General features: G+C 34.9%; 44 protein-coding genes (2 of these 44 cut by a window edge). 29 read left to right on the forward strand and 15 right to left on the reverse strand.

What is annotated here, in order from left to right:
- From FLACHUCJ7_RS04945 to FLACHUCJ7_RS04965, 5 genes are all read left to right on the forward strand, one after another.
- Positions 1 to 253 carry the 3' portion of a TonB-dependent siderophore receptor gene (locus FLACHUCJ7_RS04945; protein WP_180908102.1) on the forward strand. Its footprint begins 2,045 nt before the window's first position, so only the last 253 of its 2,298 coding nucleotides appear in the window; the start codon falls outside the window, past its left edge; it ends in the stop codon at positions 251 to 253.
- 9 nt (positions 254 to 262) lie between these two features.
- On the forward strand, positions 263 to 1,699 hold the full coding sequence (locus FLACHUCJ7_RS04950) for an ABC transporter permease (protein WP_180908103.1): 1,437 nt from the start codon (positions 263 to 265) through the stop codon (positions 1,697 to 1,699).
- 1 nt (position 1,700) lies between these two features.
- Positions 1,701 to 3,053, forward strand: a complete 1,353-nt coding sequence (locus tag FLACHUCJ7_RS04955; protein WP_180908104.1) for a DUF3526 domain-containing protein — start codon at positions 1,701 to 1,703, stop codon at positions 3,051 to 3,053.
- A 72-nt stretch (positions 3,054 to 3,125) separates the two neighbouring features.
- Positions 3,126 to 3,761 (forward strand): hypothetical protein, encoded by a 636-nt coding sequence (locus FLACHUCJ7_RS04960; RefSeq protein ID WP_180908105.1) that lies wholly within the window; start codon positions 3,126 to 3,128, stop codon positions 3,759 to 3,761.
- Between the two features lie 434 nt (positions 3,762 to 4,195).
- Entirely contained in the window at positions 4,196 to 6,055 is a 1,860-nt protein-coding gene (locus tag FLACHUCJ7_RS04965) for a hypothetical protein (protein WP_180908106.1), read from the forward strand.
- A 146-nt stretch (positions 6,056 to 6,201) separates the two neighbouring features.
- On the opposite strand, the gene FLACHUCJ7_RS04970 is transcribed toward FLACHUCJ7_RS04965, so the two are convergent.
- From FLACHUCJ7_RS04970 to FLACHUCJ7_RS04980, 3 genes are all read right to left on the reverse strand, one after another.
- A complete protein-coding gene (locus FLACHUCJ7_RS04970) occupies positions 6,202 to 7,113 on the reverse strand; it encodes a helix-turn-helix domain-containing protein (protein ID WP_180908107.1) in 912 nt (303 codons plus the stop codon).
- Positions 7,114 to 7,145: 32 nt separating this feature from the next.
- Complete coding sequence (locus tag FLACHUCJ7_RS04975) at positions 7,146 to 8,051, reverse strand: alpha/beta hydrolase (RefSeq protein WP_219634057.1); 906 nt, start codon at positions 8,049 to 8,051, stop codon at positions 7,146 to 7,148.
- A 791-nt stretch (positions 8,052 to 8,842) separates the two neighbouring features.
- Positions 8,843 to 10,552, reverse strand: a complete 1,710-nt coding sequence (locus tag FLACHUCJ7_RS04980; RefSeq protein ID WP_180908108.1) for an AraC family transcriptional regulator — start codon at positions 10,550 to 10,552, stop codon at positions 8,843 to 8,845.
- A gap of 354 nt (positions 10,553 to 10,906) precedes the next feature.
- Between FLACHUCJ7_RS04980 and FLACHUCJ7_RS04985 the strand changes: the two genes are divergently transcribed.
- The 6 genes from FLACHUCJ7_RS04985 to FLACHUCJ7_RS05010 all read left to right on the forward strand — a co-directional run bounded on the left by FLACHUCJ7_RS04985 (position 10,907) and on the right by FLACHUCJ7_RS05010 (position 17,936).
- Positions 10,907 to 11,617, forward strand: a complete 711-nt coding sequence (locus FLACHUCJ7_RS04985) for a hypothetical protein (RefSeq protein WP_180908109.1) — start codon at positions 10,907 to 10,909, stop codon at positions 11,615 to 11,617.
- Positions 11,618 to 11,955: 338 nt separating this feature from the next.
- Positions 11,956 to 12,816 carry a helix-turn-helix domain-containing protein gene (locus FLACHUCJ7_RS04990; protein ID WP_180908110.1) on the forward strand — a complete coding sequence of 287 codons (861 nt, stop codon included), beginning with the start codon at positions 11,956 to 11,958 and terminating at the stop codon, positions 12,814 to 12,816.
- 42 nt (positions 12,817 to 12,858) lie between these two features.
- Positions 12,859 to 13,707, forward strand: a complete 849-nt coding sequence (locus FLACHUCJ7_RS04995) for an RteC domain-containing protein (RefSeq protein WP_180908111.1) — start codon at positions 12,859 to 12,861, stop codon at positions 13,705 to 13,707.
- 278 nt (positions 13,708 to 13,985) lie between these two features.
- Positions 13,986 to 14,303, forward strand: a complete 318-nt coding sequence (locus tag FLACHUCJ7_RS05000; RefSeq protein ID WP_180908112.1) for a helix-turn-helix domain-containing protein — start codon at positions 13,986 to 13,988, stop codon at positions 14,301 to 14,303.
- Between the two features lie 81 nt (positions 14,304 to 14,384).
- Positions 14,385 to 15,827: a DUF4099 domain-containing protein gene (locus tag FLACHUCJ7_RS05005; RefSeq protein ID WP_180908113.1), complete on the forward strand. Its 1,443-nt coding sequence runs from the start codon at positions 14,385 to 14,387 to the stop codon at positions 15,825 to 15,827.
- Positions 15,828 to 15,845: 18 nt separating this feature from the next.
- Positions 15,846 to 17,936, forward strand: coding sequence for a type IA DNA topoisomerase (locus FLACHUCJ7_RS05010; RefSeq protein ID WP_180908114.1), 2,091 nt, complete (start codon positions 15,846 to 15,848; stop codon positions 17,934 to 17,936).
- 221 nt (positions 17,937 to 18,157) lie between these two features.
- Here the strand turns inward: FLACHUCJ7_RS05010 and FLACHUCJ7_RS05015 are convergent, their stop codons facing one another.
- On the reverse strand, positions 18,158 to 18,595 hold the full coding sequence (locus FLACHUCJ7_RS05015) for a hypothetical protein (protein WP_180908115.1): 438 nt from the start codon (positions 18,593 to 18,595) through the stop codon (positions 18,158 to 18,160).
- A 626-nt stretch (positions 18,596 to 19,221) separates the two neighbouring features.
- Between FLACHUCJ7_RS05015 and FLACHUCJ7_RS05020 the strand changes: the two genes are divergently transcribed.
- From FLACHUCJ7_RS05020 to FLACHUCJ7_RS05030, 3 genes are all read left to right on the forward strand, one after another.
- Positions 19,222 to 22,248: a SusC/RagA family TonB-linked outer membrane protein gene (locus tag FLACHUCJ7_RS05020; RefSeq protein WP_180908116.1), complete on the forward strand. Its 3,027-nt coding sequence runs from the start codon at positions 19,222 to 19,224 to the stop codon at positions 22,246 to 22,248.
- A gap of 108 nt (positions 22,249 to 22,356) precedes the next feature.
- Entirely contained in the window at positions 22,357 to 23,697 is a 1,341-nt protein-coding gene (locus FLACHUCJ7_RS05025) for a RagB/SusD family nutrient uptake outer membrane protein (RefSeq protein WP_180908117.1), read from the forward strand.
- A gap of 1 nt (position 23,698) precedes the next feature.
- A complete protein-coding gene (locus FLACHUCJ7_RS05030) occupies positions 23,699 to 26,338 on the forward strand; it encodes a S9 family peptidase (RefSeq protein WP_180908118.1) in 2,640 nt (879 codons plus the stop codon).
- An 89-nt stretch (positions 26,339 to 26,427) separates the two neighbouring features.
- Here the strand turns inward: FLACHUCJ7_RS05030 and FLACHUCJ7_RS05035 are convergent, their stop codons facing one another.
- The 4 genes from FLACHUCJ7_RS05035 to FLACHUCJ7_RS05050 all read right to left on the reverse strand — a co-directional run bounded on the left by FLACHUCJ7_RS05035 (position 26,428) and on the right by FLACHUCJ7_RS05050 (position 29,475).
- Positions 26,428 to 26,712, reverse strand: coding sequence for a DUF6520 family protein (locus tag FLACHUCJ7_RS05035; RefSeq protein ID WP_180908119.1), 285 nt, complete (start codon positions 26,710 to 26,712; stop codon positions 26,428 to 26,430).
- A gap of 87 nt (positions 26,713 to 26,799) precedes the next feature.
- Positions 26,800 to 28,317, reverse strand: a complete 1,518-nt coding sequence (locus tag FLACHUCJ7_RS05040) for a MauE/DoxX family redox-associated membrane protein (RefSeq protein ID WP_180908120.1) — start codon at positions 28,315 to 28,317, stop codon at positions 26,800 to 26,802.
- 129 nt (positions 28,318 to 28,446) lie between these two features.
- Positions 28,447 to 29,067: a helix-turn-helix domain-containing protein gene (locus tag FLACHUCJ7_RS05045; protein WP_180908121.1), complete on the reverse strand. Its 621-nt coding sequence runs from the start codon at positions 29,065 to 29,067 to the stop codon at positions 28,447 to 28,449.
- A gap of 36 nt (positions 29,068 to 29,103) precedes the next feature.
- A complete protein-coding gene (locus tag FLACHUCJ7_RS05050; protein WP_180908122.1) occupies positions 29,104 to 29,475 on the reverse strand; it encodes a DUF7793 family protein in 372 nt (123 codons plus the stop codon).
- A gap of 284 nt (positions 29,476 to 29,759) precedes the next feature.
- Here FLACHUCJ7_RS05050 and FLACHUCJ7_RS05055 point away from each other — a divergent pair, with 284 nt between their 5' ends.
- From FLACHUCJ7_RS05055 to FLACHUCJ7_RS05105, 11 genes are all read left to right on the forward strand, one after another.
- Positions 29,760 to 30,194: a DUF1896 domain-containing protein gene (locus tag FLACHUCJ7_RS05055; protein ID WP_180908123.1), complete on the forward strand. Its 435-nt coding sequence runs from the start codon at positions 29,760 to 29,762 to the stop codon at positions 30,192 to 30,194.
- Positions 30,181 to 35,505 carry an N-6 DNA methylase gene (locus FLACHUCJ7_RS05060; RefSeq protein WP_180908124.1) on the forward strand — a complete coding sequence of 1,775 codons (5,325 nt, stop codon included), beginning with the start codon at positions 30,181 to 30,183 and terminating at the stop codon, positions 35,503 to 35,505. The genes FLACHUCJ7_RS05055 and FLACHUCJ7_RS05060 overlap by 14 nt, the downstream gene beginning before the upstream one ends.
- Positions 35,506 to 35,710: 205 nt before the next feature.
- Positions 35,711 to 36,823 carry a hypothetical protein gene (locus FLACHUCJ7_RS05065; protein ID WP_180908125.1) on the forward strand — a complete coding sequence of 371 codons (1,113 nt, stop codon included), beginning with the start codon at positions 35,711 to 35,713 and terminating at the stop codon, positions 36,821 to 36,823.
- Between the two features lie 29 nt (positions 36,824 to 36,852).
- Positions 36,853 to 38,325: a T9SS type A sorting domain-containing protein gene (locus FLACHUCJ7_RS05070; protein WP_180908126.1), complete on the forward strand. Its 1,473-nt coding sequence runs from the start codon at positions 36,853 to 36,855 to the stop codon at positions 38,323 to 38,325.
- A gap of 5 nt (positions 38,326 to 38,330) precedes the next feature.
- Complete coding sequence (locus FLACHUCJ7_RS05075; RefSeq protein ID WP_180908127.1) at positions 38,331 to 39,080, forward strand: hypothetical protein; 750 nt, start codon at positions 38,331 to 38,333, stop codon at positions 39,078 to 39,080.
- 7 nt (positions 39,081 to 39,087) lie between these two features.
- On the forward strand, positions 39,088 to 39,477 hold the full coding sequence (locus tag FLACHUCJ7_RS05080; RefSeq protein WP_180908128.1) for a hypothetical protein: 390 nt from the start codon (positions 39,088 to 39,090) through the stop codon (positions 39,475 to 39,477).
- Positions 39,474 to 40,034 (forward strand): hypothetical protein, encoded by a 561-nt coding sequence (locus tag FLACHUCJ7_RS05085; RefSeq protein ID WP_180908129.1) that lies wholly within the window; start codon positions 39,474 to 39,476, stop codon positions 40,032 to 40,034. Before FLACHUCJ7_RS05080 ends, FLACHUCJ7_RS05085 begins: the two co-directional genes overlap by 4 nt.
- A gap of 470 nt (positions 40,035 to 40,504) precedes the next feature.
- Positions 40,505 to 41,260, forward strand: coding sequence for a hypothetical protein (locus tag FLACHUCJ7_RS05090; RefSeq protein WP_180908130.1), 756 nt, complete (start codon positions 40,505 to 40,507; stop codon positions 41,258 to 41,260).
- A gap of 5 nt (positions 41,261 to 41,265) precedes the next feature.
- Complete coding sequence (locus FLACHUCJ7_RS05095) at positions 41,266 to 41,892, forward strand: hypothetical protein (protein ID WP_180908131.1); 627 nt, start codon at positions 41,266 to 41,268, stop codon at positions 41,890 to 41,892.
- A gap of 195 nt (positions 41,893 to 42,087) precedes the next feature.
- Entirely contained in the window at positions 42,088 to 43,674 is a 1,587-nt protein-coding gene (locus tag FLACHUCJ7_RS05100) for a transglutaminase domain-containing protein (RefSeq protein ID WP_180908132.1), read from the forward strand.
- A gap of 687 nt (positions 43,675 to 44,361) precedes the next feature.
- A complete protein-coding gene (locus tag FLACHUCJ7_RS05105) occupies positions 44,362 to 45,540 on the forward strand; it encodes an O-antigen ligase family protein (protein ID WP_230408802.1) in 1,179 nt (392 codons plus the stop codon).
- 55 nt (positions 45,541 to 45,595) lie between these two features.
- On the opposite strand, the gene mobC is transcribed toward FLACHUCJ7_RS05105, so the two are convergent.
- From mobC to mobA, 3 genes are read right to left on the reverse strand one after another with little or no spacing between them, the layout of a single operon-like run.
- Positions 45,596 to 47,614: a conjugal transfer protein MobC gene (gene mobC / locus FLACHUCJ7_RS05110; RefSeq protein WP_180908134.1), complete on the reverse strand. Its 2,019-nt coding sequence runs from the start codon at positions 47,612 to 47,614 to the stop codon at positions 45,596 to 45,598.
- Positions 47,615 to 47,630: 16 nt separating this feature from the next.
- Positions 47,631 to 48,935, reverse strand: a complete 1,305-nt coding sequence (mobB, locus tag FLACHUCJ7_RS05115) for a conjugal transfer protein MobB (protein WP_180908135.1) — start codon at positions 48,933 to 48,935, stop codon at positions 47,631 to 47,633.
- Position 48,936: 1 nt separating this feature from the next.
- Positions 48,937 to 49,374 (reverse strand): conjugal transfer protein MobA, encoded by a 438-nt coding sequence (gene mobA, locus FLACHUCJ7_RS05120; protein ID WP_180908136.1) that lies wholly within the window; start codon positions 49,372 to 49,374, stop codon positions 48,937 to 48,939.
- A gap of 731 nt (positions 49,375 to 50,105) precedes the next feature.
- Between mobA and FLACHUCJ7_RS05125 the strand changes: the two genes are divergently transcribed.
- The 4 genes from FLACHUCJ7_RS05125 to FLACHUCJ7_RS05140 are packed head-to-tail and all read left to right on the forward strand — an operon-like array spanning position 50,106 to position 52,209.
- Positions 50,106 to 50,873: a ParA family protein gene (locus FLACHUCJ7_RS05125; protein ID WP_180908137.1), complete on the forward strand. Its 768-nt coding sequence runs from the start codon at positions 50,106 to 50,108 to the stop codon at positions 50,871 to 50,873.
- Between the two features lie 4 nt (positions 50,874 to 50,877).
- Positions 50,878 to 51,294 (forward strand): DUF3408 domain-containing protein, encoded by a 417-nt coding sequence (locus FLACHUCJ7_RS05130; RefSeq protein ID WP_180908138.1) that lies wholly within the window; start codon positions 50,878 to 50,880, stop codon positions 51,292 to 51,294.
- The gene (locus tag FLACHUCJ7_RS05135) at positions 51,269 to 51,568 is read left to right on the forward strand and encodes a DUF3408 domain-containing protein (RefSeq protein ID WP_230408795.1); all 300 of its coding nucleotides are present in this window, start codon (positions 51,269 to 51,271) and stop codon (positions 51,566 to 51,568) included. The genes FLACHUCJ7_RS05130 and FLACHUCJ7_RS05135 overlap by 26 nt, the downstream gene beginning before the upstream one ends.
- 2 nt (positions 51,569 to 51,570) lie before the next feature.
- Positions 51,571 to 52,209: a conjugal transfer protein TraD gene (locus FLACHUCJ7_RS05140; protein WP_180908140.1), complete on the forward strand. Its 639-nt coding sequence runs from the start codon at positions 51,571 to 51,573 to the stop codon at positions 52,207 to 52,209.
- Positions 52,210 to 52,214: 5 nt separating this feature from the next.
- Here FLACHUCJ7_RS05140 and FLACHUCJ7_RS05145 read toward each other — a convergent pair whose 3' ends face one another.
- The 4 genes in view from FLACHUCJ7_RS05145 to gapS4b are tightly spaced (at most 10 nt apart) and all read right to left on the reverse strand, a layout consistent with a single transcriptional unit that may run on beyond the window.
- Positions 52,215 to 53,291 carry an AlbA family DNA-binding domain-containing protein gene (locus FLACHUCJ7_RS05145; protein WP_180908141.1) on the reverse strand — a complete coding sequence of 359 codons (1,077 nt, stop codon included), beginning with the start codon at positions 53,289 to 53,291 and terminating at the stop codon, positions 52,215 to 52,217.
- A gap of 2 nt (positions 53,292 to 53,293) precedes the next feature.
- Positions 53,294 to 55,846 carry a sacsin N-terminal ATP-binding-like domain-containing protein gene (locus FLACHUCJ7_RS05150; protein ID WP_180908142.1) on the reverse strand — a complete coding sequence of 851 codons (2,553 nt, stop codon included), beginning with the start codon at positions 55,844 to 55,846 and terminating at the stop codon, positions 53,294 to 53,296.
- Between the two features lie 10 nt (positions 55,847 to 55,856).
- Positions 55,857 to 56,903, reverse strand: a complete 1,047-nt coding sequence (locus FLACHUCJ7_RS05155; RefSeq protein WP_180908143.1) for a nucleoid-associated protein — start codon at positions 56,901 to 56,903, stop codon at positions 55,857 to 55,859.
- 1 nt (position 56,904) lies between these two features.
- Positions 56,905 to 57,671: the 3' portion of a GapS4b family protein gene (gapS4b, locus tag FLACHUCJ7_RS05160; protein ID WP_180908144.1), read on the reverse strand. The gene runs 370 nt beyond the window's last position; the window shows 767 of its 1,137 coding nt (coding positions 371–1,137); its start codon lies beyond the right edge, outside the window; the stop codon is at positions 56,905 to 56,907.

Below are 57,671 nucleotides of genomic sequence, written 5' to 3' on the forward strand. Positions count from 1 at the left end.
TAATTTCGGAATTGGTTTCGGAATGCAGTATCAAAGCAGTAAAATTCCATGGTTTACCAGAGATTTTACACTTCCTGATTTTAGCATTTTTGATGCTGCTATATACTACAAACCTGAAAGAAGTAATATTCAGGTTGCTGTAAACGCAGGGAACATTTTTAACAGAACTTACTGGTTAGGCGCTCAGAACTATTTGAGGTTATTTCCCGGAGCTCCTAGAAATGCAACGCTTACCGTAACTTATAAATTTTAATCTGCAGTTATGTCCTTACACGTAGAAAATTTAATAGCCAGACATTTCAGAAAATCTGTTTTTAAAAATCAGGCAGTTTACATCATTACCCTTTTTATTGGTGTTTTATTGCTGTACGCTGCGTTTTCGGGTTGGGAGAATTACACGAATCAAAATGAAACCAGCGAAAAATACCAACACGAATCCAGAGAAGACTGGTTGAAAAACCCGGATAAAAACCCACACCGAATGGCACATTACGGAAATTTTGCTTTCCGAAAAAGTACTTCTTTAAGCGTTTTTGAATTTGGAATGGAACCTTTTTTCGGAAATGCCATTTATCTGGAAGCTCACAAACAAAATACAGCTAATTTTTCTGAAGCCGGATTTTCAAACAGTATGCTTCGTTTTGGAGAAATTAGTATTGCCATGGTTTTACAAATTTTGCTGCCTCTGTTGATTTTCTTCCTCGGATTTAATTCGGTCGCAGCCGAAAGAGAAAACGGAACATTAAAATTACTTTTGATTCAGGGTATCAGCTGGAAACAGCTTTTACTGGGAAAAACACTCGGCATTGCATCTGTCATTATGATGCTTTTTATCCCTACGATTATTATTTTGGTTTTCGTTTGGCTATTGCTTCAGAACTTTGCCGTTTCATTTGACGAGACTGTTAAAATGCTCTTGTTTATTGGTTTTCATTTTCTATATCTGTTATTTTTTTGCGCCATTGCCGTTTTGATTTCTGCTTCAAGCAAAACTTCAAAAAAAGCGTTGATTTCGTTAATTGGGATTTGGTTGGTTTTCACAATTATTTTACCGAGAACAACGCAGGCAATTGGTGCTTATATTTACGAAGCGCCTTCTAAAATTAAGTTCAACAGTGATATTGAAAAAGACATTTTAAAACAGGGAGACAGCCATAATCCGAACGACCCACATTATAAAGCGATCAAAGATTCTTTGCTTAGGGTCTACAAAGTCGATTCAGTTCAAAAACTACCCTTTAATTATTCCGGTTTCATTATGACCGAAGGCGAAAGAATAAGTTCGAATATTTACAATAAACATCTTGAAGATTTATTGGAGATTTATAAAAAGCAAAACAGCTTTTCAAAAACAGTTTCGTTTATAAATCCCTACATCGCCATGAAAAATTTATCGATGGGATTGTCGAATACCGATTATGATTCGTACATCGATTTTCAGAAACAGGCTGAAACGTATCGTTACGATATGGCACAAAAAATGAATGCTTTACAAATTAAATACATCAGCAATGATAAAAGTAAACCAGCTTCAATTAATAAAGAACACTGGGCTGACGTACCCGAATTTCATTACGAACCAAAAGGAATTTGGGAGGTTTTGAGAAGCGAAATCATTTCAATTATCTCCATTATTCTCTGGATCAGCCTGCTGTTTCTTTTTATAAAAATAGCCGCTAAAAACCTAAAAGCCATTTAATATGTTAGTATTAGTATTTAAAAATTTCATACGCTCAAAAGGAACCAAAATTGGATTGCTTTTTTTGCTGGGTATCGGGTTCATAAGCCTTTTGATTGGGCATCAATTTCAGGAAAAACAAGACCGGAATATCAAAGAAGCAGCGGCTTATCAAAAAGAACACATTGCGAGAAATGCTGCATATCATTCAGACGAAATGGGACTGCTGCTCTATTACATCAAATTCTCTATGGTCAATAAAACGTTACCGATCAATAGTCTGGCAATTGGACAGCGGGATGTAAATCCGTCGATACAAAGTGTTACGATTCGGGGGCTGGAAGGCCAGAAGTACGATTCAGAATTAAATAACCCGAACAATTTGATGTTAGGAAATATCGATTTTAGTTTTGTACTAATCTATCTTTTTCCTCTCCTGATTATTGCTTTTACGTATAATGTGATCTCCGAAGAAAAAGAATCCGGAACCTGGAAAATCGTGGCAACACAAAGCGATAATACCTTTTTGTATATTCTGAAATTGTTTTACATCCGAATTTTAAGTTTCATGGCATTATTAACGTTTACCCTTTTTATTGCAGTTTTCTTATTGAATATTCCCTTAGACAGTTCACTTTTTGCTTTTTACACAATCAGTATTTTATACATCTTTTTTTGGTTTGCCGTTTGTTTTTTTATCGTATCCCTGCAAAAGAATTCCAATTTCAACGCCTTGATTTTATTAACGATCTGGCTGTTTCTGATTATTATTCTTCCGGCAACAATTAATACTTATATCGTGAATAAATACCCTGTCCCGGAAGCTTTGGAGCTGACGCTGAAACAGCGAAATGCATATCATGAAAAATGGGATATGGATAAAAAGGCGACAATGGAGAAATTTTATAGTCATTATCCACAGTTCAAAAGATACATTTTGCCTGATACCGAATTCAGCTGGCTCTGGTATTATGCCATGCAGCAAATGGGCGACGACGAATCGTCAGTTCAGTCTAAAGAGCTGGAAACAAAACTGAAGCAACGAAATGAAGCCGGTCAAAACATTGCACAATTTATTCCGACACTGTACACTCAGATTCAGCTAAACGAAATTGCCAAATCTGATTTAGGAAACCAGCTTTTATTTATGGAGAAAACAAACCAGTTTCATGAAAAACTGCGCTTGTATTTCTACCCGAAAATCTTTGACAATGCCGATGTAAAAAAAGAAAACTGGTCGAAATTTAAGGTTGAAACTTTTGAAGATGATTCGAAAACCAATTTTGCAAAAGCCCTTTTACCACTGGTATTGTTCAATTTGCTGTTGATTAGTTTAGGCTGGATGAATTTCAGGAAAAACCATCAGGGAATTTAAAGATTAATGTTAATTTAGAGGGAATTTTGAAGGTATTTATAGTACTTTCAAAATCCCTTCTAAATCAAAAAAATGAAAAAAATACTTTTAATACTGCTAATTATAATTGCTTTTTACGCCTTAAAACAATTGGTCTACAAACCGTATGCATGGAAAAAAGCAATCAATACGCCGGAACACAAATTGCAGTTGGGAAGTTTTATCTTTAGCAAACAAAGAGGCCATAACGGCAGCCAAAGTTTTGAAAACAAATATTTTATTTTTAAGGTAACTGAAATAAATGGTGATTATGTGAGACTTTCTGTTATTAGGCAACTATCACAACCGGATAAACTTTTGCAGTCTGATTTTTCGACTACTAAAGATTCTTATAACTATTTAAAACAAAACATTCACAGCATCACAATTACACCTATACTTTCTGAAGATTTATATAAAGGAGACGCATCTTATATCATAAATGATTACTTATTAGAAAAATATCCTGTTTTAGCTACATCGCGCTACTATTATGAAGATCTTCCGGAAGAAAGAAAAAAAGTTGTTTTATCAAATAATCCGGATAAATTGAATAACTACTTCAATATGGTTTATTCTAAAAAGGAAATCATTAAAAATGGAAAGCTTGTTCCGTACACTTTAAACTATAATAACGAAATTCAATTGTCTGGGCAAGTCGAGGAAAATATAGAATTGATTTTAAACTGAGAAATGTAGTCAACAATAATTCGATTATAAGTTGTCTCCAGCTTTAGCGCACATGATTCGTCTTTATGGTGCTCGTCTGTACCAAATACCTACCTAATCCGTTTGCAAACAAAACAACCGTTTGCAAAGCACCCTTATAATTTTTTTTCAAGTAGTTATAAGTCCTTTGAAAACTTATGTTTTATTTTTTTCAAATTATTTATTTCCAGAACAATTAAAAGCTGGCTTATTTAAGGGCAAAACATCATTCTGATTGGTTAGCCACATTGCAAAATGTTTTTTTCTATAAATTTAAATAGGAGCTTGTTGTAAACGAGTACAAATTGGGCTGTTTTGTTAAAATATTCCTATTAATAGTTAAAGAAAAATTTGAAAACATCTTTTTTAATTTTTATTTTTACAAAATAAAATCTTACATTTTTAATAATTAAAATATGAAATATAAACTACCCGAATTATTTTCTATTATCTGTTTTTTATTCTTCTCTCAAAATACATTCTCTCAAATTTCGCAGGTTACAAGCTATGCCGATGCCCCAAGTATGCAAAGCCCTAACGCAAATACTTTAGGAAGGTTTGGAGATATACCGGTTTCTTTATTTAATGGTACTACTAATATAAATATTCCATTAACAGAAATTAAAAATGGATCTATCAGTGTGCCAATTAGTTTGGTATATAACTCAGAAGGCTGTAGACCAGATCAACATCCTACATGGGTTGGATTGAACTGGAGCTTACAAGCTGGAGGAGTGATTACAAGAACCGCCAATGGAAATTTTGATGAATGTGTTGATATAGATAATGGAACACAATATAGTTATTATGATATATTTACATCATTATCCACTCCTAATTGGAGCAATTTAGTGCAAATGGGTATGGGAGATTTATCTCCTGACGAGTTTTCTTTTTCAGTTGGCAATATTTCTGGGAAATTTATGCTGAATCATGAAGGAAAATGGATTGTACAGTCAAAAAACAATTTGAATTTAAAAGTAGTGCATGAGATACAGACTAATTATTCTGTTTATTTAGGATCAGAAAGTGTAATTGTACCAAGGAGTTATACCAAATTTATTTTAATCACTGGTGATGGAACAAAATATATTTTTGGCGACAAACCAGATGCTATAGAGTTTTCTCTTCCTCATTTTCCAAGAGAAATAGGAATAGATAATTTAGGGGATCCCGTGTCTTCTGATACCAGAGGCTGGAAAAATTCCTTGCAAGCCTCTACATGGCATCTGTCTGAAATTATTTCACCTTCAGGAAATCATGTTACCTTTAGTTATACAACAGATTTTAGTTTTCAGCAAGTTACTTATTCTCAAATATCGAATGGTCTTTTGTGTGGTACTGCTAATTTTCTCTATGTTGAAGCTATCAATGATACTCGAAAATATTTAATTAAAAGTGCTTATCTGGATAAAATAGAAACGGATAATGGTTTAATTTGTAAATTCTCAAAATCAATTTCCAATGAACTTAAATGGATACCCCAAGCATCCAGTATTCCTCATGTTTTTATAAGACAACCGTCTTATTTGTTCCGCTATTATAAATTAGATGCTTTAGAGTTAAAAGTGAATAGCAAAACTACAAAAAAGATAGCTTTGGGGTATATTGAGAAAAGCACGGAGCGTCTTAAACTTAATAAAGTAGAGTTTCTCTCATTATCTGGAGATCAAAAAGAGTCCATTTACAGGATGGAATATAATAACAAGCCTCTTCCTGTTTATAATTCAGGCCATGAAGACCATTGGGGGTTTTATAACGGTAAGAACTATTGGGAAACAAGATCTGCAACGTCTTATACAATGCCTAATATTGCAGAATATTATGAATCAAGAGAAGCCGACCCCAATTTTATGGATGCGGAGATTATTAAAAGAATAATTTATCCAACCGGTGGATACTCAGAATTTTCTTTCGAACCACATACATATTCTAAAATCATCAAACAAAGCCCAACAATAATACTGAATACATTAACAACAAATAAAATAGCAGGAGGATTACGAATAAAAAAAATAGAAACGTACGATTCATTTTCTAATGTACCTCAGGTAAAAGAATATTTTTACAACACCGATTATATAAATGGCGGTATGCTTTCAAGCGGTGTGCTATCAGGAGAGCCTATCTATCAAGAAACCTTGGTAAATAACCTGATATATAAATTCAGTAGCTCTCCTTTGCTTTATTTGAATTCTACAAATGGGAACCATATTACTTCTTCAAAAGTAACAATATATATAAATCAATACTTTACAAATATATGGTACAAATAAGGTACAAAATAAATGTTATATATCTTTATAAGATACTGAGTAAAAAACTATTAAATGAAAGATTTATACGATTATATAATCCCAGAAGGCTTCATTGTTGGCTTTGCAAGCCCAACGAAGCCTTAGCTGTTATTAGTAGTACTTTTTCAGTTAAACGATTGTCGAAACTCCAAAGGTGACATTTCAGTTTTGTTTTTGAACAATTTGTTGAACGATTGAGAACGTTCAAAGCCTAAGTTATAGGCAATTTCCGAAACCGTTAAATTTGTTGTCGTTAAATATTCCTTTGCTTTTTCTATGAGTTTCTCGTGGATGTGCTGTTGTGCACTCTGTCCTGTGAGCGAACGCAGTGCATCACTCAAATAATTGGAAGTTAAATGAAGTTGCCCTGCCAAATATTCTACCGTGAGCACCCCTTTTTGCAAACCTTTTTCTGTATTGAAATAGGCATTAATAAAGTACTCGGTCTTAGTTAACAAATCATTATTTAGGGCTTTTCGTGTAATGAATTGTCTTTCATAAAAACGGTTGCTATAATGCAATAATAAATCAATTTGTGACAAAATAACATTTTGGGTATGATGGTCGATATGCTGATATTCTTCTTCAATTTTTTTTAAAATGGCGATAACATTGCTTTCTTCTTTCGCTGAAAGATGCAATGCTTCGTTTACTGAATACGAAAAGAAACTATAAGCTTTGATACTGCTGGCTAACGGATGTTTTCCAAAAAAATCAGGATGAAACATTAATACATAACCTGTTCCCGCAGTTTCATTAAGCCTATTTGTTGTTTCTACTTCAACCGACTGAACTTGTTGGGGAGAGGTAAAAATCATAGTGCCATTGTCGAAATCATAATAATTTTGGCCGTATTTTATTTTTGATTGAATATTTTTCTTCAATGAAATGGTGTAAAAATTTGTGGTAAATTTTTTCCATACATTAGAATTAATAGTGTGAAGCTCTGAAATACTTACCACACTTACCAAAGGATGCAAAGGCGGTGCAATGGATAACAATCGATGAAACTCGGATAAGGAATTGATTACTTTCATATTTTTAATGCCACAATTTACAACTAAATTAATCAAAGATTTTCTTGAAAGAAAGGTACTAATTTTTCCAACGCTTCGCCAGTAGCATTTGGCTGGTCGTACAAATCGTAATGACTTGCACCTTTTACGATGTGCATTTTTTTGTTGGTTGATGCGGCTTTGTTGTACAAATCGAAACCATCTCTATACGAACCAAATCCACCTACTTTGTCGCCAATAATTACCAAAAGAGGTTGTGTAAGAAAATACTCTGCCAAATGAAAAGCATCAAACATAATCATATTGGACATACTTGTAAAGAGTAGTTTATTACAAGAATTAGGATGTTGACCACGAGGAGTTCTATAATAATCTATGGCTTCCAGTAAATCGAGCTCTTCCATTCCTGCCTGTTTGGCTTCTCCAACGGTATTGGGTATCCAATTGTTGATAAGACTTTCTGTACCGTTAGCTTCTGCAGTACGTTGTTGTGCAACTGCTTTGAGTATTTCCATAGGATTTGCTTCGCTAAAAGCTCTACCTGTATTGGTTGCTACCACGGTTGCAACAGCTTTAATCCTTTTCTCTGAAATGGAAGCATTTGCAGCATAACCACCACCTGCACAAATGCCCAATGCACCAATGCGTTCGTGGTCAACAAAGGGCAACGTTGTTAAAAAATCAATCGCACAACGGATGTCTTCAACCCGTGTTGTTGGGTCTTCTAAAAATCTTGGTTCTCCACCACTTTCACCCTGAAATGAAGCATCGAAAGTTAAAGAAATAAAATCATTTTTAGCGAGTTGATTGGCGTATAAGCCAGCGGTTTGTTCTTTTACACTGCTTCCAGGATGAACACAAATGATGGCGGGATATTTTTTGATATCATCAAAGTTTTCTGGAAGATATAAATGTCCTGCTATATCCCAATTTCTGTTTTTAAAAGTTACTTTTTGCATTATGCTCTGTTTTAAATTTTACAAGACAAAATTCAGAAAAAATTTAAAAATGAATGTTTCCGTATTAGGGTTAGTTGTGTCCAAAGTAATGGAATTTTACTGTTTTTTTTGACGTATTAGATATAACTCATATATTGCTCAAACAAAAACTAGAAATATCCAAATTAATTTACTGGATAAATCTGAGAAGCATTAGGCTTTATTTTTTGCTAATGATAGAAACAATTCTTTATAAGGCATTCAAGAGATTTTTAATTTGTTGGACTATAATTGTTGGCGTTGTAATTCTGTTTTGATTCTTACCAACTACGAATCATCTATTTCATTACGAATGGGACTTCACACAGGCGTATGAAAAAAGAGCTGTATTTACGAACAAAAAAAACTCCAAAATAAAATGATTTTGGAGTTTTTAAAATTATTGTTGGTCTTTACTAATCATTTTATACAGGATTTAAAGAAACGTGCAGTTAAATAGAATAGATGATATTAGTCTCATTTTGTACATAAAGAGCACCGTTAAAAAAAGAACAGAATATTAATAAGTGTAATAGTACTTTCATTCACAATAATTTTTTCGAATATATGTATTAATATTAAAAAAGGCACGAGCAATTATCGATAAAACAGCTAATTAATCCGATTATAGACTATTTTTGAGTTAAATAACAAAATGTGCCTTAAAATTGTGAATTTAATCACTTTTTAAGATTTTATAATCATAATACTATAAATTATCACATCCAAAAACAAAAAAGTGTAATTATTGAATGTAATTACAATAGGGAATTTCAATAGTCAAATTTATCGCCTATATTTTCATCTAAATCAGTCATTTCTTCTTTTTTAATTTCCTGAATGAAAAAGGAAACTGGCATTCCAGTTCTCGCAAAGAAAGCGTTGGTGAATCTTTGTGTACTGCTGAATCCCACTTCCTCAGCCAAAGCTTTATTGGTATACTTTCTAACTGCTTTATCATTTTGCAGTTGAGAAATTAAATAGTCTACTTTGAGGTCATTAATGTAATCGACGAACTTTTTTCCTCTATAGTGATAAATTATTTTTGACAGATACTTTACATTTGCGCCAAAGGCTACAGCTAATTTACTAGAAGTCAAGTCTTTTTCGAGGAATTTGTCGTCCTTTTCAAATTTCTCCAATTGCTTCAACAATGTTTTTATTTTATCCTGATTTATATCAGCAATTACACTTGTTATTTGTTTCTCTTCAACTTTGGGGGATTTACCTTTAGTCATTAGCTCTTCGTATTTTTGTCTGTATATACGCTTATTTCTTATATTCCGGTATAGTAAAAGGATTAAGGAAAAAAATAAGAAGGCAATAACCAAACCCTGAATCAAATCATTGTGTTTTCTTCTGTTAAGAATATTTTCTATACTTTTTTTATCTGCCAACAGCTTTTTGGTATCATACTCTTTATGGATCTTATGGGATAGATATCGATACCTGCTATCTAATATCCTGTCTATGTTTAGTAACTTTTGTATGTAATAAAGCTGGTTGTTCAGATCGTCTTTAGACTTATAATAACGTATCATCAGCTCATAATTCTCACGAAGATCTGGCCGAATATAATTTTTAGCTTCAATAATCTGAACTACTTTTTTAAAGTAAGGCAATGCTGTTTCATATTCATTTAGCTGCCAATAGCTTTTGCCAATATAAAAACATCCAACAGTCTGGTTTGCAAAGTCTTTCTTTTCTTTTATAAAAGCTAAAGAATAATTGATTTGCTTGATAGCGTCCCTGTAATTTTTGAGCGCATATTGATTAATTCCTTCAGAATGAATAAAATAAGAATCCATCGTAGTGATACCCAACCTTTTTCCTTCTGACAAACCCTTTTTATTTGTTTGGGAACATAAGCCATAATTCCCAATTCTGTTGTAGCACAATCCAAGTGAATGAAGTGAGTTTAGATAACCTCTTGGATCTTCTTTTTCAAAAAAAGCAATGCATTGCCGAAATAACGATATGGCTTCATCATAAAAACCTAGATAATATTTTATATGGCCTATTGTATACTTTACTTTATGAATTAAATAATTGTCTTTGGTTTTTGAAATAAAATCATTTGCAATGAGGTAATTGTCCAATGCCTGATCATGTTGTTTCAATCCATAGTAAACGATACCTTTTGACAAATAAGCAGAACCGATAAGATTATTCTCTTTAGACTGCTTAGCACTGTATATCATGCTGTCGGCATAAATGAGTTTTAATTTATCGGGGGAATGATGGAGGTAATTTTTGTATCCATTGACTATCTCCTCGAAATTTTTTTCAGACTTCGATTTTAATAAAAATGATTTTAAATACAAGGACTGCCTGATAGTATCACCTTGCGATTGGTCAATCCTATCATAGAGATAGTCATAATCTTTACGTAGAAGTGAGTCCGGAATTTTAAAGGCACTTTCTTGTGCTGTAATCTGATCTCCCATGCATAGGAAAAAAACGAGTAGATATTTTTTAATCATAGGTTAAGATAAAAGTGTATACTATTTTCTTGTAAGATAATTTCTAAAGAAAGGGGTTTTGTCTTCCAGAAATGTTCTTGAACAGTTTTTTTAAAAAAAGAACATCAAATATAATATAAACAATTGATAATGAGATGAATATTTTTAAAAAATAGGGTATGGATTTTCCGAAAATCGATATGCTATTTTCCGAAAATCGACAATACATCTTTTGCGAGATTGAAATCCAGCTTCTAGCTTTGTCCCGAATTCAAAAGCAAAAAAGTTTGGCATCGTGCTAAATAAAAGTTCTGCTTCCCGGGGAAATGAACTGGCGAAAAAAAAAGTAGCCGGTCACATTTAACAAATTTAATCATGAAAAATTTATCATTATGGGTACTTACCATTACAATTCTGTCGATTTCCTGTACAAATGATTTTACAGCGGATAGCGAATTAAAAGAAATTAATTCCCTTGAGGGCTCAACCTCTAAGCTGAGTAAATCCAATGTATCCAGTTTCGCTAAAAATTCACTTACTCTGCAAATCGATCAGCTGCTATCGCAATTTTATGATCAGAGTAATTTCGATTCTGAATCAATTCTTTCAATTAACCAGGCGATCCATCCCACTGGAAATACAACAGTATCATTGGCTGCGGGTAATTTAAACCTGACCAATTCATCAATCGATGCAATCAGAAATGCAGTAAACCAATCGCAGGGACTATTTGAATTAAACGTCGATAATCCTACTATGACAGCAGCAGGGAAATCCAGTCTGTCAAACTTTATTGAAAACATTATGGAATTCAATAATGGTGATTACCAAAGTATGCTCCAGTCAATAGCACTTTATCAATCTAATATTAGCACTGATACTTCCTATACATCAGAAGATAAGTGTGTCATACTTGCTATATCTTCGATTGCAGGTTCTTCTCTTTTTTACGAAAAAAAGCGCGGGGATAAAGATTGGGACACAGCTGTTGGTAACAGGGATGATAATTTTATCCCCACAGATGAAATTACTTTTAAAACGGTAAGAATGGCTTTGCTGTCAGGAATTATTCAAAATAATTTATAAAAAGAGAAATCATGTATCTATCACCCAAGATTGAAAAAAGAATCGTAACTGTTTTTTGCGTGTTTTTAATCATTTTTAATCTTATCGAGCTTTATTTCATTTATGAGCTGTCGAAGTTTGATGAAATGATTGGTTATCCATCGATAAATGAGGTTAAAACCCATACTGTACGACCGCTGGCTTTTCTGTTTTTTACAGATAATCTTGCCAATTTATTATTTGTGTCTGTTTCCTTGATGTGGATATTAATGTCCAATAGTTCCTATCAAGACTGATGATACAAAATGATCCAAAATTTTCTTTAGGGTTTATCACAGCAAATGTTTAAAATTAATGTTTTGATAAAGAAAAGTTTATTATATCGACATTCAGACCTACAGGTCTTTACTTTTGAAAGGTTTTGTTCGAAAGCTACACTGGAACAATATTTTAACAGCAGTTACTTCATTATAATTTTGATAAATTCAGGATTTATAACCTTGCGGGCAAACTATTTGGAGTATTATTTATCTCAAAGTGAGCTGCTTGTAATACCGGTTAGAACTTCTTGCGAGATTGCATTGATGAGTGAAACATTGGAGATTTCCCTACTTTCTTTTACACCAGGTTTTATCTTTAAAAATACGATAAGAAAGCCAAACATAGGTTTCTTTGAATTTTTTATTGCAAAATTTCCGTCGAAAATAAAGCTCAAGGATGAGGATTCTCTTTTGCTGAATGATTTGTTTGCTTTAACAGGAAACAAAAGATACAAAACAAATGAATATCCATTTTATAACGAAGTACTGTCACTGAGCTTCAATCTTTTGTTGTATGTGCTTGCTTCAATATACAGCAAAGATTCCTGTAATGTAAAAGAAAAACATACCCGAAAGGAAAAACTGGTATTCCAATTTTTAGAACTGATAGAGCTTAATTGTGCAAAAGAGCATAGTGTCAAGTTTTATGCTGATACTCTATTAATAACAAAGGGACACCTTAGTAAAACCGTACAGCAGGTCACCAATAAGACCGTTAAGCAGTTTATCGAAGAAGCACTTATTTTGGAAGCTAAAATTTTGCTTCAAAATGATGACTTGACCATTTTGCAGATTATTGAGGAATTACATTTTTGTAATTCCTCATCTTTTAGCAATTTTTTTAGAAAATCAACTTTCATGTCCCCCTCGGAGTACCGTTTAAGGCTGAGATCTATATGAACCTGAAAGATGGAATTATATTGTTTGCATAATATTATTAATATGATACAATCCCCTTACAAAGATGTCCTTTACAGTATCGTAAAAAAAGAACAGGAAATCAGTTTGGAATCCGTGCATGTAATAGACGAGTCCTATCGTATGATTATTTTCCTGCAGGATTTATTGTCAGGAATGAAAAAGCAAGTTTTGGAGCATCATTTTACAGAGGCAAATGAAGAAATCGAATTCTTCAGAATTATTAAGCCACAAATACTTGGAAAGTTGATTTACTATAATAAAGTGTACAGGATAGAAACATCCTGTCCGGTAAATGGAGGAAAAATGTATTATAAATATTTTTCCGGTGAATTGCAGCATTTGAAGAATGAATATAAAGAACATATTTGCAATTCTGATTTTTACCGGTATTATCGCTCAGGGAGAACGGACAGAGACCATGACTTTTTTAAACTAGGAAGAATAAATCTAAACACTGGTCTTAACAGTTTTATTTTTGAAGTTGATACTCAATTTTCTACTTACTATGATTATAAAGTTTCCCGTATCATTGCGGATGAACTGCTCTACAATTACCTGATTATCAAAATTAATCCTGTTGACAAGCCCGATATGGTTTTGCAGAATGCTGAATCCGCAAAAGATGTTTTCTGGACAGAATCGAAAAATGCACTGATAGAACTGATTTATGCACTTTATGTTTCCGGGGCAATTTCTAACGGTAAAACTGGAATCCGCAAAATCAGCTTAATCTTTCAAATCGTGTTTCGTATCCAATTAGGAGATATCCACCATGCTTTTCACCGTATGAAAGAACGCACAGGTAATCGTACTTTGTTTTTAGACCAGCTCAAAACTTCCTTAGATCAGTATATGGATAAAGAGCTATAAAATTCATACATATCATTCTTAGCTAAAGCAGTGTCATAAAAACACTGCTTTTTTATTGTATCTGCCCATATCCACCCATTGGCAGAATACTCCTGCGGCCTTAGTTTATTAACCAACAAAAATGAACAAACGTTGATACACAAGGCATTGTTTATTTTTCTGAAATCTCAAAAAAAATACTTTTCAATTGGCAAGCCTTGGCAGAAAATGTCATTAATGCGTTCCAATTTTGCATAGATCATTAATCGAGAATTAGTAATTGATAAAACATAGCTATTATGAATATCGACAGAATGGAATTTATGTCATGGATGGAGCGTATAATGGATCGCTTCGATATACTGGGCGAACACTTTGAAAATGCCCAGAAACAAAAGAGCGCTATTGATGGGGAAGAATTGCTGGACAGTCAGGATCTGTTTATGATGCTGAAGGTCAGCTCTCGTTCTTTACAGCGTTACCGATCCTCGGGTAAGCTTCCCTATTATACCATTAGCGGCAAACTGTACTATAAACTATCTGATGTAAACCAGTTTGTCCGCGATAGCTTTTCTGCTCCACTGAGAAAACATATTAAGACAATTCCGGACAAATAAAGCCTCAAAAAGACTTGAAGAGCCTGGCTATTGAGCTTTGGTTTACTTTCGATCCTACTTTAACAAAACTGAAAATATATTATGAGTGAACAAGAGAAACCCAAACAAGAAACTCCAGAGCAAGTGACAGACATTCTTTTAGTACTGGACCAGGAAAAAATGAAAATTGTGGCTGTAAAAGGAATTGATAAAAATGGAGAATTGGAAACAGTTCCCGCTGATAAAAAAAATCAAAATCAATTTATGCGGGTTGATAAACAAGGAGATTTGCTGTCCAACTTCTTTTCCAATTTCTTTAGCCAGCTAAAAAATCCGACCCGTTTCAACTTTTTCAAAGTGCCACAACTGCTGTCTGTAGATATTGCTGCAGAAATGCAAAAACAGATTGATAATCCAAAGCCCGAAGGCGAAAAACTAATGAAAGAATATGAAGTTAAGATGGAATTACAAAAAGATAACAAAGTAGAAAATCATAAAAACATGGAAACAACACAAACAACAACAGAAACAAGCGAGTATCGCTTTAAACCAGAACAAATCGATTGGGATACCATGAACAATCTGGGACTCAGCAAAGAAAAACTCGAAAAGATGAATCTGCTTGAACCGTTACTTAAAGGGTACAAGTCAAATGAACTGGTTCCCATCAGCCTTAATTTAGGAACTGCTATCACACGAATGGATGCAAGGCTGTCATTACAGTCAAATGAAGAAGGACAGGTTGTAGTTGCCATTCACGGTATAAGGAAAGAACCAACATTAAATTTTCCGTTTTTCGGGCATGAATTTAGCAAAGAAGATAAGGACAACCTGCTTAAAACCGGCAATATGGGTCGTGTTGTAGATCTTACCAATCTCAAAACAGGAGAACCAGTTCCCTCAATCATCAGTGTAGACAGGCTTACCAATGAATTAGTAGCCCTTCATGTGGATAAGATAAAAATCCCGGATGAAATCAAAGGAATCAAACTTAATGAAGAACAAAAACAAACCTTAATGGAAGGAAAACCGCTTTACATCGAGGGTATGATCTCCAAAAAAGGGGATCCATTTAATGCTACTGTCCAGTTTAATGCCGATAAACGATATGTCGAATTCCAATTTGACAGAACCCAGAGTATTGGTCAAACCCAAAATAACCAGCAGCAAAACCAGGAAGTTCCAAAAACCATACGAGGCAAAGAGCTCAGTGAGCATCAGTACGAACAATTTGCAGCAGGAAAAACCATTTATGTAGACGGATTGGTGGATAAACAAGGTAAAGAATACAAAGGGTATCTGACTTTCAATAAAGATACCGGTAAAGCCGGTTTTTCGTTTAGCAATCCTAACAGTGTGAAGGTTCAGCCAGCCGAAGAACATAAAACCCAGACAGCTGTCAATTCCGAAGGTAAAACCAATGAGGCTACTAAAAATAGCACAGAACCTCTAAAATCAGGACAAAAAGAACCTGACAGCAAGAAACAACAGGAAGAACAAGAGCAAGATAACACACAAGCCAAGAGCAAAGGCAGAAAAATGTAATCATAAAAACATTAAGATATGAAAGCAGTGATTACTGAAAAACCAAGTGTTGCCCGTGAAATAGCCTTATTATTAGGCGCAGCAAATAAGGAAAATGGTTTCTATACAGGAAATGGTTATACGGTAACTTGGGCTTTGGGTCATTTGGTAGGACTTGGTTTGCCTGAAGATTATGGATTTTCAGGCTTCCAAAAAGATGTCTTGCCAATATTGCCTAAGCCTTTTCTGTTAAAAGTTCGAAAAGTAAAAAAAGCGAAAGGCTATGTTACTGATACAGGTGCTGTAAAACAGCTTAAAATCATCGCACAGGTAATAAAAAGCTGTGACAGCATTATTGTGGCTACTGATGCCGGACGTGAAGGAGAATTGATTTTCCGTTATATCTACCAATACCTGCAATGTAAGAAACCATTTGAACGGTTGTGGATTAGCTCTCTTACTGAGAAAGCCATCAAACAGGGATTTGATAATCTCAAACCAGGCAGTGATTTTGATGGTTTGTATCTGGCCGCAAGGGCAAGAAGCCGTGCCGATTGGCTTGTAGGTATCAATGCCTCACAGGCACTCAGTATTTCCGCAGGCAATAGTATTTATACATTAGGAAGAGTACAAACACCAACGCTGGCTTTAATCTGTAAACGATATTTGGAAAACAAAAGTTTTGCAATTAAGACGTACTGGCAGCTGCAGCTTAGCCATCAAAAAGAGTTTATTAACTTTATAAGTTTATCCAAAAACAAATGGGATGATAAAAAACAAGCTGATGCTATTTTCAAGTCCATTCAGCGAAGCAAAACTGCCAATGTTACTTCGGTAGAAAGTAAAACCATTACAGAACATCCTCCTCTCCTTTTTGATCTAACGGGCCTACAGAAAGAGGCCAATAAAAAGCTGAACTTTTCAGCAGAAGAAACGCTCTCTATTGTCCAAAGCTTGTACGAAAAGAGATTCATCAGCTATCCAAGGACCGGAAGCAAATATATCCCTGAAGATCTTTGGGATGAAATTTCTAATCTGGTCAGAGCATTGGAAAACAAACCCTCTTGTAAAGAAGCCTTTGCCAGAATAAAATGGGGACGATTGAATAAACGCATAGTTAATGACCTGAAAGTGACCGATCATCATGGGCTGCTTATTACAGAGAAAATACCCTCTGTATTACCTGCTAAGGAAAATTCTATTTATGATATGATTGCCCTACGGTTATTAGAAGCAGTTTCCGAGGCTAGTATAAAAGAAATTACAGACATAACGTTAAATGTTTTGCATCATGATTTTTCTTTGAAAGGTTCTAAAGTCATGCAGGCAGGATGGCGTGCCATTAAAGGAAGTTTTTTTGACGAAGAAAGTGAACACATTCAGGAGCTGCCAGAACTAAAAGTTGGCGATGAAGTTAAAATCAAAGAAGCAGTTGTACTGGAAAAGAAAACGAAGCCTCCTGTTTTATATACAGAAGCGGGGCTTTTATCTGCTATGGAAACAGCCGGAAAGGAAATTGAAAGTGAAGATGCTCGAAAAGCGTTACAAAATATTGGAATAGGTACGCCCGCGACAAGAGCTGGTATCATAGAGATACTTTTTAGCAGAAAGTATATTCAGCGACAAAAAAAATCCCTGATACCAACTGAAAAAGGACTGCAAGTGTACAATCTTGTCAAAGATAAGAAAATTGCAGATGTAGCAATGACCGGCGAATGGGAATTGGCTTTAGAAAAAATAGAACATAATCAAATTGATTTTGATGTATTCCAAAAAGAAATTGAAGCTTATGTAACTTCTATCACTGCAGAACTTCTTAATGCTTCCATAGCAACTGAAAATTTACCTGTTCTTATTTGTCCTAAATGCAGAAACAACCAATTACTCATCAAAGATATACTTGTCAAATGTCCCGATGACAATTGCAAATGGATTCAATTTAGAAATATTTGCGGAGTTCAGCTAAGTATAGAAAATATAGAAAATTTAGTTAATAAGGGAAGTACCTCTCTTTTAAAAGGTATGATGAGTAAGTCTGGAAAGAAATTTGATGCATATGTGGTGCTTAGTGCGGATGGGAAGACAGTTTTTGAGTTTGACAAAGCAAAAAATAAATTATCAAATTTTTAAATCTATTCTATTAGAAATTATTAGCGTAGCCTTACATGATTGGATTTAAAAATATGGAAAAAGCAAACAATTAACGGCACCATTATTTATCGGATAATGGAATTAGAACTATTAAAAGAATATTTAGAGTCGTTTTAAAAAGAATGAGGTTTTCCGAAAATTACTTTCGGAAAACCTCATTCTTTTTATTTTTTTGTTATATTAAAGTATAAGTAAGTGTCTCACTTTATAATGGTCAGATATTCTAATTTATCTGATTTCCACAATAAAAATTCTTCTTCGCTTAATGGTGTTGTAGAAATTACTTCATATTTTTTTTTTGAAACTTCTTCATGGACTTTTTTAGAGTAAGGCTTTGCACTTTTAAACAATTTTATTCTCATTCGAACAATATCATGCTTAATAATTTCTGGTGGAAACAAATCTGCATAATTTTGTAAGTTAAATATGTTGACAATTCTATTGACAAGACGAATATTATACCTTGCCCTTTGTTTGAGGTTTTCTACTTTACTCACAAATCCTTCAGATAAATCTAACTTTTGTGACAAAGCCACTTGAGAAATATAAGGAATTGCACTAATTCTCATATCTCTAACTTTTTCAATTAAATAAAAATCTAATTGGGAAATTACTATTTCTATTACTTCTTCTTCCATGATTATAAAAAATGAAAGAAATGCCTTTTTTTAAAAATATACACATCTACAGGTGGATGTGTTTGTTTTTTTATTATATTTGAAAATTAAATAATCATTCAATGAGAAAATCTGAATATGATTGTTTATTTTTGCGATTCTTCATATAAAAATATTTGAAGCATTCGCTTTGAATCTCGAACAGAAAACTGGTAATTTTTAACACGCGAGATGATAAGTATGATGCTCACGCTTTATTGGCGTGGGCTCTCTTATTGTTGTGTGGGTATACCAGTACCTCTGTTCGATAAGCTGAGTTCCGCGCCTTTTTTTAGGTCTTAATTTTTCTCTGCTTTATTCTTAGCAATCTTCTTTATTTCATTAGTGTCGCATCAACATTTTTTGTTTAACAATTAATCATTTGCCTGCCTATGAAATAAACCTTTGTGATATTTAGTGCCTGTACTGTTTAAATTTTATTTGAATTAGTAAAACAGTATGGGCTTTTAAATCTCATGTTACTTTCTCATTTTTAACAAGGTTTCCTCTTGAAACTAAACAAAAAAAGGCCCTCTATCCAATGTTGACGCACGAATAGAGAGCCGGAGAATAAATAAAACATTGTTTCACTTAACTAATCCAAAATTATGAAAATTTTTTCATTGAATAAAGGGTTGGCGGCACTTTGGTATCCGTTTATTTTCGGGTTCTACCTCTTTTGTACACCAGCCTTAGCACGTAATACCTTGCGATTTTCCACATCACAACAACAAGCGCAGGTTACTGGCACCGTTACTGATGGTACTCTTCCACTTTCAGGAGTCAGTATTTCGGTAAAAAACCAGAAAAATACTGTCATTACAGACTTCGACGGTAGATTTACGATAGCAGTATCACCTACTGATATTCTTATTTTTAACTACATTGGTTTTAAAACAATAGAAATTCCTATTGCCCGTCGATCAGTAATCAATGTTCAAATGCAGGAAGATGCTACAGCTCTTCAGGAAGTAAAAATAAATGCGGGATATTATTCCGTTAAAGAAAGCCAGCGCACCGGAAGCATTTCAAAAATCAGTTCGAAGGATATTGAAAAACAACCCGTTACAAATGTACTCGCTACCATGCAGGGACGAATGGCTGGCGTGAATATAACCCAAAATACAGGTGTAGCCGGTGGCGGTTTCGATATCCAAATCCGCGGACAAAATAGTTTACGTACCGATGGAAACAGACCTCTTTATATTATTGATGGTGTTCCTTACTCTTCTGATTCAGTAGGTTCAGATCTCACCGGAGTTGTTCTTCCGGGGCCTACAAGCCCCTTAAATAGTATTAACCCAAGTGATGTAGATAGTATAGAGGTGCTTAAAGATGCCGATGCTACAGCTATCTATGGCTCAAGAGGTGCTAACGGAGTAGTTCTTATCACCACAAAAAAAGGAAAAGAAGGCAAAACCCGCTTTACCGCAAATGTCTCAGGAGGACTTGGAAAAGTAACCCGACTAATGGATTTAATGAATACTCAGCAATACCTGCAAATGCGCAGAGAAGCTTTCACCAACGATGGTATACAATATGGACCAACAGACTATGATGTAAATGGAACTTGGGATCAGAACCGCTATACCAATTGGCAGAAAGTATTCATTGGTGGAACTTCCGAGATCAATGATTTGCAAGCATCCTTAACAGGAGGTTCTTCAGAGACACAATTTCTTGTGAGTGGTAATTTCCATAAAGAAACGACAGTGTTTCCCGGTGACTATGATTACAAAAAAGGTAATTTGCTTGCAAACCTGAATCATGAGTCCCAAAATAAAAAATTCAATATCAATTTTTCAATGGGCTATACTGTACAAAAAAACTATCAACCGGGAGTTGATATCACACAACAGGCCATTCTTCTTGCCCCTAATGCTCCGGCATTATATAACGCTGAGGGAAATTTGAACTGGGAGAACAGTACATGGAACAATCCGTTGAGTAATCTTGATGGAAAATATAAGTCAACAAGCAATGACCTTTTTGTCAATGGTTTATTATCCTATGCAATCGTGTCCAATTTAATTGCTAAAACAAGTTTTGGTTTTACCGATACACGATTTGATGATAGCCGCACACAACCGTCTACTATGTATGACCCTGCCGCTGGAATAGGAAGCGAATCTTCATTTATCGATGTCAATAACACGTCAAGAAAATCATGGATTTTTGAACCTCAATTATCGTGGTCAAAAAAAATTGGCAAAGGTAAAACGGAAATACTCCTAGGTGCTACCTATCAACAGCAAACGGCAAACCAGCTTGTACAGGAAGCCATCGGATTCAGTAGCAATAGTCTGATTTATAATCTATCTTCTGCTTTTTCCGTATTTAATGACACACATAGTCAGTCAGTCTATAAATATCAAGCCTTTTTCGGGAGAGCCAATTTTTCATGGAACGAGTGTTACATCCTTAATCTAACCGGGCGCAGGGATGGTTCAAGCAGATTTGGTCCCGGCAGACAATTTGCCACTTTTGGAGCCATAGGAAGTGCGTGGCTTTTTTCAAATGAACCTTTTGTAAAAAATAATCTTGATTTCTTAAGTTTTGGAAAGTTGAGGGTAAGTTATGGTACAACTGGAAACGACCAGATTGGAGATTACCAATTTTTAGACACCTATGGATCTTCAGGAAATAATTATGGTGGTATTATCGGCTTGCAGCCCACACGCTTGTTCAACCCAAATTTTGGCTGGGAAATTAATAAAAAACTAGAACTGGCATTAGAAACCGGATTTTTTAAAGACCGAATCTTTATAACCGCTGGCTGGTACAGTAATCGCTCATTGAATCAACTCGTCGGGATTCCACTTCCGGCATCAACAGGATTCAATTCTCTACAGTCAAACTTAGATGCCACAGTACAAAACAAAGGAATCGAACTCACTCTTAGAACAGTCAATTTTCAAAGGCAGTCCTTTAACTGGTCCAGCAGTTTTAATTTAACCATTGCCCGAAATAAACTATTGTCTTTTCCTAATCTAAAAGAATCAACCTACAAGAACCAATTTGTAATAGGAGAGCCTTTAAATATTAAAAAAGTATACCATTACACCGGCATAAATCCACAAACAGGCATCTACCAATTTGAAGATTACAATGGCGATGGTACAATTACAGCAGTAGAGGATAAACAATCTATACGAGATTTGAATCCCAAATATTTTGGAGGCTTTCAAAATACGATTACTTACAAAAATTGGCAATTTGATTTTTTGTTCCAGTTTGTGAACCAATTGAATTATAACGGTGCTTACCGAACAGGATTACCCGGCAGTATGAGAAATCAACCAACAGCAGTAATCGACCATTGGCAAAATCCCGGAGATAATGCAACGTATCAAAAATATTCTACAGGGGTAAATAGTCAGGCAGCAGATGCATTTAATAAATATTATCAAAGCGATGCCATGATAACAGATGCTTCGTACGTCCGTCTCAAAAATGTGTCCCTATCGTACACTATTCCCGAGCAGTGGCTCAAAGGAGTAAAATGCCGACTGGTATTTCAGGGGCAAAATCTCTTTACAATTACGTCATTCAAAGGTGCTGATCCAGAGTCCAGATTTAGTATGAGCCTTCCGCCATTAAAGGTATTTACAACTGGACTCCAGCTCACTTTTTAAAATTATAATTCAAAAATCATGAAAAAAAAATTAGTTTTTCGATTTATGCAACAGCATAAAATAGAAACGGTAAACCATAACTTTCTTATTGGATTACTCGTACTCTGCATGCTTCTTGTGCATGGTTGTGATAGTTTTGTCGAAGTTGATCTTCCTACTTCTCAACTTACTGCCAGTGCCGTTTTTGAAGATAAGGCTACCGCAAATGCTGCTATGGCGAGCATATATGCAAAAATGAGAGATTCCGGTATTCTTAGCGGTAATCTTTCGGGTTTGTCCAATCAAATGGGCAACTACACAGATGAACTGGTGTATTATGGAAGTATTACCGGTAAAACCCGTGATTTTTATAACAATGCGATCCTGCCATCCAATGCAGAAGTTTTTAACTGGTGGAGCACCAGTTACAATCAGATTTATGCGGCCAATGCGATTATTGAGGGAGTAAACGCTTCGACAGTGTTGAATCAAACAGATATAAAACAATTGACCGGAGAAGCACTATTTGTAAGATCATTAATGCATTTCTATCTTCAAAACCTGTACGGCGATGTCCCTTATATTATCACCACCAATTATCAGCAAAATAAAGTAGTATACAGAATGCCCTCTGCCGAGTTGTATTCCCATATTATCAGTGATTTGGAATTGGCGGTATCCTTCTTACCCGATGCCTATATTTCCAGCGACCGTATCCGTCCCAATAAATCGGTAGCAATGGCATTGCTGGCGCGAGTGTACCTTTATAACAAAAAATGGTCAGAAGCTTCCAATGCTGCTTCATACCTCATTAATAATACACAGACCTATGTTTGGGAGACCAATCTGGATGCCATATTTCTTAAAGCAAGCACCACAACAATTTGGCAGTTTATACCACGCACCAGTGGACAAAACACTCAGGAGGGCGAAACATTTATATTCAACGCTGGACCACCGTCACTTACTGCCTTAAGTTCTCAACTCATAAATTCATTTGAGACGGGAGATCAGCGCAAAGTACATTGGGTAAAAGCAATCACTAAAGGTACAGACAAATGGTATCACGTCAATAAATACAAACAAAAATCAAAGACTCCAAGTTCTTTAGAATATTCCATTGTATTTCGTTTGGCAGAGCAATACCTGATTCGTGCTGAAGCGCGTGCTGAGCAAGGAGATCTTACAGGAGCGAAGGAAGATTTGGATAAAATCAGAACTACAGCAGGACTTTCAGGTACTACCGCTGTAAGCAAACAAGATATCCTTAATGCCATCCTACAAGAGCGTAGAGTAGAGTTTTTCACGGAACAGGGAAATCGATTTTTCGATTTAAAAAGAGCAAATCTTTTGGACGGGGCGCTAGCTCCTGTCAAAGCAGGATGGAATCCAACAGATAGATTACTACCGTTACCGGAGTCAGAACTCATACTCAATCCCAATCTAAATCCACAAAACCCCGGTAATTAAAATGAAATCCCATCACAAAAAATATGATATAAATAATTGCGTTGCATCTGGACACAAAATAATAACCTTCTTTTTAATTTTGGTTATATTTTTCGTTCCATTCACCCTATTAAGTCAAAACAATTCTAAAAAAGAACTTACCGTAAATGATTATTCATTGTGGGCATATCTCAACACTGATAAACTTTCTGAAAATGGAAAATGGGTAAGTTTTAGTCTTCATTATCAAAGTGGCATAGATACTTTGTTTGTTAAGAACAGTAAACAAACAAAGACCTATAACTTTCCCGGTGCAAGTAAAGGTGAATTTATCGCAGAGAACTGGTTTTTAATGATGAGCTCAAAGGAAGAGCTGAAAATTGTTGACTTACTTACTTCCAAACAGGAAATTATACAAGGAGCACTCCGATACGATTTAGGCGCAGATCCCAGAAATCTAATAATCTTGAAGAAAGGAAACGCCGGAAAAAAACAATTAGAACTAAAAAACGTAGCTAATGGTAAATCTGTTATTACAAATAATGTTGATCGTTATTGGTATAATGCACAAGCTAATGCATTAGCATACAGCGCAAAAGTTGACAATATTACAACAATTGCCCTGCTAAATTTGTATGATAACGCTGTCACTACCATTGCCAGTACAAATACAGACTTTGCGTTTTCTGATTTGGTCTGGCAAAAGAACGGAAATTCATTGGCATTTTTGGAGCGGCCTTTGGATGATAAAGAAAAAACAACCCACACCAATGTCAGATACTATACCATAGCAGATCGTAAATTATATACTTTCAATCCGGTAACACAAGATAATTTTCCCGTAGATATGAAAATTATCTCCTCCTCTTTTGCAAATCTTAGCATTTCTGAGGATGGGAAAAGAATATTTTTTGGTTTGCAAAAGCCACTTACTCCTATTGATACCGCACAAACGCAAATTTGGAACGCACAGGATAAGTTTCTATATACTGCCAAAGTGCAAAATGAAGGTTGGGACAGAATCGCAAAAGTAGCGGTATGGTGGCCATTGGAGAATAAGTTTAATCGCATTACGGACAATGAATACCCGAAAATGATGTTAAGCGGAGAGCAAAAATACGCGTTCCTCTACAATCCACAGCACTATGAACCACAAGCAAACCGAGAAGCTCCGCTGGATATTTATATATTGGATCTACAAACCGAAAAGCGGGAATTAGTGCTACAAAATCAATTAGGCGGTGAAACTGGAACTACTGTTTCCATATACGGAAAACAGCTTGCCTATTTTAAAGATAAAAATTGGTGGGTATATGATATAGAGAGTGGCCTACATAAAAACCTTACCAAAGATCTCGGTGTGTATTTTTCAGATGAAGAAACTGACTGGCCTGAAGAATCGAGTCCTTTCGGAAATCCGGGATGGATACAGGAAAGTAAAACACTTTTTGTTTATGACAAGTATGATATATGGAGTATTGCCATAGATGGATCAAGTGCACTTCGATTGACCAAAGGACGTGAAAATAAAACGACCTATAGAATAGTTTCCCAATCAAAAGAGCAATCTAAAAAAATGAATTACGACGGTAATTATAAAGGACTATTTGGGGCAAACGAAAGGTTACTAATCAAAACCGAAGCAATAGATCATACAGGCTATTGCTTTTGGGATAAGAAATACGGTGTACGGTCTTTGCTTGACAAAAATATGCACACCAGTCAATTTATCCCATCATCAAAGAATGGCAGTTATGTTTACAGGGAAGAAAATTATGATTTACCGCCCAGATTAATCATTAAAGAAAATTCTAATTCAAAAGAAAAAATACTTTTTCAAAGCAATCAACAGCATTTCAAATATCATTGGGGACATTCCAAACTGATCAGCTATACTAATTCCAAAGGCACCGTTTTAAATGGCGTTCTATTCTTTCCTGCTAATTATCAAACTGATACAAAATATCCTATGGTTGTACATGTATACGAAAGGCAGTCTAAGGAATTATACAAATATGTAAATCCGTCGCAGAACAACCCCACAGGATTTAATATTACCAATTTTACCTCAAACGGATACTTTGTTTTTTTGCCTGATATTGTTTATGAACTTGGAAATCCGGGACAATCAGCTGTAGATTGTGTGGTCTCTGCTACAAAAAAAATCATCGCCAGTGAAGCTATTGACAGAACCCGCATAGGTATTACGGGTCATTCCTACGGCGGATTTGAAACGGATTATATCATCACCCAAAGCAATATGTTTGCAGCAGCAGTAGCTGGTGCAGCTATTAACGATTATGTCAGCAGTTATTTGTGGATCACGTGGGGGTTTGAAAAACCTAATTTTTGGCATTATGAATTCGGGCAGCTCAGAATGGGAAAATCCTTGTATGAAAATTATGAAGGATATCTGAGAAATTCTCCTATATTTCATGCTCACAAAGTAAATACCCCGCTATTATCATGGGCAGGCGAACAGGATGCACAGGTGCATTATTATCAGACTATTGAATTTCATTTAGCACTCCGACGTCTTGGTAAAATAAATACGATGTTGCTTTATCCCGGAGAGGATCATGTGTTAATGAACAAAAAATATCAAAAAGACCTCACTGAGCGGATAGAAGAATGGTTCGATTATTACTTAAAAGAAAATTAAAAAACCTGCATGGTTTAAAAAAAATAACCTCTTTAAAAAACAATGCAGTTCCTTTTGGAACTGCATTGTCTTTCCTCAAAGGAAGATAACTATGGATGGTAAATAGTACGTACACAATCCCCAGCTGAATTTTTGCCGAATAATTGAGCACCAGACGGATTTAAATCGACTGTACAAACGACTCCATTGTTAACTGTTGAACATTCATCATTCTGCTCTTCACAAGAATTTCCCTGTTCATTCAATTTAAGATACCCTTGAATTGGTGCCGCGGTTTTAGAGCGCTCAGTCATGGCATTGGTTGTAAAAGCTCCTGCTATCGCAAGAACGAATACGGCAACAGGTAAAACCTGTTTTGCAAATTTTGTTTTCATGATTTCTAATTTAAATGTTAGCGATCTACTCTTTTACAGGTTTTCGATCTTTTCCCTGACACTGCAGTATATTTTCATCATTGAATTCTATTTTTTATTTTGATATGAATTTGTAAGTCCCTTGCTTAATTTGTAATGGACTAAATATTTGCCAATAAACCCGTAAAAATTATTATCAAGTACAAAAAAGTTCTTGAGCTTTTCATTTTTGATATGGTAGATATAAAAGCTGCCCTTATAATAATTGGTGTTGAGATCATAAATGTCAATAACACTGGCTTCTTTCCACATTTCAGCAGGTTCATATTTCCCCGGCAATACGGAATTCACAAACAATAAATTTTTACAAACAGCGCTTGCTTTATTGACTATCAAGGGAGGTGCCGCCAGTTTCCGTTCTTTTCTGCTTGTAACCTCAACAACTTTAATTTGAGCTTTACTAATGGTATCAATTGTTTTTCCACGATAGCTAAGATTAAGCTCATGATCTGCTACAATAAACTCATTACGATACAGATAAGTGTATACCAGTTTGTGAAGTGATTTGTCATAATGAAGTACGCCATCTACATCAAAAATTCCATCGATCTGTTTTTGTAATAGATTTGGATTTAAATGTACTTTGGGTTCATTTCCAAAGTGCAGAGATCCTAATATGCTTTCACCGTTTGTATTGCTATTAGAGCGAAATGCTAAGGTGAGCGAATCAATAAGCTCATAGTGAGAAAAAGTTGGAGTTCCATTCCATTTCATATAGGCCTTCCAATCCTTAACCTGACCTTTATACACTACAGGAACAGAACCGTCTATGAGATAAAAATCAGGAGGTGAAATTCGAAGCTGAGTAGACTGGAATTGAAAATCGGTCCGATTAAGATGAATCTTAAATTCACTTCTTTTTTGCAAAACGGTATCCAGAGCAATAACCAAAAGAGGTGCTGTTTGATTACCTAAATATATTTTGTCGTCAGTAAAACCTGCAAAATAATAAGAATTAACCTTAAGATCAATTTCATGCAATTTTACGGCACGACCAGGAAAACGACGTACAAAATTATTCCGATGGTCTATGATATCTTCGGATAACTTAAATAGCACACCAACTATACCAAAACTAATCAAAAAAGACAGAGAAAAAGCACTGACTAGTACGGCAGGTTTTGAAATAAGATGAGGTTTTGGCACCATCCCGGCTAGTATCAGAATATCCGCTGCTGCCAGAATTATGAAAACTAAATTAAAAAAAAGATGCTCCCTCCATCCTAACTTTTCAAGAATTCCTCCACAAGAGCACGGAATAAAAGAGCTGTAATTTAAAATTATATAAATGTATGCGGTAAACATAACCATCAAACTAAGGGCTGCAAAAAGACCGATTAATCTCCATCTTTTTAAAACAAGCAGCAAGGAGATAAGCAATTCTAGTATTGGCACTAGCCATGCAATCGAACCTGCAAAAGCACTTAATAAAGGAGATTGCCCTAGCTGCACACGGAAGTTCTCAAAGTCAAGTAATTTACTTACCGCTGCATAAACAAATAGCAGTATATATAGAAAACAGACTACTTCTACAAAAATATACTTATAACGCTGGCTAAATTTCATGATAAAGGTTATTGAGAATTTGTGATGTAAAATTCTATAAAACAAATCAATAACACTTGTCAATTCAGGATAATCGTATGTCAAAAACGGACAGCAAAGACCATGACTGTAGTTTTTTAAAAGAAAATTTTATTTATATGTTCTTGCTTGCCTCTTTACGCGGTTGGGGGCATAATCAAATTTTTTCTTAAATGATTTTGAAAAATTAGCATAGGTTGAAAAACCGCTTATGTAGGCTATTTCTTTTAAAGGCAGAACACTTTGTTCTATTAAGAGATGTGCTTTTTTAAGTCGCTGTTCATTATAAAACTGGTATATACTTGTCCTGAATAATTCCCTGAAGCTCTGCTTTAATTTGAATTCATTGATTCCGAAAATTTGCGATAATTCCCTTAAGGACGGCAATGGGGTGTCCAAATGTCCTATAATGTAATCGTAAACATTCTGAATCAGTCGGGCTTCGAATGATCGAATTATAACATCTGAATTTTCGGGTAAAGATTTGATCAAAGCTTTATAATCCTCTTTGGTTTCAGTTATGTGATTGTGTGTGTGGTTTTTATTGATGTATCCATCAGGGAAGATTGCCTCTTTCATTTCTTCTGCTAACATATTGATCAGAACCGCTAATCCCTCTAAATCATCGTCATTTTCGGTACGAGGTATACGGTACGTAAAATTACCTACTGACATCTCCAGAAGCATATGGTATATGTTTCTCATTCGCTGTTGATCTATTTCCCTTTCCATATCCAGAAATTGAGAATCGATGCAGAGATTTATGAGCTATATGAATGTATTTAAAAATTCCATCGCCTTTAATTTTTCTGTAAAGACTTTAACTGGAACTTCAGCTGTATACCTTTTAAGATAAAAAGACGTTATGACTGATGAAACTCCTGGATTAACAACGATAACTACAGCTTTGGTGAGCATAAAACCGTATTGGGCTAAATAATCACGACCTGCTTTGTCAGAATCTGTTACACCTCTCATATCTAAAAATAAAGGGTAGATATTTTTCGCCTGTAATTGTAATCTCGTTGCAACACTATTTTGCGCTGCTGAAAGATTAATAATTGTTTTAGACTTGAATTCTAAAGATACAATGCTGTTGCTGATTGACAGGATAAAAAGTTCATTTTCATAAAAAATCATGCATTTAAATATTCTGTTCCAAGTTGCAAATTAGGTAGAATTAAAAGAAGAACACTTACAAAAAAACGGCAAAGTTAAATCCTTTACAATCATTTTTATTTAATAACTGCTCGTAAAAAATTAGCAAAGAGAAAGCTAGTGTTCTCTTTGCTACAATTTAAACAAGCCAATCAAAGCCGTTGAAAGGCAAATAATGCCTAAAAAGTATTCAAGAACAAACTTCCTTATACTTTTACTCTGCTTTTTAGTAAAGTAAATGTACAATCCAATAATAATAAATACTTATGGCGGCAGAGAATAAAATATCCTATTACTCACTACGATTAAAGGAATTGCTCAACAGCAGTTTTCCCGAGTTATCCACAGACAAACAATTTATTGAACGACGTGGACAATTAGCTGCTAAAGTCTACAATGATGCTTTTATAGCAGGCAATACAATTGAGCAGTGCAATGAGATTGCCGAGTATGTACTATTTGAAGGACTACACTTCTCCAAATTCGACACTGTATTTAAAGTGGTCTGCAACGAGTTTGACACGATCATGGCTGATGAGGAATTAAGACCATTTGCCTTAAAAATGCTGCCTGTGGGCATCCCTGTATTTGAACAATACCAACTTACGGATGACTTTGCGGACAGCCCTGAATTTGAACTGCTCTACACCGAACTAACCGGCACTATTCAAATCTGGATAGAAGATAATGGCCTTCAATAAACGAGAACATTTAAAGAAGAATATTGAGGCGTTGCAACTTGTTTTCCTGCTGGAAAAAGAAAAACGCCAAGCTGTTGAAAACGAGCGTCAATTGCTTATGAAATACAGTGGTTTCGGTGGTCTTAAATTTGTCCTCAATCCGGCCGATAAGGTAGATGACCTTCACCGCTGGGTGAAATCCGAACAGGATTTATTTGCATTTACCCAGGAACTTCATCAGGTTTTACGTGAAAATGCGCTTGACGAAAAACAATACCATCGTTATCTCGACAGTATAAGAGCTTCCGTCCTGACGGCTTTTTACACCCCGCCTGTTATCATTGATGCCATTGCAAATTCCTTTCAAGAAAAGCAAATTTCTATAGAGCGCTTCCTGGAACCATCTGCAGGAACTGGATCCTTTATCGAAGCCTTTAAGAATGAAGGGATATCACATATAGCGGCATACGAAAAGGACTTACTCACAGGGAAAATACTAAAACAACTTTATCCTGATAATAACATCAGGGTTGCCGGATTTGAAGAAATTCCGGACAGCGAGAAAGAAACTTATGATGTAATTGCCAGTAATATTCCTTTTGGGGATACATCGGTTTTTGACCTTTCTTTTGTACGAAGTAAAGAAACTGCCCGTGCGCAGGCTGCGCGAAGCATTCACAATTATTTCTTTATAAAATCAGTAGATATGCTCCGTGACGGTGGCGTACTAGTATTTATTACCTCACAAGGGGTTCTTAACAGTGCCAAAAATGAACCAATACGTGAGGCTTTGATGCAAAGCTGTAATCTGGTTTCAGCTATCCGTTTACCCAATAATTTGTTCACCGATTATGCCGGTACCGAAGTTGGGAGTGATTTGATTGTACTGCAAAAAAACAAGTCTAAATCAGGGCTTTCCCAAATCGAGCAGCAATTCTGCAAAGCTTATATCGCTTCTGAGAATATCACCAATAACCTGCTTTTTGCAAAGGGACAGCGTATTGTATATACTTCATTGTATAAAGGAACCAATCAATATGGTAAACCCTCTTGGATTTATGAGCATAAGGACGGCGTGGAAGGAATCGCAAAAGATTTAAAAAATATACTGTCTGATGATTTCTCCAATAATTTGGATTTTAACTTATATAATAGAATAAATAAGGCAGACATTATTTCTACGATTCATATATCTGAACCCATACTGCCAATAATTGATATTAAAAAAGAGAAACAGGATAAAATCCATTCTCTAACCCCAACTAACTTTTCAGCAGCTTCACAATTGAGCCTGTTTAACTTCTATGAAAATACTCCTGCGATAAAAAGCATACCTCAAAAAAAGAAAAACTTTTCTCAATCTAAACGTAAAATAGTTTCACCGGTTCGACAGGGAAACTTATTCGATTTACCAACAAGGCAAAATGAAACTACGCCATCAGTTCAAAAAGTACACAATGGTGAAAATAAACAGATAATAGGGAATTTATTCTCTGATACTGCTGAACTAAAAACTTTACCTATTGCCGAAGTAAGTATTTATCAAGACAAATTGAAGTCTTTTTATAGAAATGAATGTCTGGTGCTTCACAGCGGGTATGTCGGCTATCTGAAAGATATAAATACGGAAGAACAAAAAGCATTATTTCATCCCCTTACTCTTGCACCAATTCAAAAAACAAGGGCAGAATCCTATATCAACGTGCGTGATGCTTATCAGGAATTATATGTGAAAGAAGCTCAAAAACAAACCGAACACAAACAGGAAAGAGAAATATTAAACCGGTTGTATGATGCCTTTGTTAAGAGATATGGAAACCTGAACAGTGCCGAAAACATTCAACTTATCAAGACAGACAGTGCCGGAAACGAAATTCCGTATCTGGAACGTGTAGTTGGCGGTGTGGTCCACAAATCGGATATCTTCCATCATCCGGTCAGCTTTTCAATCACTGTCATTACAACAGATAATCCTGATGAGGCATTAGCAGCATCGCTTAACAAATATGGAGCTGCCCGTTTGGATTATATGTCTCAGATCAGCGGGTTATCGACTGATAATCTGAGAGAAGCACTTCACGGTCGTATCTTTTATAACCCTTTAGAAAAAGAATATGAAATAGCAGAACGTTGGATTTCAGGGAATGTAGTTGAAAAAGCTCAGGCAATACAAAACTATTTAGAGCTAAACCCAGACGATACCCAAACCAGGGATAGCCTTCACGCTCTTGAACAGGCCTTTCCCAGACGTATTGAATTTGAAGAACTCGATTTTAATTTAGGCGAACGCTGGATACCAACGGGAATCTACAACCATTTCGCTTCGCATCTTTTTAATACGGATGTACGCATTTATTACAACGAGAATACAGATGATTTCTCAATTAAATGCGATACCAAAAATATCCATATTACCGAGAAGTATGCTATAAAATCTCAAAGCCGTTCTTATGATGGAATTACGCTGCTTAAACATGGCCTGGTCAATACCACCCCTGATATTACCAAAAAAGTAATGCATGGTGACCAGGAGATAAAAGTACGGGATATGGAAGCTATCCAGATGGCCAATACTAAGATTGATGAAATTCGTAAAGCGTTTTCCCAGTGGCTGTATGCCCAGAATGACGAATTTAAAAAACGTCTGACCGATAAGTACAATGATACCTTTAATTGCTTTGTCCGTCCCCAATACAACGGCAGCCATCAGGACTTTCCAGGACTGGACAGAAAAGCATTGGGAATTGAAGACCTGTACTCCAGCCAGAAAGATGCAGTATGGATGATCAAACTGAGTGGCGGAGCGATATGCGATCATGAAGTTGGTGCCGGAAAAACGCTCATTATGTGTACCGCTGCTCAGGAAATGAAACGTCTGGCACTGGCTCACAAACCCATGATTATTGGGCTGAAAGCCAATGTTCATGAAATAGCGGAAACCTACCGAAAAGCATATCCTCATGCTAAAATATTATATCCGGGCAAAGAGGATTTTACACCTCAAAAACGCATGCGTATTTTCGGGGAGATTAAAAACAATGACTGGGATTGTATTATCCTGACCCACGACCAATTCGGGATGATCCCACAATCGCCTGAAATGCAAAAAGAAATATTGCAGACGGAACTCGATAGTGTTGAAGAAAATTTATCGGCTCTTGAATCCCAGGGCAAAGAAGTATCACGCGCCATGCTCAAGGGCGTTATCGTACGAAAGCAAAATCTGGAAGTCAGGCTAAAGACCCTGCAGCACGATATTGAAAACCGCAAGGATGATGTGATCGATTTTAAGATGATGGGCATCGATCATTTATTGGTGGATGAAAGCCACCGTTTCAAGAACCTGATGTTCAATACCCGCCATGACCGTGTTGCGGGATTGGGTAATATGCAGGGAAGCCAAAAGGCGTTAAACCTGCTGTTTGCCATTCGAACCATTCAGGAACGAAGCGGAAAAGATTTAGGAGCTACTTTTCTTTCCGGGACCACCATTAGTAATTCGCTTACTGAATTGTATCTTTTGTTCAAATACCTTCGCCCGCAGGCATTGGAAAAACAGGGCATTAATTGTTTTGATGCCTGGGCAGCTATCTATACAAGAAAAACTACTGATTACGAATTCTCGGTAGCCAACAATATCGTTCAGAAAGAACGGTTCCGCTATTTTATCAAAGTGCCTGAACTGGCTCAGTTTTACTCCGAGATTACGGATTATCGTACCGCGAAAGACATTGGTATCGACCGTCCGGAAAAGAAAGAGGTACTGCACAATATACCGCCAACACCGCAGCAGGAAATATTTATCAAAAACCTGATGGAGTTTGCCAAAACGGGAAACGCAACGCTTCTTGGACGTACTCCATTATCGCAAAGTGAAGAGAAAGCGAAAATGTTGATTGCCACGGACTATGCCCGCAAGATGTCGCTGGATATGCGGATGATCAGTCAGAAGTATGATGACCATCCCGATAACAAAGTTTCTCATTGTGCGGCAAAGCTTGCCGAATATTATTTTCGTTTTAATGCCCAAAAGGGAACCCAGTTTGTATTTTCCGATTTAGGCACCTACAAACCCACTGAGTGGAATGTATATTCGGAAATCAAACGTAAGCTGACACAAGACCACGGTATTTCTGCCAATGAAATACGTTTTATCCAAGAGGCGAAAACCGACAAGATGCGTAAGGAATTCATCAGTATGATGAACGAAGGAAAAATCAGGATACTGTTCGGATCAACCGATATGCTGGGGACGGGAGTCAATGCCCAAAAACGAGCTGTGTCCGTGCACCATCTGGACACGCCGTGGCGGCCAAGCGATTTAGCCCAGCGCGATGGCAGGGCTATCCGTAAAGGCAATGAAATTGCAAAATTCTTTGCAGATAATAAAGTCGATGTGATTATTTACGCCGTCGAAAAGTCTCTGGATAGTTATAAATTTAACCTGTTGTATAATAAACAGTTGTTTATTGATCAGCTGAAAAACAACAGCCTAAGTAAGCGTACCATTGACGAAGGAGGTATTGATGAAAAATCAGGAATGAATTTCTCAGAATATGTCGCCATACTCTCAGGTAATACCGATTTGCTTGAAAAAGCCAAATTGGAAAAAAAAATTACATCACTCGAAAACGAAAAACAGGCTTTTACCCGTTCCAAATCCATGTCAAGATATAAACTCGAAGATTATATGGCAACAGTTGAAACTGGAAAATCGATGGTTGAAAGATTTTCTATGGATTGGCAGAACCTTCAAAAACGCATCCGAAGAGATAAGGAAGATACAGTACTAAACCCCATTGAACTGATTGGATTACCTCCAAACGCGGATGTAAAACAGATCGGTGAGAAACTCCATCTACTGGCTAATAAAGCGCGTACCGAAGGACAGTATGAGGAAATCGGTAATTTGTATGGCTTTAAACTTTTGGTAAAAACAGAGGTCTCTCAAAAAGAAGGAGTTACTATTAATGATAATCGCTTCTTTATACAAGGTGAAGGCAATATCAAATACACCTATAACAATGGACAGATGGCGACTGATCCTAAACTGGCATCCATGAACTTTTTAAATGCGCTGGAGAAACTACCGGGATTGATAAGACAGGAACAGAAGAAGATAAGTGAGATTGAAAAAGACATCCCTATCCTTAAAGAATTAGTAAATACCGTATGGACTAAAGAGAATGTATTAGTGGAATTAAAAAACGAATTGGCGACTCTGGAAAGGGAAATACAACTATCAATTATTCCGGAACAGGAACCACAAAAGGAACGACCACAGGCAGAAGGAATACAATCCAATATTACTTCAAGATTAAAAGTTTCATAAAGATTTAAAAATCATTCTGCCAACCAAATTTCAAACTATTCTCAGAACAGGAACTTAAATTTTTCCTTGAAAAATGGGAAGAAAATACTTTAAAATGATAAAATAGTATTGCGTTTTGACTAAATAACACTACATATCAGCATTTTACATCACTATTTTTGATGAAAATTTTTACAAAAAAAATACAAAAAAAAACCAGCAATTCATGATAAAAAAATTACCTATTCTTTTTCTTGTACTATTTTTATTTCAAATCGAATTTACTTTTAGCCAGACATCAGACTCAAATAATCCCATAGATAATTTTGTAACCGCAATGAACAATGCGGGCTTATCAAAAAGCCAAGTTACCAAAATCAGGGATTTAATTATAGAAAGAAACAGACTTATTGCTGAAGATACAAAACTACAAAATGAACTAAAAGCCAAATACCCTTTTGTATTTCATGACGAAGAAACGACTACAAAATATAGTAATCAGCAATTTGCACGGGCATTATCAGAAATTATTACCATAGCACAATTCAAACAGTTGTTTTTACCTCAGCTGGATGCCAGAATTAAACTAATAGCAAATGACAAATTTAATCTTTTAAAAAAAAGACACAAGTTTACTCAGGATCAGGAAACTAAGCTCAAAAAACTGCTATCCGAAACCACTACTAATGAAATTGTTACCAAAGAATATTACAACTATGATAAGGATTTATCCTGGAATAATTACACCGAAGAAAAAATAAAATCATCAGACAAGGAGCGTGAATTGTTAAAAAGTTTTGGGTTATTTTATTCTAAAAACACGAAAACAGATACCCTGATTAAAAAGCTTAATGAAGCTAAAGTAGATGTTGAGAGGATAAATCAAATTATACTGGCTTTGCAGGTTTTGCAGGAGCGCAATGATAAACGACTAAAAACATGGAGAGAAAATGATGCAGCTTATGCCTTCAATTTTCACGACCCGGGTGATGATGAATATGCTATTTATCTGGACTTCCGTGAACAATTAAGTAAAATATTAAAAATAGAAGAATTCGAAACCGTTTTTGTATCCCAAATGCAAAACCGAATTATTCGAGATACCCAAAAAGAATTTCAAGCTTTAAAAGATGCTTATAAGTTAAACGATCAGCAGTACAATGAAATCGAAAAACTGGTTTTAGACAAAAATACCGAAAAAATAGTAACCGAAGAATACTATAAATACAGCTACGAATTGTACCAGCAAAAATTGCGTGCCGTTGAATACCGACATGAGAAAAATATCAGAGAGACAATTCAAAAAATGGTGAACGTAACCACGGAAATTAAAAAATAAACAACTATCACAGACCAAACTTAACTAAAATGAAACAAAAATTACTTCTTTTAAGTTGCTTCCTCTCGGGATTTGCCAACTATGCGCAGAACGACTGTACAGAAACGAATAAACAAGCACAAACGTATTTATTGGGAACAGCAGATGCTAAACCCGATTACACCAAAGCATACGCTATTGTGCAAAATTGTGCAAACCAGGGGGATGCTTCTTCCTTAGCCATCTCTGGAATTATGCGGCTTAATGGATTAGGGATTGAAAAAGATGAAAACCTTGCCTTTGAATATTTGATGAAAGCAGCTCTACAAGGACACCCTTCAGCAGAATACAATATAGGTCGCTTTTACATGATAGGTACTGGTTGTGACATTGACTTTGATAAGGCAATATACTGGCTCACATTGGCATCTGACCATGGAGATGAACAAGCGGCATATTCTATTGGTTACATGTATCTAAAAGGACTCGGAGTGCCACAAGATTATAAAAAAGCTATTTCATGGTTTGAAATATCTTCTTGGCCTATGGCTAAGCACTGGTTGGGTAATTGTTACTATTTTGGCTATGGAGTGCCTAAAGATGAGAATAAGGCAATCCTTTATTATACTCAAAGTCATACGGGAAACAGTGAGCAACTTTTAAAACACATTGCGCAAAATGTGAAAGAAAATGTTGATACAGCAATTAATAATGAACTAAAGGAAAAAGAAACTCCGGAAAACACTGGTATTGCCAAAGAAGCAATCGATAAATTAGCAATCGAAACTCTTCAGCAAACTGAGAATAGGACTCTTAAATCCAAGTATCTTAATGGTAAATGGAAAGGAAAGTTGATAGAATTAGATTGGTCAGGCAAACAAATCATGAAAGTACTGCCTTTAAATAGCGAGTTTTCTGCACAAGACAATACTGTAAATTATAAATGGGAAATTAACAAAACTACAAGTCAGTCTATAGCTATCTGGGAAGATAACGCTTTATATTTTGACAAGCTAAATATGGTTTTTGACTGGCCATTTAGCGACCGACCAGACGTAAATACGATAGACTGGGAAGTGCTGTCAGCCCAAATAGAATTTAAGGTAATCAACAATAAAACTTATTTAATAGGCAATTTACAAACTTTTACCAATCAATGGAATGAACCAGGACCACCAATGCGTGTTATCCTAAAACAAACTGGAGAAGGAGAAGAAGATGATTTAACAGATGATGAACTCCTTGCTATAAGCGATCAAAAAGATCATTTTATTGTTTTGTATCCAAATCCTTTTGTAGAAGATGTATTTATAGCTTATGAGCTAGATAAGGAGGCACAAGTGAGTGTAAATGTCTATGATCTTACTGGAAATCCAGTTCCGGCAATACTTGAGCCAGGAGCGTTACAAACTGCAGGAAAGCATCACTACACACTTAGCGGAGGCAACCTGAAGGCAGGTATGTATATTGTACGTGTAGGGGTTGGCAATGAAATGCATTCCAGAATTTTAATAAAAAAATAGACAAGATGAAGAAACTTTATATTTGCCTCATAATTGTCTTATGCTCAATGAAAGGTTTTGCACAATTCTCGGAATACGGGGGAACTTATTATGACTATCAATCCGGCCAAACCGGTGTGGTCATAACATATAATAGCCCACCACCTAACTGGGCCGCTATAAATGCAGCTCAAGATGCACAATGGGCAGCAGCTCAAGCCGCCGCAAATGCTAATATACCAAAGCCGCCTGTGATACCACCACCGCCACAGCCACAACCTCCTATAACTGTAGGAAGCAGTCAACAAGCTACCAGCAAGCCATATGTTGCGCTACCTAATGATAAATTAGCAAAACCAAATATTCCGACAACAATCATCAAACAAGTATTGAATACTTGTGTTAGTTCTGGAATGGAGTATTTAGCACAAATTTATGGTAAGACTGTTGATAGAAAAACATTCGAAGACTACTACCACAAACAATTCGGTGTTTTCCTCATTTTATACGGTGTTGATTACAGTAAAATGACAGCTTTTGCAAACAATTTTTTTGAAACAACTGCTTTTGTTGGTGTTACACAAGCTATTGACGCTGGTAATTTTATGATGACTAATTTAGATGTCGGTAACAATGTTTATCACAATGTAGTTATTGTTGGTTATCATCCAAACGGAGATTATATTTATTTAGATCCTTTTTATGGGAATCTTAGAGAATCACCTCCCGCAAACTTCCCAAAAAATTATGTTGTTACAATTAAAAACTATAAATAAAAAAATTATGAAAAAATTACAAATATTATATTTATTACTTGTTTTGAGTGCTAGCTGTTCGGCACAAACAAATATTCCAACCAATGCCAAACAAATTATCATGTCAAAAAATTGGATAATCGACGGCGTAGAAAAGGACATTTATAAAACTACATTTACCAACACAAAAATGATCCTTTCACTTAATGGTAATTTGATTGGTGAAGAAGAATATTATTTGTCAAATAATTTGAACGAATGTTCTGATGGTTTTGTTCAAAGTAATGTAGGAAGTAATATGGTGGGTAAATATATCATAACTAAAAAAATGTGTATGGAATTACTAACAATTACCAGCACTAAACTGGTAATGAAAAGTTTAAACAACAATACAATTACAACAGCTTCGCCTGAATGAAAGAAAATTGCCTAATAGAGGCTTTAGATCGTGATAATCATGGATTTTTTTTAAAATATCTAATTATAATACTTTTAGCTGCTTCTTGTAGCGGAAGTAAAAATATTCAAAAAATAGAATCTGTAAAATTCGAATTACCAAAAGGAGCTGTCAAAATTGAAAATACATCCTTAGATCAAAACAATAAAAAAGATCAAAAATTGATGCTCTTAAAAAATATTTATAAAATTAATGACGTCTATATTGGAATGAATGATCCTTATAAAGGAGAGGTTAAAAACGATTTATTAAAAGATATTAAAGATGGTTCTGATTATGATTATAAAAAATTTGATTTTATAGAATCACACCAATATAAATCAAGTCTAGAAAACATAAATAATGAGACATTAATTATATATACTTATTATGAAGACGTTGGGCAATATTCTTTTAGAAAAGTCAATAAAGAGAAAACTCAAATTTTTGGAGGGACAATTGTTTTTGAAAAGCAATCGGATTACACTGAAGCCACGAAAATAGTAAACGATTTGTTAAACAGTGTCAAATTTGAATAAATAAGACCACATAAAGTTTGTTCATAAATTCCTCACAAACTGAAACATGTTTCTTATAAATTATTAGAGATAAATAATTAATGAAACACAGTTCCAAGAATGTTCTTGGAACTGTGTTGGTTTTTTATTTTCATTTCAATAGATATTGGTAAGCCAAGTAATCCATTTCAAAACATATACTAAAATGAAAAAATATTGATAACAGCATGTTAACTTGTTATCTACTAGCTTATACAACTTTTAAAATATGGAAAAAATATAAAAATTAATGCCTACAGCAGGCAGGATTTTAACCAAAAACTAAAATGAAAAAACTATATATTTGCCTTATGATCGTCTTGTGCTCAATTAAAGGTTTTTCACAATTCTCTGAGTACGGAGGAACATACTATGACTATCAATCTGGCCAAACCGGTGTTATTGTAACAAATTATAACCCGCAACCTAACTTTAATAATATAGGTGCACAAATGGATGCGCAGATGGCAGCAAATGCAGCAGCAGCAGCGTCACATATCCCTGTACAACCTGTTATACCACCTCCTACCGGTGGAACAACTGGATCAACACCTCCCAAGCCTACTGTTCCACCACCAACGCCAAAACCTGATCCGTGTGCAGAGGTAATAAAGCAATCATTTAATGCATTAATTCAACAAGGAAAATTGGCTGAAATACTTAGTAAATTTATCGGAGCAAATCCCAAATATAATATCAACATAAGTACAGGCCCAATAGCAAATGGTAATTTAGCCAGTACAAACCAGTTTAATATTACGTTTAATCAAGACTATCCCAACGCAACAGTGGCGTCCAAGACTGCATCACTCATACACGAATACATACACGCCTATTTCAATACGCTTTATGAGGAATATAAAGTGACTAAAAACTCCCATATTTATGATGGTTATCCTTTCTTGTATACGGCTTTTGTAAATGGAACAGGAGACAAAGAAATTGCACATCACAATCAAATTGCATCCAGCTTTATTGACACAATGGCTGCTGTTATAAAACAACTTCAACCGGGGATCGTTGTAGATGGTGATGCCAATCGGTTTTATACAGATATGGCTTGGGGTACTCTACAAGGAACACCTGCTTTTAATACCACGAATCTTAAGCCGGAAGATATAGATAGAATTGCCTCTAGAAGAATAATGGAAAGAGATAACCAACCAAGAGGTGCCAACACTCCACAGGGAAAACCGTGTAATAAATAAAAAAAATGAAAAAAATAATCATACTATTCTGTATCTGTTTTGCATCCTGTTCAACCGTAAAAATAGAAGAACAGATCGTGCAGGACTTTGTTAAAGAAAAGGATTTGAAAAAAATCCCATTCCTAAAAGCCTCTTATTTGACTGAAGAAGCATATTCCAGTAATGAAGTTTTAGACCATTATGAAATGGCTTCTTTAGACAAAAACTTGCCTCTGGAAAATAAAAGAAGGGAAATTAGAGCTTCAATAAGTGACTCAAACACGAGTGAGGATAAAATAAAACAGCTTAACGATACCTCTTACATAAGTTTAGATGAAATAAAACAGCTGAAACTATTACACAAAAATGATAGTTTAATCTATCATTGGGATGCTAAAAAATTCAAAACTCTTGAAATTCCAATTATTAAAAAAGAGGAATTATTATTGAAAGCTGACAAAGGAATATTGTCTATAAGTGCAACAGGACACGTTATATCTAAACCAATTGTGAGTTTAAATAAAAAATATGCGCTGTTGAAATATTTTTATGTTTCCCTATCAGGTGGATCTGTTGAACGCACTTATGTATTAGAAAAAGAAAATGGTAACTGGACGGTCAAACAAGTAATTTATATTCCAAATATTTATTAATTGGTCTTTCTTTCAGCGCCAATATTATTAAGTTAAGGTTTTGACTGGCCTTTTAGCGACAATACCAATGATGTTTTGGACTATGTTAGCTTGATAAGTTCGTTTCCATAGAAGGAGAACCGAGTAATTAATACTGAAACGAGCCAATCACTGAAGGTTCTAAATCTCTCCAATAAAATCTTAAATTTTTATCATTTGAATACCATTTTATTTATGAAAGTAACGAATAATCCTTTTTTTAAATTTGCCAAGGTTCAGAATAAACTTCAAATACAATTAATTCTGTTTTCATTTTTGTTTTCAATAACTGCTTTTTGTCAATCAAAAAACAATGAGAAAATAAACACAGGTGATATCGCCAAAGTTTTGGAATATTTCCAAAAAAAAGGAGATAAAGAGCAATATGATGCAGCAGTTTTTTTAACCACTAATATACTCATTCATTATTCGTCGGATAATGTCTGGCTCAATAAAAATGGCAATGAAGTTGCTTTTAAAGTTACTAATTATAGGGATATTGAAGAGGCTACTAAAGAATTTAATAAGTTAAAGGATGGTGTTGGAATGATTCCAAAAAATACTTTGATTAAAGATAAGGAGGTTATTAAAAGTGAGTTTTTGATTAGGAATATCGAAATGGCTTTTAAAGCATGGAAGGAAAACCCATGGTCAAAAACCTATGATTTTAAAACATTTTGTGAATACATTCTCCCTTATCGCAGTTTGACGGAACCAATGCAGGAATGGAGACCTGAATATCAAATGACCTTCAATAAATTATCATCCGGATTGTCAGATCCTAATGATCCGGTTGAATTATGTTCTAAAATAATCGGGGACATAAAACATTTTGACTTTGTATTAAAACGTTTTGACCCTAAACCTCTTTTAGGACCAACGGAATTATTGTTTTGGAGGGAAGGCAATTGTCCAGATCTTGCTAATGTTGTTATTTTTGCCGGAAGGTCACTTGGTGTCGCGACAACTTTTGATTATACACCGCATTATGCAGCTTCTTCAAACAGGCATTATTGGAATACCGTTATAGACAGTAAAGGAGTTCATATCCCTTTTAATGGGAATCAGGATCTGCCTTATGTTTATAATGCTGCAGCCAAACGACTAGGCAAAGTGTTCAGAGTTACATTCTCGGAACAAAAAGGGAATTTGACTTCTATAATTCCGGAAAATGAAATTCCTGATGATTTTTTGAAAAGCAAAAATATTTTGGATGTCACATCCGAATATGTTGAAGTAAGCGATATAAATTATTCTTTTAGTTCTCAAGTAGCTTCACAAGTCAGCTATCTTAATGTATTTAATAGAGGAAACTGGCGACCACTTGACTGGGCAAAAATAAATAATAAAGTTTCTTTGTATAAAAATATGGGAAGAGATATTGTCTACTTACCAAGTGTTTTTGTTTCAGGGAAAATGGTTTTTGAGAATTATCCAATACTTTTAGATACAAAAGGGATAAAAACGATTTTAAAGCCTGATCCGTTAAAATCTTTTCCTGTCGTTCTATCCAGAGAAAACGAGTATAAAAATAAACATACTGATAACAACCCTTTTCAAATCATAAAAGGAGAGATCTATAGAATATATGTCTGGAGCGGTAGTTGGCAGCTTGTAGAAGAACAAATTGCCTCCGAAGACAATACAATTTCTTTTAAAAAATTACCTAAAAATGCACTTTTTTTGATGTGTCCCTTAAAACCTGATTTTTATGAAAGAATCTTTACTATTGAGTCAGTATCAAACCTTATTACATGGTATTAAATAACAAATTTTAATAATGTATATTTTAAATGCAGTTTATGTTCATTACAATAATATTTCCCAATGAGTAAATATAATTCCTACCAGACAAATAATCTGCTTCAAAAAATGGATTGCTTGTTTATCATTTTAATTTTTGCGTTACCTTTTATTTCATATCCATTTATTTTAAATTCCAACAAAATTGGAAAAGAACTGTACTTGGTTACAGTGGTTTCTTTATGGGGAGTTTTAAAAACAATAAGCACTTTAAAAAACAAAGTATTCAAGATTTACGCTGTAGATTTAGTGATGCTTTTATTTTTATTATATGTTCTTGTTCATTATTTTCTTTTTTCTTTTTATACTTTTTTATACGACCAATTCTGGGTATTCATATGCTATATTGTGCTTTTTTATTTATTTCGTTGGAGTTATAATAAAAACCAAGAAAAAAAGATTCTTTTTAACAGGACTTTATATCTGATTTGGAGTTATTGTTTTGTCCAGTCTTTAGTGGCATTATTACAAAATTTTGACTTTATAAATTCGGAAAATAAATATTTTAAGGTTCTGGGAACTTTTATAAATCCAAATTTTTTAGGAGTTTATATGGTAATAGGCATACTTGTTTTACTGTATCAAATTCTTATCGTTAAGGAAAAAAGAATAGCTGTCACAGTAACTTTACTATTGAGTGTTTTTTCCATGATATATGTCCTTTATTTGACAGAATCCAGAGCATCATGGATATCATTAATAATCGGTATTTTGGTTCTATTGTTTACTTCTCCAAAAAATATCTCTTTTCTCAGAATAAATAAAAAGAAAACAATAATTTTATTTGTCACTATTAGTATTGCGGTTATGTGCTGCTTGTATTTGTTATATCAATTAAACAAGGATTCAGTTGATGGGAGGACATTGATTAGGAAAATTGCCTTATTGGATATTCAGAAAAGTCCCATTTTTGGAAACGGCATTTTTAATTTTGACGGGGTTTATAATAACTCAAAAGCTTATTATTTTTTAGAAAAGCAACGTCCCTGGAAAGAAGTGAAAGTGGCAGATTATGTTTCTAATGCTTTAAATGATTATATTCAAATCGTATTCGAGATTGGATTGTTAGGTTTTATTTTAATTGGGATGTTATTATTTATGCTGATTTGGAAAATAGAGCTCAACCCCATGACCAGATTTGCTCTTACTATTGTGGCTGCTTTTGCTTTCTTAGGATTGTTTACTTCTGTTTTATATAATCCAACAGCGATGGTTTTTATGGTCTGGGCATTAGCAATGCTATTTGTGCATGGAAACAATAAATTTGAGGTATTTGTTATTTCTAATAAGAGGATAGTGAACATTTTAAAGTGTATTTCTTTATTTACGTTTTTAAGTATTGGAGCTGTATTTGGTTTAAAAACCAAATGTTTACGTGATTTTAAAATGGTTACAGAAGATACAAATCAAAAATTTTACTATAAACTCAGCAATAATGACATGTTTTTGATTAAAGATGATGCATTTGTTGAATTTAAACTTGGATACGAAAAATATACCGATCAAGAGGTACAACAGGGAATTGGTATGATGGAAAACTCTGTAAAAAAATCTAAAATTCCAGATGCAAACATAATATTGGCCAATATTTATACAGCGCAAAAAAATTCTGTAAAGACAGAGCAATTATTACTAACTAATTTAGGTATTGAGCCTTTTAGGTATCAGCCTCGAATAAACCTGTTTCATTTTTATACTCAGACAAATCAAAAGGTAAAAAGTATTAAAACAGCACAGGAAATAATTAGTTTACCTGTAAAAATTAAGTCAGGCAAAGTCAACTTTTATAAACAGGAAGCCAAAGAATATTTGAAAAATGTCCGATAAAATATGGCTACATTTTGATTGATACGGGATTTTGTCCAGAAGTAAATTTTTGAATTTATTCTTTTTTAGTACTTGTTTCTTTTTTAATTAAATGCTGCAAGAGCGGATCGTTCTTAATCCTTTCCAGTTCAACGGACACGATTTCAATAATATCCTTCTTTATTTGTTTGTAGTTAGCCTCAATTTCCGCTTTCATCGTATCTTCACCCTGTTCATTTACAAATGAAAGTATATTTGGGATTTTCTGGTAGGTTTTACTTTCCGCGGCCACTTTCTCATTATCGACCACAATCTCAGCATGGAAGATCTTTTGTTCGATACGCTCCTCAAAGTTATCGGAAACAGCTCCCACAAACATTCCTTGTGTCAGGGTAGATATTTTGGAAGCGGGTATCAGGCTTTCCAACTGTGTGGAAATGGAAGTTGATTTATCATTGCGATTGATGGTCATACTTTGTCGCTGCTGTAATATTTTACCAAAACGTTCCGAAAGGCTTTTTGCTGTTTCTCCAACAACCTGACCGCTGAAAATATTTCCTACTGTATTTTGAATTACCTTACTTTCTTTATCCCCATAATCGCGGGTCAATTGTGAATAATCCTGAAACCCTAAACAAACGGCAACCTTATTGCTTCGTGCAGTGGCTATTAGATTGTCCAGTCCTCGAAAATAGATGGTTGGCAGCTCGTCTATGATTACCGAGCTTTTAAGCTGGCCTTTTTTATTGATGAGTTTCACAATTCTGGAATTGTACAAACCCAATGCAGCGGAATAAATATTCTGCCTGTCAGGATTATTGCCCACACAGAGGATTTTAGGTTCGTTAGGATTATTGATGTCCAATGAAAAATCATCACCGGTCATTACCCAATAAAGACTTGGGGAGATCATACGGGATAATGGTATTTTTGCTGATGCGATCTGACCTTGCAATTGGTCTTGTGCACCTCCCTGCCACGCATCCATAAATGGCGATAAATAATTTTCCAGTTCGGAATATGTCGTCAAAATGGTAAACACATCTGCATACTTTTTATTCAATAATTCAATCGCATGAGGAAAAGTGCAGTATTTCCCGTTATCATAAATCTTTAAAAACCAAATGATGGCCGCCAAAAGGATAATCGGACTTTCAACAAAAAAATCCCCCTGCTTCTGTATCCACGAACGGTTCAGGTTCAGCATAATGGTATAGGCAGACTCATAGGCATCGGATATGTCTGTCATAAAATCAGGATTGATTGGATTGCAACGGTGGCTTTTTCGAGGATCGTCAAAATTAATGACGTAGAATTTGGGCTTTACTTGGTACTTATCCGTATGCTTTAATAAATGATTATAGGCAATGGTAGAGAGATCATCAAACTTAAAATCGTAGATGTACATGGAAAAACCTTTCTCAATCTGTTGTTTGATATAATTGTTTACAATTGCATAGGATTTACCGGAACCCGGAGTGCCTAAGACAATGGTTGCCCGAAACGGATTTACAATATTTATCCAGCCGTTGTGTTGTTTTTTATGGTACCAGAATTTAGTCGGCAGATTGACAGAATACTCATTTTGGATTAGCTCGGTTTCCTGCATGAAACTTTCATTCTCGGTATTAAAGACATCATCCATAAGGCTGTTTTTGAGCAGCCTGCTCATCCATACACCTGCCATCAGCAGGGCAATATATCCCAAACTTAGGGTGAAAATATATAAAAATGTAGCCATTTCAACAGGCAGCCTGAGTAATGGGGTATTGAGAAAGAAAAAAACAAAGCCTATCGTTAGTGCTGTGTAGATTTTGCCCCAGGTAATTTTTTCGTTTTTCACTCCCTTACTGCCCAGACAGCTTAACGCCAGAAGAACCAAAGCAAATAGTTTGGTATACAGCGTATGTGAAAACAGTCCTGCAGTCCGCTGAAAGTTCCCTAATATTTTATCAATAATAGATAATGTCCACCCTTCTTCTTTGAAGAACCCGTAACAAAACCAATAGCAGTGCATCAGTACTAATAAAATACTGACTGCTCTCATAAACTCCATAATCTTGGCTAATCCCCTTAAGTCATCTTCTCCCTGCATAGCTGTTATTTTTTAATTATTTGTTATTGCTTCTTCGCTTTTTCTTTTTCCTGAGACGATCTGCAAAGGCTTGTTCCTCAAAATCTTCTCCCTGAACTTCGGGCAATAATCCGCCTAAACCCTCTATAGTACTAGGACCGTCACCAGCATATGCAGGACTTTCATAATGTAGAAAATCAAATAAATCGTGAACTTTGTCCGTTGGTAAGCTTTCCGATATTGCTGCTTGAGTGGAAATTGTTTGTGGTTCTTCTGCATTTATGATTTCCGGTTTTTGTCCCTCGTTCCACCAATGGTTAAATACATTAGCTGATAATTCTTTTCCCAAACGCGAACCATTCCAGACTGATTTGGAATTGTGGTCTATGAATGTAATGCCATAGATACGTCCTGTTTCATTTCGTCGGACAACAACATTAATCCCTATCCTTGCCAATTGCTTTTTAAAGCCCGTTTCGTGAGTGGCCGACTGCAAGACTGTTTCAATTGCTTTTCTAATTGTAATTCCCGCATCACTTTTTTTAAGAGACGCTGCGGAAACTGTAAAATGATTTTGCAGCTCAATGTAGCCTGCATTTTTTCCAAAAAGAGAGGCTTTGAAAGGATTGCTTGCTTTTTCCCCATTTTCATTTAAGACAAAATAGACCAGCCCATGTTTGGGCTTTCCATTTAACTCTCCACTGACTTCTTCTGCTGTAATATTAAACAGTGATAACAAAGCATTATATTCCCCTAAACTTTGGAACTGATAGGATTTGGGCAGGTATCGTACCACTGAAGCAACATGATCTTTAAGGTCATTACTCTTGTAATCCACTGGGCGAAATACCCTCTGGTTGTATTTGGACTCTTTTTCAGCAACACAGGCTAATTGGTATTTTTGTTCCAACTCACGGCATATATCCATCGAACGTCTACGCTCATAACTATCGGAAATTTTCCGGCCTTGCTCGTCCACGCAAACTGAAACAATATGAATGTGGGTGCGTTCAATGTCGGTATGTTTGAACACTACATAAGGTTGTTCGCCGTATCCCATTTTTTCCATATACTCCTGCGCAATTGCATTAAATTTTTCATCACTGACATTATCCTTTGGATCCGGATTCAGAGAAATATGCAGAACCGTTTTCTCCGTTTTACGATTCGCCAGCAAATAAGGTTCAAAAGAACGCTGCAGCAGGGCAACAGAATATTGACCATCAGGAGTTTCCAGCATCTTATTGGTAAAGAGAATCTCTGCATTTTCCTTCTCGACTTTGAGTTGATTATAGGAAAGTACGCCGGTCAAATTTTGTCCTCTGCCAATTTTAGCTACCATATCACTTGTTGTTTTTACTATATTTTGCTTCAAATTCCCCTGTAAGCTGTATGATTTTTTGACACAATACTGCCATTTCAGCGGTATTTTTTTCGAGTTTATAGAGATAAGCTGCGGCTTTTTTCTCGGAGAAATTGCGATAAAGTAGCTTTACGATTTGATTGTAATTCACTCCAACGCTCCGGAATTGCCCGTAAAAAGTAGTTAACCGCATATAATAATCCATTGTGGCCTTGTCCACTTTTACGGTTTTAATTGTCTTCTGAAAGATACAGGCAGTGATAAAATGAGCCATTACTTTCATTTGTGACTGCTCAAAAAGAGAAAGAAAACGGGCGTTTTCTTGCGCATTTAAGGATATGGAATAACGAAATACAGCGGGATCCGTTTTAGGATTGCGTCCTGATTTCTTTTGTGGTCTGTTAGTATTTTCGGTCATAAAAAATCCATTTATAATTTTATAAAACATCGACTTTGGAGAATGTTTTCCAGCCCCCGGCGGGGCAAGTTGTTTTGAGCAGCGGAATTCATTTCCAGCAGCTCAAAACACAACTTGCTCCTTTCTGGTGAAAGGAAAATCCGCTCTTTCAGGCGGATTAATGTTAGCAGGGAAAAACGGCTTTTGGCCGTTCACTTTCATACCGATATGTCATAATGCTTTTGCATGAGACTTTCTCTAAAAATCATTTTACAAAGTAAAGGGCTCTTTAACAAAGTAATGCAATGTGTTACAATGCCAAAAACTGTCTTTGAATGCCAAGCAATACCGCAGTAATAAAAGCACATAGATATCTCTATTCCTTTGTATAAGAAAGCAAATGCAGGCAGTTTTAGAATTACCTCTGTATTTATCTACAGAGTAACGTAGATACCGAAATTGGAATATACATAAGCTGCTAATCTTGTATAGTAGCATAAGGAAAAGTAGGCCACTGATTACCCACTTACAGATTGGGCTGTATGTACGCAGATGTAATCGAATTAGTATCTCACTATGTGCAGCTCTATCTGAAACGGTACTACTATACCGAGGCAGTTGATTAAGATAATACACATGTAATCAGATACGCAGGCAGAGACAAAACTACTTGTGTACTGTAAAAGAGAGAGAATTACCTGTCCGATTACCTACAGAGATAAATAAGTATCAATAATTTAAAACAGTAAAAAATGAAAACAGAAAACAAACCCGTATTTATTGCCTTTTCTTCCCAAAAGGGAGGTGTTGGCAAAAGCACTTTCACGGCACTTGCTGCCAGTACGCTTCATTATCGTCTGGGTTACAATGTTGCAGTATTCGATGCCGATTTTCCACAACTTAGCTTAATGAAAATGAAAACCCGTGACCTGGCAATGGTAATGGAAAATGAGGTTTTAAAAAGGATAGCATACACGCAGTTTACCACGATAAACAAAAAAGCCTATCCAATTATCCAGCATAAAGCTGAAGGCGTTTTGGAGGCGGCAAATGATTTTTTAGAATCCTCAACAATCCCAATAGACGTGATCTTTTTTGATCTTCCCGGAACGGTAAATACACCAGGTATTTTGAAAGCCTTGGCAGGGATGCATCACATTTTTACCCCCATTACTGCTGATCGTGTAGTAATGGAAAGCACCCTTGTTTTTACACAGTTGATGCGGGATGTCATTATGAAAAAAGGAGAAACGTCCATTAAAAGTATCAACCTTTTTTGGAACCAGGTAGATGGCCGGGAACGCTCCCCTTTATATGGCATCTATAACAAACTTATCAATGATTTGGGATTTAGCCTTATGCAGTGCAGCATCATGAACAGCACACGATTTCGAAAAGAAAGCGAACTCGATACAAAGTCTGTTTTCCGCTCCACTTTAATGCCTCCGGACAAGCACTTGATGAAGGCTTGCCGGTTAGACCAGTTTATGGAAGAATTTTTAAATATTGTTCAATTATAAAGCTATGGAAAAAGAGACTAAGAAAAAAATCACTCCTGAGATCGACGAAGCGCTGATGATGGATATAATGGCCGATGGAGTTAAAAAGGAAGGACTAACGCCTCCAGCAGAAGAGCACAAACCTTTAACAGAACCGCTACTAGAGAAGCCTTTAATAAAGGAGCGCATAAAAATTAAAAGAGGAACTGATACAGATTATGAAGCCATTTTTTTTAAGAAGACCAATACCAATGCCCGAGATGGAAAAACGGTGTACATCCAGCCTGATTTTCATGAAAAATTATCCCGGATTGTTCAGGTTATCGGCGAGGATAAGTTAGCGATCTATGCCTATTTAAACAATGTACTGGAGTATCATTTTCAGGAATTTGGAGAACATATCACCAAAAGCTTTAATGAGAAATACAAACCTATTTTATAAACTAATCATGAAGATAAAAATTAAAATTCACGAAAACCGTAAAGAACAATTTCATAAATTGTTTATGGTCAATCGCTTTCCCTCAGGACGAAGCGGAAAAGTAGTATACCTGCGTCCCGAGTACCATGAGCGTCTGCTGCGCATTGTCCAATTACCGGGAGAAGAAAAAATTACGCTCTATTCATACATTGACAATATTATGGAACATCACTTCAGGGAATTTGGCCAGGACATCACGGATTATTTCAATGAACGCAACAAACCAATTCTTTAGTTATGGAAACAATTATTGTAATATGCCTGCTGGTCATTATTGTCCTGCAGTTACAGGATAAAATTGTTATCAAGAAACGGACAAAGCAAAAGTCATCTCAGGAAAAAGTTAATCCAAAACTTCCCGATATTATGGGGCAGCCTAAACCTATGAGAAGCCTTTTCCAGCCAAAGAGTGCCAATGAACGCCAAAGACCAGATCCGGAAATAAAAACTGATAATTTTGATATTGAAATCGACCTGGAAGATTTCGGCATACAAATTCCGCAGGAAGAGCTGGATGCAGTTTTTGGAAAAGTACCTGATTTTGATGATGAAGAGGAAGAATGGAACAGGTACAGAGACATCGATGGGGATGATAGTTTTGGTTTTGCTATGGGGGTTACCTTTGAAGAACTAACTGCCGTTGGATCGCTGCTTCAGCAAGAAATACTGGAGCCTTCCCAACAAAATAAGGTAGTCAAGATAGTTCAAAAAATACAGGGAACCGAACTTTTCAGCCTGTTAGAAAATTCTGTGGAAAGTGCCTCCCGCAAGATAGCCGAGCTATTGGACGGGAGCCTTTCTTCTGAAACGGATGAAGGATCTTCCACTGTGCGGAAAAATGATTTGGAGGATTTTGATATTGGAGAGTTTGTGTGAATTAGCTATAGGGTCGCTAAATGATATTTTAAGATTGCGGTCTTATCTATTTTGTCAACAATATCAATTAAATATGAGAAATGGTTCAACAGATCCTCAGCTGATAATTGATGTTCTTCGTTAATATTATATTGCCCAGGATAAAATTGCAAAAATTTTTCATCTACTATACCATTTCGGTGAGCATAAAGATGTCGAATTTGTAGTATTTTTTCAATATTGTCTTGCTGGATAGTATCGAGTACATCTAAATCTTTTATTTGTGAATTATCAGCAATAAATCCCTTTACACTTCCTCTTTGTAATTTACTAAGTTTCTTTTTTGCCCAAAAGAGTACAAATTCCTGCATATCCGAACAATCTAGAACTTCTTTAATAGTAACCTGCTGATTTGATTTCAATGATGATGGATTAGCTAAGTATATCTCATACAACAGGTCTGTAAGGTAAATCTCAAAGTTATCTGCACATGATGAAAATAAAATTCTCATTAGAATTTTACCTTCTTGATTAGTTGTTGGTGTTGAAACGGAACTAGGATATAATATATTCCCCACATCATCAGTTATATTTAAAACACCTGAATAATGATCCAAAAATTTTGATTTTGCGCCTGTACTGGATAAACGAAAAGACAATAAGTCATCACTTAATTTTGAGATTGATGGAAGTCTATTGACTTTACTATGTTTTATCTCAGGATTATTGAGGATGATTTTAGTACCTTGCCTAATGTAAATTTTATTTTCAATAGTAATATTAACAGAAGATTTTTCGACTACAATAATATATAACCTTTTATCTTTATGTGATAGATATTTATAATTAACATTAGGCTTAGGAGTTAGTAAATCGATAGCTTTATGCGTTACCCCATTAGCATGAAAATCTTCACTTAATCCTGTTATTTTTATCTCTCCATTAGCCTCATTTACACCTAAGATTATCATTCCACCTTTTGAGTTCGCGAAAGCAGCTATCATCTGGGCAAGACTTCTTGCAGGAGGCAGAACAGCTTTGTACTCAAGACTCTCATTTGCCGGTTTACCTATTATACTGGATAAATCTGTACTGATATTCATAACTAAACAGGGAATTTAACTATTTGAGCTTTCTTTAATAAATGTCCTAATGAAATCATCCTAGGCTTAATCCCATCATCTATCCATAATTCAGAAGGTTCGTAATCTAAAATATCACGTTCGGAACCGTAATAAATTATTACTTCTCCGTTGTATGCAGGTCTTGCAACTATATTTATTGGTTTCCCGTCTTTTAAGATCCCCGCAAGAATGGTAGGTGCTGTAGTGTCATCCAAATCAGTAAGATCGTAGTCATTTAAAGCTTTTAAATATTCAATAATACTTTCTTTAGCTTTTTGGATTAAACTTTGTACGTAAACAAACATATCAGTAGATGGTGTGGATTTATGGGAAAATAATGAAGCTAAATCTTTATCCTTTATCGCATCTTGCCATTCTTCCAAGGACGAAATTCCCATATTTGCCAATATCTCTTGGGTTACAGGTAATAATGAGCCCAGTTCAGGCTGATTATTGCCATTATTGTCTAATAGATCCCTTAGTTGTTGTAAATCATTTACATTATATTGTTTTAATAAAGAATAAATTTCTTTGGCATGTTCTATATTTTCAAATAAACGTGGATTTTCCTCAATTGCCTCTGCCACTTTCGAGAGATGGGCTAAATCTGTTTTACTTCTCATTACTTTATACAAACTATCCTTATCCTCAATCGTATTCATGAATAATTCAGCCCTTTTTCGATATGTTTCGGAAAATAGTTCTTTTCCTTCTTCTGAATTGTTGTCAAACCATTCTGACAAAAGGCTTATAGCTTTTATAAAATCTTGATTTTTAGAACTGAAATTTTTAAGTTTTTCATTTATTTTAGTAGCTATCTCATTTTTCTTTTTTACGGGGTATCGTCCAAAAGTTACTTTGTGATGGATTAGAATTTCGTTCCAGTCTTCCCCTAAAAGTTGTAATATTTCAATTAAATAAGGATCATTAATCTTGTCAATAAAAAGTTCACTTTTAATTAAAAAAACACCATTCTCGTTAGGTATTATAGCACTCTTTTCAAGTAAAGGAAGGTTGGCTTCATCACTTATGATAAAACTCCCAACTTCATTAAACCATTTAAACGTTTCATTTTCATCATTTTCAAAATATTCTGATAATTTGTTTATTGATTTACAGTTTGCAATATCTTTAATCAATTCAGCAAAGGTAATTTTACTAATATCATCCCAAATTATTTCGATCCATTCATGCAGATTATCTTTTTTACAAACTACTTGTGGAAAAAGATCTGATGTATATTTCCAAAGCTTTTCCTTTGTATCTTTTGCATATGATTTTAAAGGGAACCAAAGTTCATTCAGCTTACCATTGCTTCCGTTTTCTAATTCAACAATCGTTTTTGTAAGTAAAAATTTTCTCAAAGGTATCTGAATATCCTTAGAATACCATTCTGCATCAAAATATTTTTCATCAGTTGAAGGGAGCTTTGTTTTAGCAATATTATAAACATTTTTAAACGATTTGTTTTCTAGGTCACAAATCATCTGATTATATAATACTAGAGCTTGTTGTAGTAAATACTTATTTTCTATAACTTCATGATCGTTGTCTCCCATTAGCCAAATACAATCCCTTTCCGTTTGGGGATTAAAATAAAAACTATTAACTACTATTGGAAAATGAAAATTTTCAGTACCAATTAAAGGAAAATCGCAAAACAATTTCGGTATATCATTTAAACTTAAAACTTCAAAAACATCTTCTTTTTTTCTTACTCTTGCGGCGATCGATACAGTTCCATTTGTTGCGAATAATAATCTTACTATTGTTGCTTTACCGTTTTTAATTTTAATTATTTTTTTGAAACCATCCACTATGCTTGAATCATTTTGGAATACAATTGATTCATCTCTTACATTATCAATTATTTCTACAGAATATATTTCTGGTATAAATGATAAAACGTAAGGTACTAATGATATAAACTCATCAACTCCAATTTGCGCAATGTCTTTTTGATCGTCTGAGTCTAAAGTGTAAGTAAATGAGGTGTTGTATTCATCTTCATCATACTCTTCAATTTCATTGTTTACAGTAGAAGCATGAAAACCTTTCCAAGCATTCTCAATTTTAGGTATCAACGCAGGAGTAGTTTTTCCATTCCTGTCTAATGGGAAGCCAAACTGGAAAAAGTCACCTCCAGTGGTCTCAACTATTCCTTTGATATAGACTTCTTTTGAAAGTAAGTGTGTAGTGAGGAATCCCGTACCAAACCTACCAGTTCGAGTGCTAACTTCACCTTCATCAACTTCCTTAGAGGATATTTGGTTTATGAGTCCTCTAATATCTTTTTCGGTGAAATGATTGCCGTTGTGAGAAAATTCAATTTTATTATGATCGTAAATAATCTGAACAGAAACCTTTCTTCCTGTCTCAGCTATACTATCTTTTGCATTTTGCAATAACTCCCAAGCCCACCGGCCATAATTATTCTGTACCGTTTTTTCTAAATCATGGAGCCTTTTAATTATTTTATCTGCAATAGATCTATTACCATCTTCTTTACGTCCTTCTTCAATTGATTTAATCATAAGTTTTTAGTTACTTTTCTTCTTCATAATAAATTTTGTAATATTTCCTTCCATCTTTCTCAATTCCTTTCTCAATGAGATTTTTATCTCCATGAATATAAATGTCAAAATTTCTGTCGAGTTTCAGAACACTTTTGAAAACTCGTGATTGTTTTTTTACTGCTTGTGTTGAGATTTCAAAGCTATCTGCCAATTCTACCTCATTTTCTTGCCTGTAATTTTGGTCAAACTTTCTGAATGATTCAATTACATTATCATCTCCAAAAACTTCTTTTTCAAACTCTTGTTTGTCAAATGTTTCATTTTTTTTGAAGTAGTCAACAGAGCGATTTAAAAAATCAATTTTATCAGCCTTAGTTAATTCCAAATTTTCATCTATATGTTTTGTGACAAACTGCTTTGCAATTCCTAAAAATTGATTGGTTTGATGAAATTCGTTTTTGATAATACTAATATTTAAGAACTCATCTTTCCAATATTGTGCTTCGTTTGATTTACTTGCATTGTCTATAATAACAATTTTATATCCACTTTCGCTATCTGTATTAAAGATCAAACACCCCTTATCCATGCTTTTTAAATCAAACCCAATTTCGTGTATAATACTGTAATTTGTTTTTTGTTTTTTCATTTGAATAAATGGAGAAGAGGTTTCAGATTTGAAAATGCCAAGAACATTTACAACTTCATCTTCAATTATAACATTTTTAAATAACGATATATTTAGTTGCCCTTCTTTTATTTTAGGATGCATCGATTGTTCATAAAGTAACTTTGCAATATTTTGAGAATCAAGAGTAAATGAGTCTTGCTTTGAAAAAATATTTTTAGTTAAAGTAAACACTTCATTCATTTCAAGATTTACTGCATGAGTAAACTTATAAAACTCTTCTGTTTTTAAAAGCGAAAAAAAGTATTTCAAAAGATAGTTTTTGGTATCAGAATCTAATATAGATTCCTCGTCGGAAAGACTATATTTTTCATCTCTTAGTTTATTTCCTACCTGATGAGTTATAATTTTATCTATTTCTACTTGGGTAAAATCTATTTTATTCATCTTATGGTGTATGTTGTTTAGAAATTGATTGAGATTTCAACCAGTTGTATTTCTCCATCTTGAATTTTTCAAATTCTTGTAATAAAAACAGCCTAACTTTATCTTTACTTGCTCCTCTGTATTCATCTTTAAGATTGACGGTTGATACATCAATTGAAAATTCAATGTTGCTAAGTCTCTTTTTAAAATAACCATTGAATCCAAATTGGACCACACAGCTTCCCTCGGCAGCGTGATAAGAAAAGTTATACAAGGCTTCAACAGATGCCAATTCTATATATTTATGATTTTCATTTTCTTTAATTAAATAATGTTCATGTAATGTTTCACCATTTATTTTTAGAGTATTTACTTTTCCTGTCATCAGCTTAGCAATTTCAATTGGCATTTCCATGGTCCTGTCTGGTGCCATATCCAGATCGGTTGCCCTTTGAAATTCAAAAATTTCAGAACTATCAGTCAAACTTAAGAAAAATTTCATCCTTTCTTCATTGGTGAAATTACTGTATAAAATTCTTTCTACTTCCGTATTTGGTTTAGTATATTTTTTGTTTTTAAAGTCATTAACTAAATGTTTAACACCCAAATCTGCAATTGAAAGGGTTTCTGGAGAAGTATAAAGCATTCGTAAATACACTTTATCATTTTCTTGAACTTTTTCAATTATTATTTCTCCTTCGTATTCATTTTTGGTGCGATACCAACCTGAATTATAATTATTTGTCTGACATCTAAACTGCATTTTTACCTTGTTAGGATTACCCTCAA

This window comes from Flavobacterium salmonis (assembly GCF_903819435.1).
Lineage (GTDB): Bacteria > Bacteroidota > Bacteroidia > Flavobacteriales > Flavobacteriaceae > Flavobacterium > Flavobacterium chungangense.

Bases quoted from the DNA above. Each gene is read 5' to 3' on its own strand.
- FLACHUCJ7_RS04950 (WP_180908103.1), top strand. From the start codon at position 263: ATGTCCTTACACGTAGAAAATTTAATAGCCAGACATTTCAGAAAATCT.
- FLACHUCJ7_RS04955 (WP_180908104.1), top strand. From the start codon at position 1,701: ATGTTAGTATTAGTATTTAAAAATTTCATACGCTCAAAAGGAACCAAA.
- FLACHUCJ7_RS04960 (WP_180908105.1), top strand. From the start codon at position 3,126: ATGAAAAAAATACTTTTAATACTGCTAATTATAATTGCTTTTTACGCC.
- FLACHUCJ7_RS04965 (WP_180908106.1), top strand. From the start codon at position 4,196: ATGAAATATAAACTACCCGAATTATTTTCTATTATCTGTTTTTTATTC.
- FLACHUCJ7_RS04970 (WP_180908107.1), bottom strand. From the start codon at position 7,113: ATGAAAGTAATCAATTCCTTATCCGAGTTTCATCGATTGTTATCCATT.
- FLACHUCJ7_RS04975 (WP_219634057.1), bottom strand. From the start codon at position 8,051: ATGCAAAAAGTAACTTTTAAAAACAGAAATTGGGATATAGCAGGACAT.
- FLACHUCJ7_RS04980 (WP_180908108.1), bottom strand. From the start codon at position 10,552: ATGATTAAAAAATATCTACTCGTTTTTTTCCTATGCATGGGAGATCAG.
- FLACHUCJ7_RS04985 (WP_180908109.1), top strand. From the start codon at position 10,907: ATGAAAAATTTATCATTATGGGTACTTACCATTACAATTCTGTCGATT.
- FLACHUCJ7_RS04995 (WP_180908111.1), top strand. From the start codon at position 12,859: ATGATACAATCCCCTTACAAAGATGTCCTTTACAGTATCGTAAAAAAA.
- FLACHUCJ7_RS05000 (WP_180908112.1), top strand. From the start codon at position 13,986: ATGAATATCGACAGAATGGAATTTATGTCATGGATGGAGCGTATAATG.
- FLACHUCJ7_RS05005 (WP_180908113.1), top strand. From the start codon at position 14,385: ATGAGTGAACAAGAGAAACCCAAACAAGAAACTCCAGAGCAAGTGACA.
- FLACHUCJ7_RS05010 (WP_180908114.1), top strand. From the start codon at position 15,846: ATGAAAGCAGTGATTACTGAAAAACCAAGTGTTGCCCGTGAAATAGCC.
- FLACHUCJ7_RS05015 (WP_180908115.1), bottom strand. From the start codon at position 18,595: ATGGAAGAAGAAGTAATAGAAATAGTAATTTCCCAATTAGATTTTTAT.
- FLACHUCJ7_RS05020 (WP_180908116.1), top strand. From the start codon at position 19,222: ATGAAAATTTTTTCATTGAATAAAGGGTTGGCGGCACTTTGGTATCCG.
- FLACHUCJ7_RS05025 (WP_180908117.1), top strand. From the start codon at position 22,357: ATGCTTCTTGTGCATGGTTGTGATAGTTTTGTCGAAGTTGATCTTCCT.
- FLACHUCJ7_RS05030 (WP_180908118.1), top strand. From the start codon at position 23,699: ATGAAATCCCATCACAAAAAATATGATATAAATAATTGCGTTGCATCT.
- FLACHUCJ7_RS05035 (WP_180908119.1), bottom strand. From the start codon at position 26,712: ATGAAAACAAAATTTGCAAAACAGGTTTTACCTGTTGCCGTATTCGTT.
- FLACHUCJ7_RS05040 (WP_180908120.1), bottom strand. From the start codon at position 28,317: ATGAAATTTAGCCAGCGTTATAAGTATATTTTTGTAGAAGTAGTCTGT.
- FLACHUCJ7_RS05045 (WP_180908121.1), bottom strand. From the start codon at position 29,067: ATGGAAAGGGAAATAGATCAACAGCGAATGAGAAACATATACCATATG.
- FLACHUCJ7_RS05050 (WP_180908122.1), bottom strand. From the start codon at position 29,475: ATGATTTTTTATGAAAATGAACTTTTTATCCTGTCAATCAGCAACAGC.
- FLACHUCJ7_RS05055 (WP_180908123.1), top strand. From the start codon at position 29,760: ATGGCGGCAGAGAATAAAATATCCTATTACTCACTACGATTAAAGGAA.
- FLACHUCJ7_RS05060 (WP_180908124.1), top strand. From the start codon at position 30,181: ATGGCCTTCAATAAACGAGAACATTTAAAGAAGAATATTGAGGCGTTG.
- FLACHUCJ7_RS05065 (WP_180908125.1), top strand. From the start codon at position 35,711: ATGATAAAAAAATTACCTATTCTTTTTCTTGTACTATTTTTATTTCAA.
- FLACHUCJ7_RS05070 (WP_180908126.1), top strand. From the start codon at position 36,853: ATGAAACAAAAATTACTTCTTTTAAGTTGCTTCCTCTCGGGATTTGCC.
- FLACHUCJ7_RS05075 (WP_180908127.1), top strand. From the start codon at position 38,331: ATGAAGAAACTTTATATTTGCCTCATAATTGTCTTATGCTCAATGAAA.
- FLACHUCJ7_RS05080 (WP_180908128.1), top strand. From the start codon at position 39,088: ATGAAAAAATTACAAATATTATATTTATTACTTGTTTTGAGTGCTAGC.
- FLACHUCJ7_RS05085 (WP_180908129.1), top strand. From the start codon at position 39,474: ATGAAAGAAAATTGCCTAATAGAGGCTTTAGATCGTGATAATCATGGA.
- FLACHUCJ7_RS05090 (WP_180908130.1), top strand. From the start codon at position 40,505: ATGGATGCGCAGATGGCAGCAAATGCAGCAGCAGCAGCGTCACATATC.
- FLACHUCJ7_RS05095 (WP_180908131.1), top strand. From the start codon at position 41,266: ATGAAAAAAATAATCATACTATTCTGTATCTGTTTTGCATCCTGTTCA.
- FLACHUCJ7_RS05105 (WP_230408802.1), top strand. From the start codon at position 44,362: ATGATATATGTCCTTTATTTGACAGAATCCAGAGCATCATGGATATCA.
- mobC (WP_180908134.1), bottom strand. From the start codon at position 47,614: ATGCAGGGAGAAGATGACTTAAGGGGATTAGCCAAGATTATGGAGTTT.
- mobB (WP_180908135.1), bottom strand. From the start codon at position 48,935: ATGGTAGCTAAAATTGGCAGAGGACAAAATTTGACCGGCGTACTTTCC.
- mobA (WP_180908136.1), bottom strand. From the start codon at position 49,374: ATGACCGAAAATACTAACAGACCACAAAAGAAATCAGGACGCAATCCT.
- FLACHUCJ7_RS05125 (WP_180908137.1), top strand. From the start codon at position 50,106: ATGAAAACAGAAAACAAACCCGTATTTATTGCCTTTTCTTCCCAAAAG.
- FLACHUCJ7_RS05130 (WP_180908138.1), top strand. From the start codon at position 50,878: ATGGAAAAAGAGACTAAGAAAAAAATCACTCCTGAGATCGACGAAGCG.
- FLACHUCJ7_RS05135 (WP_230408795.1), top strand. From the start codon at position 51,269: ATGAGAAATACAAACCTATTTTATAAACTAATCATGAAGATAAAAATT.
- FLACHUCJ7_RS05140 (WP_180908140.1), top strand. From the start codon at position 51,571: ATGGAAACAATTATTGTAATATGCCTGCTGGTCATTATTGTCCTGCAG.
- FLACHUCJ7_RS05145 (WP_180908141.1), bottom strand. From the start codon at position 53,291: ATGAATATCAGTACAGATTTATCCAGTATAATAGGTAAACCGGCAAAT.
- FLACHUCJ7_RS05150 (WP_180908142.1), bottom strand. From the start codon at position 55,846: ATGATTAAATCAATTGAAGAAGGACGTAAAGAAGATGGTAATAGATCT.
- FLACHUCJ7_RS05155 (WP_180908143.1), bottom strand. From the start codon at position 56,903: ATGAATAAAATAGATTTTACCCAAGTAGAAATAGATAAAATTATAACT.